At 66.9% G+C, this 56363-nt stretch carries 56 protein-coding genes (2 of these 56 cut by a window edge); 15 read left to right on the forward strand and 41 right to left on the reverse strand.

The window, feature by feature from the left end; all coding sequences use genetic code 11:
- The 4 genes in view from QZM15_RS11925 to QZM15_RS11940 are tightly spaced (each overlapping or abutting the next) and all read left to right on the forward strand, a layout consistent with a single transcriptional unit that may run on beyond the window.
- Positions 1-100 carry the final stretch of a (2,3-dihydroxybenzoyl)adenylate synthase gene (locus QZM15_RS11925; protein ID WP_302106448.1) on the forward strand. 1553 nt of this gene lie to the left of the window's left edge, so only the last 100 of its 1653 coding nucleotides appear in the window; the start codon falls outside the window, past its left edge; the stop codon is at positions 98-100.
- Positions 97-870, forward strand: coding sequence for a thioesterase II family protein (locus tag QZM15_RS11930; protein ID WP_059584469.1), 774 nt, complete (start codon positions 97-99; stop codon positions 868-870). Before QZM15_RS11925 ends, QZM15_RS11930 begins: the two co-directional genes overlap by 4 nt.
- The gene (locus QZM15_RS11935) at positions 867-1172 is read left to right on the forward strand and encodes an isochorismate lyase (RefSeq protein WP_006484772.1); all 306 of its coding nucleotides are present in this window, start codon (positions 867-869) and stop codon (positions 1170-1172) included. The genes QZM15_RS11930 and QZM15_RS11935 overlap by 4 nt, the downstream gene beginning before the upstream one ends.
- Positions 1169-2602 (forward strand): isochorismate synthase, encoded by a 1434-nt coding sequence (locus tag QZM15_RS11940; protein WP_302106449.1) that lies wholly within the window; start codon positions 1169-1171, stop codon positions 2600-2602. The genes QZM15_RS11935 and QZM15_RS11940 overlap by 4 nt, the downstream gene beginning before the upstream one ends.
- Before the next feature lie 13 nt (positions 2603-2615).
- On the opposite strand, the gene QZM15_RS11945 is transcribed toward QZM15_RS11940, so the two are convergent.
- Entirely contained in the window at positions 2616-3500 is an 885-nt protein-coding gene (locus QZM15_RS11945; protein WP_180278257.1) for a LysR family transcriptional regulator, read from the reverse strand.
- Positions 3501-3578: 78 nt separating this feature from the next.
- On the opposite strand from QZM15_RS11945, the gene QZM15_RS11950 reads away from it, so the two are divergent.
- Entirely contained in the window at positions 3579-4880 is a 1302-nt protein-coding gene (locus QZM15_RS11950) for an aspartate aminotransferase family protein (RefSeq protein WP_059584461.1), read from the forward strand.
- A 68-nt stretch (positions 4881-4948) separates the two neighbouring features.
- On the opposite strand, the gene QZM15_RS11955 is transcribed toward QZM15_RS11950, so the two are convergent.
- Positions 4949-5698: an SDR family oxidoreductase gene (locus QZM15_RS11955; RefSeq protein WP_104012573.1), complete on the reverse strand. Its 750-nt coding sequence runs from the start codon at positions 5696-5698 to the stop codon at positions 4949-4951.
- Positions 5699-5739: 41 nt separating this feature from the next.
- Between QZM15_RS11955 and QZM15_RS11960 the strand changes: the two genes are divergently transcribed.
- From QZM15_RS11960 to QZM15_RS11970, 3 genes are all read left to right on the forward strand, one after another.
- The gene (locus QZM15_RS11960; protein WP_302106450.1) at positions 5740-6717 is read left to right on the forward strand and encodes an AraC family transcriptional regulator; all 978 of its coding nucleotides are present in this window, start codon (positions 5740-5742) and stop codon (positions 6715-6717) included.
- A gap of 73 nt (positions 6718-6790) precedes the next feature.
- On the forward strand, positions 6791-7648 hold the full coding sequence (locus QZM15_RS11965) for an AraC family transcriptional regulator (RefSeq protein ID WP_059584450.1): 858 nt from the start codon (positions 6791-6793) through the stop codon (positions 7646-7648).
- A 44-nt stretch (positions 7649-7692) separates the two neighbouring features.
- Positions 7693-8100 (forward strand): DUF2000 domain-containing protein, encoded by a 408-nt coding sequence (locus QZM15_RS11970; protein ID WP_059584448.1) that lies wholly within the window; start codon positions 7693-7695, stop codon positions 8098-8100.
- 33 nt (positions 8101-8133) lie between these two features.
- Here the strand turns inward: QZM15_RS11970 and QZM15_RS11975 are convergent, their stop codons facing one another.
- The 6 genes from QZM15_RS11975 to QZM15_RS12000 form a co-directional block, all read right to left on the reverse strand.
- Positions 8134-8484, reverse strand: a complete 351-nt coding sequence (locus tag QZM15_RS11975; protein WP_059584447.1) for a VOC family protein — start codon at positions 8482-8484, stop codon at positions 8134-8136.
- A gap of 163 nt (positions 8485-8647) precedes the next feature.
- A complete protein-coding gene (locus tag QZM15_RS11980; RefSeq protein ID WP_006484776.1) occupies positions 8648-9349 on the reverse strand; it encodes an ABC transporter ATP-binding protein in 702 nt (233 codons plus the stop codon).
- Positions 9349-10122 (reverse strand): high-affinity branched-chain amino acid ABC transporter ATP-binding protein LivG, encoded by a 774-nt coding sequence (gene livG, locus QZM15_RS11985; RefSeq protein WP_059584445.1) that lies wholly within the window; start codon positions 10120-10122, stop codon positions 9349-9351. The genes QZM15_RS11980 and livG overlap by 1 nt, the downstream gene beginning before the upstream one ends.
- Positions 10119-11390, reverse strand: a complete 1272-nt coding sequence (locus tag QZM15_RS11990; protein ID WP_059584443.1) for a high-affinity branched-chain amino acid ABC transporter permease LivM — start codon at positions 11388-11390, stop codon at positions 10119-10121. The genes livG and QZM15_RS11990 overlap by 4 nt, the downstream gene beginning before the upstream one ends.
- An 11-nt stretch (positions 11391-11401) precedes the next feature.
- Positions 11402-12328 carry a high-affinity branched-chain amino acid ABC transporter permease LivH gene (gene livH / locus QZM15_RS11995; RefSeq protein WP_059584442.1) on the reverse strand — a complete coding sequence of 309 codons (927 nt, stop codon included), beginning with the start codon at positions 12326-12328 and terminating at the stop codon, positions 11402-11404.
- Between the two features lie 183 nt (positions 12329-12511).
- The gene (locus tag QZM15_RS12000) at positions 12512-13630 is read right to left on the reverse strand and encodes a branched-chain amino acid ABC transporter substrate-binding protein (RefSeq protein ID WP_302106451.1); all 1119 of its coding nucleotides are present in this window, start codon (positions 13628-13630) and stop codon (positions 12512-12514) included.
- A gap of 188 nt (positions 13631-13818) precedes the next feature.
- Here QZM15_RS12000 and QZM15_RS12005 point away from each other — a divergent pair, with 188 nt between their 5' ends.
- Positions 13819-14280 (forward strand): hypothetical protein, encoded by a 462-nt coding sequence (locus QZM15_RS12005; RefSeq protein WP_302106452.1) that lies wholly within the window; start codon positions 13819-13821, stop codon positions 14278-14280.
- Between the two features lie 137 nt (positions 14281-14417).
- Positions 14418-15071, forward strand: coding sequence for a hypothetical protein (locus QZM15_RS12010; RefSeq protein ID WP_302106453.1), 654 nt, complete (start codon positions 14418-14420; stop codon positions 15069-15071).
- A gap of 330 nt (positions 15072-15401) precedes the next feature.
- Here QZM15_RS12010 and QZM15_RS12015 read toward each other — a convergent pair whose 3' ends face one another.
- The 10 genes from QZM15_RS12015 to QZM15_RS12060 form a co-directional block, all read right to left on the reverse strand.
- Complete coding sequence (locus QZM15_RS12015; RefSeq protein WP_104012570.1) at positions 15402-16154, reverse strand: macro domain-containing protein; 753 nt, start codon at positions 16152-16154, stop codon at positions 15402-15404.
- Positions 16151-20458 (reverse strand): RHS repeat-associated core domain-containing protein, encoded by a 4308-nt coding sequence (locus QZM15_RS12020; protein ID WP_302106454.1) that lies wholly within the window; start codon positions 20456-20458, stop codon positions 16151-16153. Before QZM15_RS12020 ends, QZM15_RS12015 begins: the two co-directional genes overlap by 4 nt.
- Complete coding sequence (locus QZM15_RS12025) at positions 20455-20919, reverse strand: DcrB-related protein (protein ID WP_302106455.1); 465 nt, start codon at positions 20917-20919, stop codon at positions 20455-20457. The genes QZM15_RS12020 and QZM15_RS12025 overlap by 4 nt, the downstream gene beginning before the upstream one ends.
- An 18-nt stretch (positions 20920-20937) precedes the next feature.
- Complete coding sequence (locus tag QZM15_RS12030) at positions 20938-23073, reverse strand: type VI secretion system Vgr family protein (protein WP_302106456.1); 2136 nt, start codon at positions 23071-23073, stop codon at positions 20938-20940.
- Between the two features lie 133 nt (positions 23074-23206).
- Positions 23207-25087, reverse strand: a complete 1881-nt coding sequence (gene tssF / locus QZM15_RS12035; RefSeq protein ID WP_302106457.1) for a type VI secretion system baseplate subunit TssF — start codon at positions 25085-25087, stop codon at positions 23207-23209.
- 285 nt (positions 25088-25372) lie between these two features.
- On the reverse strand, positions 25373-25885 hold the full coding sequence (locus tag QZM15_RS12040; RefSeq protein ID WP_302106458.1) for an OmpA family protein: 513 nt from the start codon (positions 25883-25885) through the stop codon (positions 25373-25375).
- Positions 25886-25971: 86 nt separating this feature from the next.
- Positions 25972-27240 carry a diguanylate cyclase gene (locus QZM15_RS12045; RefSeq protein ID WP_059584426.1) on the reverse strand — a complete coding sequence of 423 codons (1269 nt, stop codon included), beginning with the start codon at positions 27238-27240 and terminating at the stop codon, positions 25972-25974.
- Complete coding sequence (locus QZM15_RS12050; RefSeq protein WP_099317771.1) at positions 27237-27935, reverse strand: YfiR family protein; 699 nt, start codon at positions 27933-27935, stop codon at positions 27237-27239. Before QZM15_RS12050 ends, QZM15_RS12045 begins: the two co-directional genes overlap by 4 nt.
- Positions 27936-28364: 429 nt before the next feature.
- Positions 28365-29090, reverse strand: a complete 726-nt coding sequence (locus QZM15_RS12055; RefSeq protein ID WP_059584425.1) for an SMI1/KNR4 family protein — start codon at positions 29088-29090, stop codon at positions 28365-28367.
- A gap of 6 nt (positions 29091-29096) precedes the next feature.
- A complete protein-coding gene (locus QZM15_RS12060; protein WP_124862821.1) occupies positions 29097-29375 on the reverse strand; it encodes a hypothetical protein in 279 nt (92 codons plus the stop codon).
- A gap of 718 nt (positions 29376-30093) precedes the next feature.
- Here QZM15_RS12060 and QZM15_RS12065 point away from each other — a divergent pair.
- Positions 30094-31335: an FAD-binding oxidoreductase gene (locus QZM15_RS12065; RefSeq protein WP_059584421.1), complete on the forward strand. Its 1242-nt coding sequence runs from the start codon at positions 30094-30096 to the stop codon at positions 31333-31335.
- A gap of 51 nt (positions 31336-31386) precedes the next feature.
- Here QZM15_RS12065 and QZM15_RS12070 read toward each other — a convergent pair whose 3' ends face one another.
- The 10 genes from QZM15_RS12070 to QZM15_RS12115 all read right to left on the reverse strand — a co-directional run bounded on the left by QZM15_RS12070 (position 31387) and on the right by QZM15_RS12115 (position 41998).
- Entirely contained in the window at positions 31387-32532 is a 1146-nt protein-coding gene (locus QZM15_RS12070) for an alpha-hydroxy acid oxidase (RefSeq protein WP_104012561.1), read from the reverse strand.
- 178 nt (positions 32533-32710) lie between these two features.
- Positions 32711-33478, reverse strand: a complete 768-nt coding sequence (locus QZM15_RS12075; RefSeq protein ID WP_060314314.1) for a FadR/GntR family transcriptional regulator — start codon at positions 33476-33478, stop codon at positions 32711-32713.
- 68 nt (positions 33479-33546) lie between these two features.
- Positions 33547-34437, reverse strand: a complete 891-nt coding sequence (locus QZM15_RS12080) for an amidohydrolase (protein WP_302106459.1) — start codon at positions 34435-34437, stop codon at positions 33547-33549.
- Between the two features lie 70 nt (positions 34438-34507).
- Entirely contained in the window at positions 34508-35449 is a 942-nt protein-coding gene (locus QZM15_RS12085; protein WP_059502372.1) for an ABC transporter substrate-binding protein, read from the reverse strand.
- Positions 35450-35543: 94 nt separating this feature from the next.
- Positions 35544-36581 carry an ABC transporter permease gene (locus QZM15_RS12090; RefSeq protein WP_006480700.1) on the reverse strand — a complete coding sequence of 346 codons (1038 nt, stop codon included), beginning with the start codon at positions 36579-36581 and terminating at the stop codon, positions 35544-35546.
- Positions 36582-36607: 26 nt separating this feature from the next.
- Positions 36608-38146: a sugar ABC transporter ATP-binding protein gene (locus QZM15_RS12095; RefSeq protein WP_060968459.1), complete on the reverse strand. Its 1539-nt coding sequence runs from the start codon at positions 38144-38146 to the stop codon at positions 36608-36610.
- 12 nt (positions 38147-38158) lie between these two features.
- Positions 38159-38935 (reverse strand): SDR family oxidoreductase, encoded by a 777-nt coding sequence (locus QZM15_RS12100; RefSeq protein WP_104012560.1) that lies wholly within the window; start codon positions 38933-38935, stop codon positions 38159-38161.
- Positions 38936-39024: 89 nt separating this feature from the next.
- Entirely contained in the window at positions 39025-40302 is a 1278-nt protein-coding gene (locus tag QZM15_RS12105) for an L-fuconate dehydratase (protein WP_124657672.1), read from the reverse strand.
- Between the two features lie 23 nt (positions 40303-40325).
- On the reverse strand, positions 40326-41168 hold the full coding sequence (locus QZM15_RS12110) for an ureidoglycolate lyase (RefSeq protein WP_060011919.1): 843 nt from the start codon (positions 41166-41168) through the stop codon (positions 40326-40328).
- A gap of 65 nt (positions 41169-41233) precedes the next feature.
- Positions 41234-41998, reverse strand: a complete 765-nt coding sequence (locus tag QZM15_RS12115) for an SDR family oxidoreductase (protein WP_059643244.1) — start codon at positions 41996-41998, stop codon at positions 41234-41236.
- A gap of 664 nt (positions 41999-42662) precedes the next feature.
- Between QZM15_RS12115 and QZM15_RS12120 the strand changes: the two genes are divergently transcribed.
- The 3 genes from QZM15_RS12120 to QZM15_RS12130 all read left to right on the forward strand — a co-directional run bounded on the left by QZM15_RS12120 (position 42663) and on the right by QZM15_RS12130 (position 44620).
- Positions 42663-42953, forward strand: coding sequence for a DUF3331 domain-containing protein (locus QZM15_RS12120; protein ID WP_006484717.1), 291 nt, complete (start codon positions 42663-42665; stop codon positions 42951-42953).
- Between the two features lie 166 nt (positions 42954-43119).
- Positions 43120-44106 (forward strand): oxidoreductase, encoded by a 987-nt coding sequence (locus QZM15_RS12125; protein ID WP_302106460.1) that lies wholly within the window; start codon positions 43120-43122, stop codon positions 44104-44106.
- Positions 44107-44320: 214 nt separating this feature from the next.
- A complete protein-coding gene (locus tag QZM15_RS12130; protein ID WP_050012329.1) occupies positions 44321-44620 on the forward strand; it encodes a DUF4148 domain-containing protein in 300 nt (99 codons plus the stop codon).
- A gap of 193 nt (positions 44621-44813) precedes the next feature.
- Here QZM15_RS12130 and QZM15_RS12135 read toward each other — a convergent pair whose 3' ends face one another.
- From QZM15_RS12135 to QZM15_RS12160, 6 genes are all read right to left on the reverse strand, one after another.
- Positions 44814-46016 carry a TauD/TfdA family dioxygenase gene (locus QZM15_RS12135; protein WP_302106461.1) on the reverse strand — a complete coding sequence of 401 codons (1203 nt, stop codon included), beginning with the start codon at positions 46014-46016 and terminating at the stop codon, positions 44814-44816.
- Positions 46017-46039: 23 nt separating this feature from the next.
- Positions 46040-46996: an alpha/beta hydrolase gene (locus QZM15_RS12140; protein ID WP_302106462.1), complete on the reverse strand. Its 957-nt coding sequence runs from the start codon at positions 46994-46996 to the stop codon at positions 46040-46042.
- 55 nt (positions 46997-47051) lie between these two features.
- Positions 47052-47540, reverse strand: a complete 489-nt coding sequence (locus QZM15_RS12145) for a thioesterase family protein (protein ID WP_060314294.1) — start codon at positions 47538-47540, stop codon at positions 47052-47054.
- 10 nt (positions 47541-47550) lie between these two features.
- Entirely contained in the window at positions 47551-48516 is a 966-nt protein-coding gene (locus QZM15_RS12150) for an L-carnitine dehydrogenase (RefSeq protein ID WP_059643173.1), read from the reverse strand.
- Between the two features lie 89 nt (positions 48517-48605).
- Entirely contained in the window at positions 48606-49535 is a 930-nt protein-coding gene (locus tag QZM15_RS12155; protein ID WP_059584402.1) for a 3-keto-5-aminohexanoate cleavage protein, read from the reverse strand.
- A 61-nt stretch (positions 49536-49596) separates the two neighbouring features.
- Positions 49597-50550 carry a choline ABC transporter substrate-binding protein gene (locus QZM15_RS12160; protein WP_059584400.1) on the reverse strand — a complete coding sequence of 318 codons (954 nt, stop codon included), beginning with the start codon at positions 50548-50550 and terminating at the stop codon, positions 49597-49599.
- 445 nt (positions 50551-50995) lie between these two features.
- Between QZM15_RS12160 and QZM15_RS12165 the strand changes: the two genes are divergently transcribed.
- Complete coding sequence (locus tag QZM15_RS12165; RefSeq protein WP_155634553.1) at positions 50996-51163, forward strand: hypothetical protein; 168 nt, start codon at positions 50996-50998, stop codon at positions 51161-51163.
- Positions 51164-51311: 148 nt separating this feature from the next.
- On the opposite strand, the gene QZM15_RS12170 is transcribed toward QZM15_RS12165, so the two are convergent.
- The 7 genes in view from QZM15_RS12170 to QZM15_RS12200 are tightly spaced (at most 59 nt apart) and all read right to left on the reverse strand, a layout consistent with a single transcriptional unit that may run on beyond the window.
- Positions 51312-52817, reverse strand: coding sequence for an aldehyde dehydrogenase family protein (locus tag QZM15_RS12170; RefSeq protein WP_302106463.1), 1506 nt, complete (start codon positions 52815-52817; stop codon positions 51312-51314).
- A 33-nt stretch (positions 52818-52850) separates the two neighbouring features.
- Entirely contained in the window at positions 52851-53318 is a 468-nt protein-coding gene (locus QZM15_RS12175) for a cytochrome c (protein WP_226094018.1), read from the reverse strand.
- 59 nt (positions 53319-53377) lie between these two features.
- Positions 53378-53878, reverse strand: coding sequence for a cytochrome c (locus tag QZM15_RS12180; protein ID WP_059584396.1), 501 nt, complete (start codon positions 53876-53878; stop codon positions 53378-53380).
- The gene (locus QZM15_RS12185) at positions 53875-54420 is read right to left on the reverse strand and encodes a methylamine dehydrogenase light chain (RefSeq protein WP_302106464.1); all 546 of its coding nucleotides are present in this window, start codon (positions 54418-54420) and stop codon (positions 53875-53877) included. Before QZM15_RS12185 ends, QZM15_RS12180 begins: the two co-directional genes overlap by 4 nt.
- Before the next feature lie 39 nt (positions 54421-54459).
- Positions 54460-55095: a methylamine dehydrogenase accessory protein MauD gene (gene mauD, locus QZM15_RS12190; protein ID WP_302106465.1), complete on the reverse strand. Its 636-nt coding sequence runs from the start codon at positions 55093-55095 to the stop codon at positions 54460-54462.
- On the reverse strand, positions 55092-55646 hold the full coding sequence (locus QZM15_RS12195; RefSeq protein ID WP_124657665.1) for a MauE/DoxX family redox-associated membrane protein: 555 nt from the start codon (positions 55644-55646) through the stop codon (positions 55092-55094). The genes mauD and QZM15_RS12195 overlap by 4 nt, the downstream gene beginning before the upstream one ends.
- Positions 55647-55653: 7 nt before the next feature.
- A protein-coding gene (locus tag QZM15_RS12200) for an amine dehydrogenase large subunit (RefSeq protein ID WP_226221166.1) crosses the window boundary here: on the reverse strand, positions 55654-56363 show its 3' portion. Its footprint extends 448 nt past the window's final position; only the last 710 of its 1158 coding nucleotides appear in the window; the start codon falls outside the window, past its right edge; its stop codon occupies positions 55654-55656.

Consider the following 56363-nt stretch of genomic DNA (forward strand, 5'->3'; position numbering starts at 1 on the left):
CGAATTCATGCCGCGCTTTCCGGAAACCGGCATCGGCAAGACCAGCAAGAAATCGCTGCGCGACCTGTTGCGCCGCCAGTTGCAGGCGGCGGCCGCATGAGCGCGCGCCCGACCGAGTCGAACTGGATTCGCGAGTTGCGGCTGTCGCCGTGCCCGCGCGCGCAGCTCGTCTGCTTTCCGCACGCGGGCGGCACCGCGAATTTCTTTCGCGGCTGGAGCCGGGCGCTGCCGTGGGACGTCGATCTGCTCGCGCTGCAGTATCCGGGCCGCGAGGAACGCTTCGGCGAGCCGTGCCTGCACTCGATCGACGCGCTCGCCGGCCCCGCCGCCGACGCGCTGCAACGCCATGCACACGCGCCGCTCGTGCTGTTCGGGCACAGCCTCGGCGCCGCGCTCGCGTACGAGGTCGCGGTGCGGCTCGAGGCGCGCGGCGCCGCGCCGCTTTACGTGGCTGTTTCCGCGCTGCCGCCGCCGCATCGCCAGCGCCCGTCGGATCTGCACCTGCAATCCGACGACGCGCTCATCGGCGACGTCGCCCGGCTGTCCGGCGAGCACGCCGCGCTGCTCGCCGACCCGGAAATGCGCGCGATCTACCTGCCGATGATCCGCGACGACTACCGCGCGATCGAAACGTATCGGCGCGAGCGTCCGCCGCGCATCGATGCGCCGCTCGGCGTGATGCTGCCGCTCGCCGATACCGAGCTCGACAGCGACGAGGCGCATGCGTGGCAGGACGTCGCGACGCGCCCGATCCGCGTCGCGACGTTCGACGGCGACCACTTCTACCTGCGGCACCAATACCCGGCGGTGATCGCCCATCTGGTCGAACGGATCGACCAGTCCCTTCGTTACGGAAAGGAGTACACATGAAAACACCGGACGCCTGCACGGGGCTGCCCGACATTCGCGAAGCGATCGATCGCCTGGACGCCGACATCATCGACGCGCTCGGCCGGCGCATGCAGTACGTAAAAGCCGCGTCGCGCTTCAAGCCGGACGAGGCGAGCATCGCCGCGCCGGAGCGGGTGGCCGCGATGCTGCCCGACCGGCGCCGCTGGGCCGAACAGGCCGGCCTCGACGCCGACTACGTCGAGACGCTGTTCGCCCAGCTCATCGCGTGGTACATCGCGCAGCAAACCCAATACTGGCGACAACAGCGGGGGCTCGCATGACCGCCGGCCTTCCGCTGCTGCACGACACGTTCGCGCGGGCGGCCCGCCGCGCCGCCGCCACCAGCACGCCGACGCTGGCGTCGGTCTCGGTGCCGCTGCGCGCGCTCGACTTCTTCGACCTGATCGCCGCGTGGGACGACGGCGTCACGCCGTGGTGCTTCCACGAAGCCGGCGATGCGTCCGTCACGCTGTTCGGCTGGGACTGCGCAGTCGAACTGAGCGCCGCCGGCGACACGCGCTTCGCGCAGATCGACGCGCGCTGGCGCACGCTCGTGCGCGACGCGGTCACGGCCGGCCCGCAGCCGCCGCGGCTCGTCGGCGGCTTCCGGTTCGATTCGCGGGGCCCGCGCAGCGCGCACTGGTCGCCGTTTGCCGATGCGAGCATGACGCTGGCGAAGCTGCTGATCGTGCGCGAAGGCGATGCGCACTGGGCCGTCTGCCAGCAGGTCGTCTCCGCCCACGACGATCCGGCCGCGCTCGCGCATGCGTGTCTTGCACGGATCGACTCGCTCGGCGCCCTTGCGCCGGCCGCGGAGGACGAGGCGCCGCAACTGCTGCACACGCAGGCGCTGCAGGCGAGCGAATGGCAGCACGAAGTCCGTCGCGCGGTGGACGCGATCCACGACGGCGCATTCGGCAAGGTCGTGCTCGCGCGCGACGTGCTCGAGCAGTACGCGCGGCCGGTCGCGATCGCGCCGCTGCTGCGCCGGCTGCGGCGGCGCGACGCGCATGCGCACCTGTTCGCGGTCCGTCGCGAAGGGGCGTGCTTCGTCGGCGCCACGCCGGAACGGCTCGCGCGTGTCGCGGCCGGCGACGTGCGCACGCATGCGCTGGCCGGCACGATCCGGCGCGGCGCCACGCCCGACGACGATCGTGCGCTCGGCGCCGCACTGATGGCTTCGGCGAAGGAGCGGCTCGAACACGCGCTCGTCGTCGACGCCATCCGCGCCGCGCTCGGGCCGCTGTCGCGCGCGCTCGACGTGCCCGATCGACCGTCGCTGCACCGGCTGCCGAAGCTGCAGCACCTGAGCACGCCGATCCGCGCGACGCTGAATCCGGATGCGTCGCTGTTGCAGGTCGTCGCCGCGCTGCACCCGACGCCCGCGGTCGCCGGCCATCCGCGCGCACCGGCGCTCGACCACATCCGTGCGCACGAAGGCTTCGATCGCGGCTGGTATGCGGCGCCGATCGGCTGGATCGATGCGCACGGCAACGGCGATTTCATCGTCGCGCTGCGCTCGGCACTGGTCGCGGGCGGCGCGTGCCGGCTGTTCGCGGGCTGCGGCATCGTCGCCGATTCCGAGCCGGCCAACGAATATCAGGAAACCGAACTGAAGCTGTCGGGCATGCGGGCGGCGATCCGCGTGTGCGATACGGCGGCGGCCGTGCGTGACCGCACGCCCGCGTCGGCCTCGTCGACGGTCGACTGATTCGCGCCGGCCGTCAAAGCAACGGCAGCGTTTGCCGGATATGGTCGGCGAAAGCGGCCGTCAGGTGCGACGGGCGCTTCCGGTCGAACCGCAGCGTAATGCCCACGGCCGGCAACGGCGGCAAGTGCGGGTCGCCGTTGACGATCGCGAGGTCGGCCGGCACGGCCGTCTGCGTCATCACCGCGAACGCCTGCCCCGAGCGCACCAGCGCGATCAGCCCGGCGAGGCTGCTGCTCGCATACGCGACGCGATAGTCGCGGCCGGCGCGGTTCAACGCGTCGCACGCCGCGAGGTGATCGAGCGTATCGCGATCGGACAGCGCGAGCGGCAGCGGATCGAAATGCGCGGGCTCGAGCCCCGGATAGCCGATCCACACCAGTTGCTCGCGGCGAATGATGTCGTCGGTCGCGCCGTCGTCGGGCACGGAGATCATCGCCAGATCGACCGCGCGCTTCTCCAGGTGTTCGACGAGCCGCGGCGTCGGCCCGCACACGACTTCGACGATCGCCTGCGGATGCTGGCTCGAAAACTGCCGCAGCAGCGACGGCAGCCACACTTGCGCGTAATCGTCAGGGCACCCGAACCGGATCGTCCCCGACAGCCCCGTGCCGCACAGGTCGGCCATCGCCTCGTCGTGCAGCCGCAGGATGCGCTGCGCATGCACGAGCAGCCGCTCGCCCGGATGCGTGAGCACCACGCCCCGGCCGGTGCGCTGGAACAGCGGCTGGTCGACGGCCTCTTCGAGCCGCTTCATCTGCTGGCTGAGCGCGGATTGCGTGCGGCCGACCCGCGCGGCCGCGCGGCTCAACGCGCGCACCTCGGCGATCACGACGAACGAGCGCAGCAGGTCGATTTCGAGCGAAAGCGCCAAGGTATTAGCCCCTCTTCTAGCTTGCATTAGAACTATTCGTTTCCATCAAACCAGACGCGCGCCTAGACTGCAAGCGATCCCTGCCCTTTTGCCCGGAGCCGCCCGATGTCCCTGAACGACGACGCAACCTTCTGGCGCAACGCCACGCAGCACCTGGTCCGCTACGGCGGCACGTTCGAGCCGATGATCGTCGAGCGCGCGAAAGGCAGCTTCGTCTACGACGCCGACGGCCGCGCGATCCTCGATTTCACGTCGGGCCAGATGAGCGCGGTGCTCGGCCACAGCCATCCGGAAATCGTGTCCGTCATCGGCGAATACGCGGGCAAGCTCGATCACCTGTTCAGCGGGATGCTGTCGCGGCCGGTCGTCGATCTCGCGACGCGCCTCGCCGACATCACACCCGCCGGGCTCGACCGCGCGCTGCTGCTCAGCACCGGCGCGGAATCGAACGAGGCGGCGATCCGGATGGCGAAGCTCGTCACCGGCAAGTACGAGATCGTCGGCTTCGCGCAGTCGTGGCACGGGATGACGGGCGCCGCCGCATCGGCCACCTACAGCGCGGGCCGCAAGGGCGTGGGCCCCGCGTCGGTCGGCTCGTTCGCGATTCCGGCCCCGTTCGCGTACCGGCCGCGCTTCGAGCGCAACGGCGCGTACGACCCGCTCGCCGAACTCGACTACGCGTTCGACCTGATCGACCGGCAGTCGAGCGGCAACCTCGCCGCGTTCATCGCGGAGCCGATTCTCAGCTCGGGCGGGATCATCGAGCTGCCGGAAGGCTACATGGCCGCGCTCAAGCGCAAGTGCGAGGCACGCGGGATGCTGCTGATCCTCGACGAGGCGCAGACGGGCGTCGGCCGCACCGGCACGATGTTCGCGTGCCAGCGCGACGGCGTGACGCCCGACATCCTGACGCTGTCGAAGACGCTCGGCGCCGGGCTGCCGCTCGCGGCGATGGTCACGTCCGCGGCGATCGAGGAACGCGCGCACGCGCTCGGCTACCTGTTCTACACGACGCACGTGTCCGATCCGCTGCCCGCCGCCGTCGGCCTGCGCGTGCTCGACGTCGTGCAGCGCGACGGCCTCGTCGCGCGCGCGAACACGATGGGCGAGCGGCTGCGGCGCGGCCTGCTCGACCTGATGGAGCGCTTCGACTGCATCGGCGACGTGCGCGGGCGCGGGCTGCTGCTGGGCGTCGAGATCGTCAAGGATCGCCGCACCAAGGAGCCGGCGGACGGGCTCGGCGCGAAGATCACGCGCGAGTGCATGAAGCTCGGGCTCAGCATGAACATCGTGCAGTTGCCCGGCATGGGCGGCGTGTTCCGGATCGCGCCGCCGCTGACCGTCAGCGAAGACGAGATCGATCTCGGCCTGTCGCTGCTGGAGCAGGCGATTACCCGCGCGCTTTAGCGCCCGTCGCCGCCTCGCCCGGTCCGTCGCACCGGTTCAACCCGCCGGCGCGACGGACGCCCGATCGTTCAACCCGCTTCCGCCGCCCACGCCTGCGCATCCGCGCCGGCCGGAATACGCATCGGGCTCGACGGATCGGTCGCCGCGCGCCACACGGCTTCGGCGACGTCCTGCGCATGCGTGATCGGCCCCGACGCATCGAGCATCCGCGCCACGGCCTTGCCGACGAAGTCCGCATACGCTTCGTGCTCGAAGCCGTGCATGTGGGACCGTGCGTTGTCGGCGAAACGCGTGTCGGGCGCGCGGCCCGGCAGCACCAGATGCGCGCGCACGCCGAACGGCGCGAGTTCGACCGCCATCGATTCGGTGAACGCATTCACCGCCGCCTTGCTTGCCCGATACGCGCCGACCAGCGGCAGCGCCTTCAGCGTGACGCTCGACGTGACGTTCACGACCACGCCGGCGCCGCGCGCGCGAAACTGCGGCAACACGGCCTGCGTCACTGCGATCGTGCCGATCGTGTTGGTGTCGAACAGCGCGCGCACCGTATCGAGCGGCGTGAGCTCGGCCGGTGCGGCCGCGCCGAAGCCCGCGTTGTTGACGAGCACGTCGATCGGGCCGGCGGCGTCGATCGCGGCGCGAATGCTGTCCGCGTTCGTCACGTCGAGCGGCAGCACGCGCAAGCGCTCCGACGGCGGCAGCACGTCGTCGGCCGGCTTGCGCATCGTCGCGACGACCTGCCAGTCGCGCGCCAGAAAATGCCGCGCGATTTCGAGGCCGAAGCCGGAAGAACAGCCGGTAATGAGTACGGTCTTCATGTGAACTCCTGGGGGGTGTTGAGCACGTGTCCGTACGATAGATGGCGGGAGCCGTATTCGCTACAATCGACAATCCGCTTTTCTTTTGCGAGAGTCCGGCGATGATCGACCCGCTGACCGAAGTCGTGACGCTGCTGCAACCGGGCGCGCGGTACTCGAAGTACGTGCGCGGCGCGAGCCCGTGGGCGATCAACCGCACGGTCGCCGGCGAGCCGTTCTATTGCGCGGTCCTCGACGGCGGCTGCCGGATCGCGATCGACGGGCATGCGCCGATCGAACTGCTGGCCGGCGACTTCATGCTGATTCCGGCGGCCTACGGCGTCGCGATGTCGAGCCTCGAACCGCCGCCGCCGGGCGTCGACACCGCGCCGCCCGTCATGCTCGACCACGGCGAATACCGGATCGGCGATCCGGCCAACCCGGTCGACACGCGGATGATGGCCGGCAACTGCAGTTTCGGTTCGCCCGATGCATCGCTGCTGGTGTCGCTGCTGCCCCGCTTCGTGCACGTGCGCGGCGAACCGCGGCTGACCACGCTCGTGCAACTGGTGCGCGACGAATCTCGCGCACAGCGGCCTGCCCGCGAGATCGTGCTGGCGCGTCTGCTCGAAGTGCTGCTGATCGAGGCGCTGCGGTTCACGACCGGCACGCACGCGTCGCCCGGGCTCGTGCGCGGGCTCGCCGACAGCCGCCTCGCGGCCGCGCTGCGCCGGATGCACGAACGCCCCGCGCACCCGTGGACGATCGTCGAACTCGCGAAGGAAGCCGCGCTGTCGCGCTCGACGTTCTTCGAACGCTTCAGCCGCGCGGTCGGCGTCGCGCCGATGGCATACCTGCTGACGTGGCGCATGGCGCTCGCGAAGGATCTGCTTCGCCGCAACGAAGGCCGCATCGCGGAAATCGCGGCGCGCGTCGGCTACAGCTCGGCGAGCACGTTCAGCGTCGCGTTCGCGCGGCATGTCGGCCGGCCACCCGCGCAATATGCGCGCGACGAACAGGCGGCGGTGAACGGAGCATGAACCGCACGCGCCTCCGCTGTTCCGCCGCCTGCTTAGAGGGTCCGTCACACAACGACGACGTGAGAGGTAGCCGATGACGACAGATGCGAAAGCCACCGGCGAACCCGACCACTGGCTCGTCGCGCGCCGCGACGCGGAAACCGGCATCGAAAGCCTGCACGCGCATTTCAACGGCCATGCGTACGACGCGCATGACCACGACGACATGCTGGTCGGCTTCACCGAACAGGGCGTGCAGCGCTTCCAGTGCCACCGCTCGCTGCATACGAGCGTGCCGGGCCGCGCGATCCTGATCGAGCCGGGTGCGATGCACGACGGCCACGCGCCCGAAGCCGGCGGCTTCACGTACGGGATGCTGTACCTGCCGCAGGCGTGGGTCGAGCGCGCCGCGCGCCGGCTCGACCTGCCGGGCCTCGGCAGCGTCGAAGCCACGTTCGGCCACACGCTCGTCGACGATCGCGGCCTCGTCGATGCGATCCGGAACGCGTTCTTCGCGCTCCACGACAACGAAGGCCGGCTCGCGCGCGACCAGACGCTCGACCGCCTGCTGATGCGGCTCGGCAGCCATCTGGGCGGCCCGCTTGTGCTGGAAAGCGGCGTCGTGCCGCCCGCGATCGCACGCGTGCGCGACCTGCTGCACGAACACATGGGCGACAACATCGGCCTCGACGAACTCGCGAGCGTCGCCGGCATCGACCGGTTCCGGCTGACGCGCATGTTCCAGCGCGCGTTCGGCACGTCGCCGCACGCGTACCTCGTGCGTTTGCGGCTGCGTGCCGCGCGCCGGCTGCTGGCCGCCGGCCGCACGCCCGCGCAGGCGGCCGCCGACGTCGGCTTCGCGGACCAGAGCCACCTCGGCCGCTGGTTCCGCCGCGCGTACCGGATCACGCCGGCCGCGTACCGGCAACTCTGCACAAACGTTCCAGACTGATCGCGCGCGGCGTCGGATCATGGGCGCTCCAACCAGGAGCAAGCATGTTCGATACCAAAGTAGCGCTGATCGTGCGCGACGATCTCGCCGCGTGGCAGAAACTCAATGTCGTCGCGTTTCTCGCGACGGGCGTCGCAGCCGGTGCGCCCGATGCGCTCGGCGAGCCTTACGAGGATGCGGCCGGGCGCCGCTACGGCCGGATGCTCGGCCAGCCGATGCTGGTGTTCGCGGCCGATCTGAACGGATTGCAGGCCGCGCACCGGCAAGCGCTGTCGCGCGAGTTGACGATCGTGCCCTACGTGCGCGCGATGTTCTCGACCGGGCACGATGCGGCCAACCGCGAAGCGTTTCGCGCCGAGGATGCGGAGAATCCCGATCTGGTCGGGTTGGCGTTGCGCGGGCCGAAGAAGGCCGTGGACAAGGCGGTGAAGGGGCTCGCGTTGCATGCGTGAACGCCGGCGGCGTGCCCGGCTCGCCGTCGCCGGTCAGCGATGCGAGAGCACGTTGACGAGCTTGCCGAACGGATCGCGCACGTAAAACCGCCGTACACCCCACGGCTCGTCGGCCGGGCCGTATTCGACGGGCACGCCGGCCGCATGAACACGCGCAAGCGCTTCGTCGAGATCGTCGACCTCGATCGACAGATCGGGCGTCGGCGTGCCCGATCCGCCCTGCGACGCGAAGCTGATCTGCACGTCCATCTGCTCGGCGTTGCCGTAGGTCGCGATCCAGCCGTGGTCCATCAGCAGGTCGAGGCCGAAGATGTGCCGATAGAAGCGCTTTGCGTCGTCGATCGAGCGTGTGTCGATATTGGCGACGATTCGTTTGACCTTCATCGGTTTGCTCCGGGAAGCGAGGAAGTCGCCGATTCGACTACGATCGAAGCCGAATCGGCTGCGGATTCGCTACACAAACGGGAATGGCCCCCATCGTACCGACACATCCGGAAACAACGCTAAAAAGCCGCCGGCCCGTTGCAGGCCAGCGGCTTCCCGCCGATCAACCGCCGAGATACGCTTGCTTGATCCGGTCGTTCGCGAGCAGGTTCGCGCCCGTGTCGGCCAGCACCACGCGCCCCGTTTCGAGCACGTAGCCGCGATCGGCCACGCCGAGCGCCTTGTTCGCGTTCTGCTCGACCAGGAACACCGTGACGCCCTCGTCGCGGATCGTCCGGATGATGTCGAAGATCTGCGCGATCACGAGCGGCGCGAGGCCGAGCGTCGGTTCGTCCAGCAGCAGCAAACGCGGCTTGCTCATCAGCGCACGGCCGATCGCCAGCATCTGCTGCTCGCCGCCCGACATCGTGCCGGCCCGCTGCGCCGCGCGTTCCTTCAGGCGCGGAAACAGCTTGAACACGTGCTCGATGCCGTCGTCGATCTCGTGACGGCTCGCGAAAAAGCCGCCCATCTTCAGGTTCTCGAGCACCGTCAGGCTCGGGAACACGCGCCGCCCTTCCGGCGAGATCGCCATCCCCTGCCGCATGATCTGGTGCGTCGACATCGCGGTGATGTCGTTGCCCTCGAACAGCACGCGGCCCGACGACGCGCGCGGCGTGCCGCATACCGTCATCATCAGCGTCGTCTTGCCGGCGCCGTTGCTGCCGATCAGCGTGACGATCTCGCCCTTGTTCACTTCGATCGACACGCCCGCGAGCGCCTCGACCGCGCCGTAGTGCGTATGGACCTGTTCCAGCTTCAGCATCACTCTTCCCCCAGATACGCCTTGATCACGCGCGGGTCGTTGCGGACCGCTTCCGGCGTGCCGATCACGATCGGCCGGCCGTGCTCCATCACGAGGATGCGGTCGGACACGCCCATCACGAGGCTCATGTCGTGTTCGATCAGCAGCACCGATACGCCGAATTCACGGCGCAGCTTGTCGATCAGGTGCTGCAGCTCGATCTTTTCCTGCGGGTTGAGGCCGGCAGCCGGCTCGTCCAGCATCAGCAGGCGCGGCTCGGTGATCATGCAGCGCGCGATCTCCAGACGCCGCTGGTGCCCGTACGACAGCGTGCCGGCCGGCCGGTTGGCGACCGCGGTCAGCCCCATCCGGTCGAGCCACACGGCCGCGCGTTCGAGCGCTTCCTTCTCGGCGCGACGATACGCGGACGTCGCGAACAGGCCGTGCAGCAGCCCGGCCTTCACCTTCCGATGCTGCGCGACGAGCAGGTTCTCGACGACGGTCAGCGACTTGAACAGGCGGATGTTCTGGAACGTGCGCACCAGGCCCTTCAACGCAATCTGGTGGCTCGGCAGCCCGCCAATCGCGTGGCCGTCAAGCACGACGTCGCCGCCGGTCGGCTTGTAGAAGCCGCCGACGCAGTTGAACACGGTGGTCTTGCCTGCGCCGTTCGGCCCGATGATCGCAAACACCTCGTTGCGGCGCACGTCGAAATCGATGCCGTCCACCGCGAGCAACCCGCCGAAGCGCATCTGCAGCCCGGCCACCTTCAACAGTTCTGCATTCGCGCTCATTGCGGCAGCTCCACGTGAGGACGGCTCGCGGGCAGCAGGCCCTGCGGACGCCACATCATCATCAACACCATCACCAGACCGAAGATCAGCATCCGGTACTCGGCAAAGCCGCGCGCGACTTCCGGCAGCACGGTCAGCAGGATCGCCGCGAGAATCACGCCGAGCTGCGAGCCCATCCCGCCGAGCACGACGATCGCGAGGATCAGCGCCGATTCGATGAAGGTGAACGATTCAGGATTCACCAGGCCCTGACGCGCGGCGAAGAACGCGCCGCCGATACCCGCGAACGCCGCGCCGAGCGTGAACGCCGACAGCTTGATGCGCGTCGGGTTCAGGCCGAGCGAACGGCACGCGATCTCGTCGTCGCGCAGCGCTTCCCATGCGCGGCCCATCGGCATGCGGATCAGGCGGCTCGTCACGAACAGCGTGAAGCCGACCAGCACCAGCGCGATCAGGTACAGGAAGATCACCATGTGCTCGCCGCTGTATTCCAGCCCGATCAGTTCGTGGAAGGTCTTCGCGCCTTCGACGCTCGCCGAGCGCGCCATTTCGAAGCCGAACACCGTCGGCTTCGGTATGCTCGAGATGCCGTCCGGGCCGCCGGTGAGGCTCGTCAGGTTGTTCGCGAGCAGGCGGATGATTTCGCCGAAGCCGAGCGTGACGATCGCCAGATAGTCGCCGCGCAGGCGCAGCACCGGGAAGCCGAGCAGGAAGCCGAACGTCGCCGCGGCAATCGCCGCGATCGGCAGGCATTCCCAGAACGACAGCCCGAAATACTGGTTCAGCATCGCGTACGTATAGCCGCCGACCGCGTAGAAGCCGACATAGCCGAGATCCAGCAGCCCCGCGAAACCGACCACGATGTTCAGCCCGAGGCCGAGGATCACGTAGATCAGCGCGAGCGTCGCGACGTCCACCGCGCCGCGCGAGCCGAAGAACGGCCACACGAGGCCGACGGCGAGCAGCACCCAGATGATCACGCGCTGCTGCTGCGCGCCCATCGCGGGCATCGCCGGCAGCTTCACCGCCGATTTCGCGCGCACGAGCCACGGCTTGAACAACTGGAACAGGAACACGGCCGCGACCGCGATCCATACCGGGCGCCAGTGCGGCGTGAGCACCACCTGATAGCCTTCGAGCTTCAGTTGCAGCCCGAGCACCGGAATCGTGAGGATCGCCGTCAGGAGCGCGGCGGCCGCGGCATTTTTCAGCGCCTGGCCGATCGACGCGTCGGCAGCCGGGCGGCGAACGGAAATGACTTGACTCATCTGCGTCTCCGTCAAACCTTTTCGATGTCCGACTTGCCGAGCAGGCCGGTCGGGCGGAAGAGCAGGATCAGCACGAGCAGGCCGAACGCGACCACGTCCTTGTACTCGGCCGGCATGTAGCCTGCGGCGAAGGTTTCGGCGAGGCCCAGCAGCACGCCGCCGAGCATCGCGCCCGGAATGCTGCCGATCCCGCCGAGCACCGCGGCGGTGAACGCCTTGATGCCCGCGACGAAGCCGATATACGGATTCAGCTTGCCGATCGTCAGCCCGATCAGCACGCCGCCGACGGCCGCCAGCATCGCGCCGAGCACGAACGTGAACGAGATCACCCGGTTCGTGTCGATGCCGAGCAGGTTCGCCATCTTCATGTCCTCGGCGCACGCGCGGCACGCACGGCCCATCCGCGAATGCGAGATGAACAGCGTGAGCGCGATCATCAGCACGATCGTCACGCAGACGATCAGCAGGCGCGCATACGGAACCGTCACGTCGTAGTCGCCGCCGAGATGGATCTCGAACGCGCCGGAGATCAGCACCGGCACCGACACGTCGCGCGCGCCCTGGCCGATCTGCACGTAGTTCTGCAGGAAGATCGACATGCCGATCGCGGAGATCAGCGGCACGAGGCGCGGGCCGCCGCGCAGCGGGCGATACGCGACGCGCTCGACCGCGAAGCCGTACAGGCCGGTGACGATCACCGACACGATCAGCGCGGCGCCGAGCACGAGCGGCAGCGGATAGCCGGCGGAGATGCCGATGGCCGTCAGGGTCACGAGGCCCACGTATGCGCCGATCATGTAGATCTCGCCGTGGGCGAAGTTGATCATGCCGATGATGCCGTAGACCATCGAATAGCCGATGGCGATCAACGCATAGATCGCACCCAGCGTCAGGCCGTTGACCAGCTGCTGGGCGAATTGGGGAAAGAAGTCAGTCATGTGCGGGAAGCTCCCGTTGGCGCTGGGTCGCGTGCCGTCGCCGGATCACGGCGGCCGGCCGCGCGCAGCGCACGGTGTCGTCTCGGGCCGCCCTTTGGCGCGCATGGGGCAGATGCGCGGCCAATACGCACCCGCCCCGTCCGGGTTTCGGGCGGGGCGGGTGCGCGAGCGGATACTCCGTTGTTACTTGGCGGCGGTCTTCGTCGCGTCCTTGTGCCACGTGTACACGACGAACTTGAACGCCCTCAGGTCGCCCTGCGCGTCATACGCGACCTTGCCGATCGGCGTGTCGAACGTCGTCTTGTGCATGTACGCGGCGACCTTCGTCGGGTCCGTCGTCTTCGCGCCCGCGATCGAGTCGGCGATGATCTTCACCGCTGCGTACGACGGCATCTGGAACGGGCCGTTCGGGTCGCGCTTCTTGTCCGCGAACGCCTTCACGAGCGCCGCGTTGGCCGGATCAGCCGAGAAGTCGGCCGGCAGCGTGACCAGCATGCCTTCCGAGGCCGGGCCGGCGATCGCCGTCACGTCCTTGTTGCCCACGCCTTCAGGCCCCATGAACGTCGCCTTCACGCCCTGCTCGCGCGCCTGGCGCATCAGCAGGCCCATTTCCGGGTGGTAGCCGCCGAAGTAGACGAAATCGACGCCTTGCGACTTCAGCTTCGTGATGATCGCCGAGTAGTCCGAATCGCCGGCGTTGATGCCTTCGAACAGCACGACCGGGATCTTCGCGGCTTCGAGGTCCTTCTTCACCGACGACGCGATGCCCTGGCCGTACGACTGCTTGTCGTGCAGGACCGCGACCTTCTTCGGCTTCACGTTGTTGATGATGTAATGCGCGGCAGCCGGACCTTGCTGGTCGTCGCGGCCGATCGTGCGGAAGATGAAGTGGCGCTTCTTGCCTTCCGTCAGCTGCGGCGCGGTGGCCGACGGCGTGACCATCACGATGCCTTCGTTCTCGTAGATGTCCGACGCGGGAATCGTCGAACCCGAGCACACGTGGCCGATCACGTACTTGATCTTCTGGCTGACGATCTTGTTGGCGACGGCGACGGCCTGCTTCGGTTCGCACGCGTCGTCCATCATCACGACTTCGAACTTGTTGCCGCCCGCACCGCCTGCCGCGTTGATCTGTTCGATCGCGGTCAGCGCGCCGGCCTTCACCATGTCGCCGTATTGGGCGACCGAGCCGCTCATCGGACCGGCGATGGCGATCTTCACGGTTTCCGCTTGCGCGGCGGCGGCGCCGGCGGCGAACAGCACGGCGGCGACGGAAATGGACGTAAGACGGGACAGCGTCATCTGGGAGCTCCTCGATGTTGTTTAGTCATACGGGCAAAGGCGGCATGACTTGCGCAATCGAACAGCACCCGGGGCGAGGACAGGGGACACGCCCGAGACACATAGAAGACGGAACTCCAGCGGAATGTTGCGTAGCGGGGCCCGGCTCTTGCAGTCCCCGAAGGGGACGTCTGGTTCGGAAAGACATCGTGATGCGTCTTGCATTGCGCAAGCGTTTCGCCTGCCCCGCTTGCCAAATCGCTCGTTCGGAGGGATGGTCCGACAGCCATTGGCAAGGCAGCCGAAATTATATGGGCGTTTTTCAATCGTCTGTCAAAAATGCCTGTCGATTGAGGGAAAACACGTACGTTTTGGAGGTGGGCGGGTGGCGACGGGGGCGCAACCTCCGGAAGGCGGGAACGTTTGCTTTGGGTGCAATCGGGTTGCTATTGGGCGGGGAGACCGGGGTGGGTTCCTTGCTGGGCGTGGCGTCCGGCGACGGCGTGATCTGCGATGGTGCGTTTTGTGGGCGGCCCCAGGAGTCGATCGCGGGAAATCAATCGACTGATGATTGTGTGAGTGCGCACCAGAACGGGCGCTCGACATCGCGGCAAATCTTACTGTTTACCTTTGACGCTAAACATTTTGAAAGCTTTTTGAGATTTCCATGAAATAATGTGGCCTCGCTTCAGCAATCCAGCCAGCCTCCCTGCAAGTCGCGCCCGCCGCGCCTCGCAGTCGCTTCAGGGACGCTTCGACGTCCCCCTTGTCGCTCAGCCGCCAGCCAGTGATTTGCCGTTTTTGTTCAATGCACATCACCTGCTTCGAATCACCGATGAATTGCCCAATCCGCCTCTCTTCCGCCGCCGCGATCGCGTGCGCGCTTTCTGTTTGTGCTGCCCATGCTTCCGGACGCGATACGCTGACCGACCGGTCGGCCGGCGCCAATGTGTTTCGCTCGGAGCGACGTGCGGCCGCCCGGGATGACGGGCATGTGGCGCGGTTGAGCCGCAGACGGGTGCAGTTCGCCACGCCTGCCGAACGCAGCCCTTTCGATACGCCGGATACGCGGCCGTTGCGGGTGACGAGCGATGCGCTTGTGGCATTGCCGCCTGCTTCTTCTGAGCGTGAACCCGATGTCATCTTGCCGCCGAATCGTGTCGCGCTCGGCGCGGGCGGGAGCGATAGTTTGGGGCGCGCTGTGCCGCGGTATGAGCAGCGCGAGCGGAACTGGAATGAATACCTGCGCGCTAATGGCTCTGGGCCGGCTGGCAGCGGCGGCTCGTATGCGCCTCAGCGGCCGTACGATGCGCCGCGCGGTCCGCACGGCGCGCCGAATCCGTTCGATCCGTCGGTGCCGCAGCCAGAGACACGGACGTTCTATGACAACGGCTCAGGCACGAAATGCACGGCTACCGGCGGTGCGGGGACGTCGCGGTCGTCTTGCGATATCGCTTGGTGATGCGTGGTTTGGGGTGGCTGCCGCCGGTTACGGCTGCTCTACCCCGTCCGGCGCGCTGCGCGACGTCGCGCAGCGCGGCCGCATCTCGCGGCGTTGCCTTTTACATCTGCGTGATGATCAGCCTGCCCGGCTCAATGTCGATCCTCGCCTTGCGACCCGGAACAAAACACGCATCGTTGATCAGCCACGCGCGTCGAGGCCGGCGCGGCCACCGACACTTCACCCCAGGCGGCCGTCGACCGCTGCGGCACCCGCGTAACCCACTCCTCCTGCACCGCATCGTCCCACACCTTGTAGCGCGCCTGCCAAACCAGCTCGCCGCCAGCGTTATCAAGAAAGTGTAATTATTTTACAAGTCTGTTTATAGTACGAAAACACTTCGTCGATTTCCGCCGAAATGACTTCCCAATCCCCGCCACCAAGTCCCGCGCCAATCATTGGCATTTGCACCGAAAGTCGATTAGCTAACGCAAATTCGCAAATTTTACTAAGGCATATCTTGAGGTCAGAATACGAAACGTATTGAGCAACGTCGCGACTACTCTTGCGAATCCCGTCCTGAGAAACCATGTTCGCGACAAATATCCGCTTCTCGTCATCCACAGACAAAAATTGAACCATTCCGAGCGGAGGCCGCTGTTCATCTCGGAACAATTCGAGATAACCATCTCGTGCGACAGGGTATTTCTTGCCGAGAGAAACAACAAACCCGCGCCCCCATTTCCCCCGATTGTTCACCACATGAGCAATCAAGGTTGAATTTTCCCGTGGCACAGCCGCATCCCCAACTTCATAGACAATCGACAGTCCTTTGGGAGGATTGCCTATGACCGCCTTCCAGACATGCTCGAAATCTTCTCGTTTGATTTCGTCTTTTTGAGAAATTTCAAGCTCGTCCTTAATTCCATCAAAGAGCAAAAATCCTATCTCAGGATTCCAATCACGTACCGATGAAGATGCATAGATAACTCCACCATCAGGATGGCTAATCTGGCGCGTCGCGACGCCGTCGAGAAATTCCGTATAAACCTCCCCTACACCACACGGAAACTCTGTTTTTGAATGGAAATATTCTCTTTTCATGAGCAACTCGATCCACTTCTTTTCACGCGATTCGAAATATCAAGTGGTTCACTCCCTTCAACCAAGAAAGTTCCTGGACGGGGCTCCTTGACATCCAAACCCGTAACGTCAATTTCAACAAAATGCGTGATGCTATTAAGTTTTCGCGCATCGCCGTAAATATTTGCCGCAAGCTGTCCTAGTGACATCTTTCCAGCTCCAGCAGCATCGGCCATAGTTCTACCGCCAATCATATCGGGAGATATATCAGTGAAATACTGACCATCTCCAAACCTTGCATGTACGGGCCCATGCGACGCATTCAAAAGTCCACTACTCGTAATGCCCTCCATACCATCTTGAGTCGTGTAGTGGTAAAGCGTTGTTATGTCGTCGCCAGTCAGTCCCCATGGGTCAATCCACGATACCGGGTTAGGCGCGTACCGATAGAGGTTCGCTCCTCCCAGCAATCCAATCGGATCCGGATTGATGAATCTCCCGATGTCTGGATCGTAGAACCGGAAAGTGTTGTAGTGCAACCCGGTCTCGCGGTCCAAATACTGTCCTTGGAAGCGCAAGTTCTGTGGTCGTGGTGCATATGTCGACGTCGGCGCGGCTACCGACACTTCACCCCAGGCGGCGGCCGACGTCTGCGGCGCCCGCGCGATCCACTCCTCCTGTACCGCATTGCCCCAAACCTTATAGCGCGCCTGCCAGACCAACTCGCCACCAGCGTCAGTCAGTTCCTCCGGCAACCCCGATACATCATTGTGGAAGTAGTAAACCGCATCCCGTCCATCCGCATCATTAGCCGCTGCCCTCCCTTGATCGATCCGGGCAAGCGGCACATAACTATTGGACTCGTACAAGTACGTCAGCGCTTCCTCGCCCTGACGATCGTGATACGTCTCCTGCACCAACCGCATGCCGTCCCACAGGAAATCCGTACTCGCATAACTGCCATTGAGCTTCCTGATCCGTCGACCGAACGCGTCGTATTCGAAATGCGTCGTTGCAACCCCGAGCCGGTCCTTCGTCACGACGGTCTTCAACTGGTTCCAGTCGTCGTATTCAAGCGTGAGCTCTTTAGCCGGCCCATGCCCGCTCACCTTACGAACGAGCCGCCCATACGCGTCGTACTCGAAGCGCTTGTCCTCGAACATCTTGAGCCGGTTGTGCTCGACGTAGCCACCCGGGTGATCGCTCGACACCAGGTTCGCCGCGGCATCCCACCGAAACACTTCCGACGGCAATCCCGGCCCCACCGCCTGTTCGATGCGCCCCGTCGGGTCATACCGATAGCTCGTCGTGCCGTAACGCTGGTCACGCTTCTGGATCACGTCGCCAGCGGCATCGTATTGCCACTGCTTCGCAAGCAACTCGCCGCCCGCCGCGCCGCGCTGCGCAGTTTGCCGCGCACGGCGCCCCACCGCGTCATACCCGAAGTGACTCGTCAGCTTGCCCTGCGTCCGCAGCACCTCGCGATGCAGGTCGTCCCGTTCGATGTCCGCAACCGTGGCACCGTCGAAACGAATCTGGTGTACATGCCCCGACCCGTAATGCAGCCAGTCGATCGTGCGCTCGCCGGAAATCGTCGTGCTGACACGATTGCCGAGCTCGTCGTAGGTGTGTGCGAGCCAGCCGGTCGGCGTGTATTCCTCGACGACTTCTCCACGCTTGTCGTACTTCAGGCTGACGCGATTCTTCAACGATGGTCCTCGGGCAGCAAGCGTGTACAACTCGGCCGATGTGATCCGGCCTGCCTCGTCGTACAGGTATTCGCAACGCTCGTGCGCGGCTTGCTTCGCCGTCAGCCGCCCAATCGCGTCGCGCTCGTACCGTGTCTCGAGCTGCCCGTCGCGGACGATCGTGCCTAGACCGCACACGTCGTACTCGTACATACGCTTGTGGCCATCGAGACCGATCTGTGCGGAAACCAGATCGCGACGGTCATACTGAAAGCGATACGTCTCACGATTCTCGTTGGTCAGGCTCGCCAACCGGAACGCCTGGTCATAGCCGAACTGCACGACCCGACCCGCCGCATCCGTGCGAGACAAGAGCAATCCACGCGGATTGAGTTCATAGCACGTGCTGCGTTGGTTCGCATCGGTGACCTCAACCAGCCTTCCGGCCGCGTCGTAACGGAACATTTGACGTGCACCATCAGCCGTCCCGATCCCCGTGACCCGCCCCATCGCATCCGTTTCGTACACGGTGGCATTGCCGGCCGCATCGGTCACCCGCGCGAGCGCACCACGTGCGTCATACGCAAACCGCGTGACCTTGCCGGAACAATCGGTATACGCGGTCAACTGCGCCCGGCCATTCCATTCAAGGAACTTGTACCCGCCGCGCGCATCACGAATCGTATGCACGAGCCCGCGATCGTCGCGGTAATACTCGGTCGCAAAACCCGCCGGATCGCGCGTCATCGTCAGGTTGCCGCGCGCGTCGTAACGATAGATCCATCGCGCGTTGGTCGGATCGATTTCCGCAACAGGCAGATCGTAGTGCCCATTCCATTCGGTCCGCTCGACGTGGCCGAGCGCGTCGATGCGCTGCGTCTGCCGCCCGCGCTCGTCATATTCGAAGCGAGTGACATGGCCGGCCGGATCGGTCGTGCTCAACAACTGCCGCATCGCATTCCATTCGATCTGCCAGACGTGCCCTTCGGCATCGGTGTAGCGCGTCGGTTGCTGATCCTCGTTCCACGTCCAGCGCGTCACGCGCCCGATCTGATCGGTGATCGTCACCGAACGCTGCGCAAGGTCTGCATCGAACGTGTACGCTTCGCCGTCGTCGGTCCAATGGCGTACGACACGTGCGTCGCGGCCCACACCCTGCCACGCATAAAAGCAGTTCAAGCCGCCGGGCAACGTGTGCTGGACCATCAACCCATACTCGTAGGCAAACCGTCGCCCGGTGTGGCCGCTGCGATCGGTCACGGCCACGAGTTGGCCGGCATCGTCGTACGCATAACGCACCAGCGTGTCGGGTTGCTCTCCGTCGACACCGCGCGTCAGTTCGATCGTGGCAATGCGTCGAGGATGAGGCTTCTCGTAACCCAGCGTCAGCACGCGACCCGCGCTGTCATGCAACCGCACCGGCCGCACGACCTCATCTACCGCTTCCTGCTCGACCTCAATCCAGTTGCCGTTGCGATCCTCGAGCCGCCGCAGCTTGAGCATCTCGCTGTCCGCATCGCTGCCCGCGCGGCCGAAATCGCGATACAAACCATCGACCGTTTCGACCACATAGTGCCCGCCGGCGGTACAAATCAGGTAAATGCCTTCCGGCACGCTGAAATGACTCTCACCCGGCGACACCGCCGGAAACTCGATCTCGCGCCCCTGTTCGTCCCAGTACGTGATCGATGTGATGACGCCGTTCTCCCGCGCCACCCTCAACTCGACACTGATCGGCACGCTCCAGCCGACACCGAACAGGCCATCGGCGCGATCGTCGTGGCTGCTGTAAAAACGCCGCCAGACGATCGGCAGCGGGCCCGGCAACACGAAGTCGGTATCGTCGCTGCCGTCGAGAATCTTGCCGCCGGTGATCACGTTGACGGGATGGCCGGCCGACGGCTGCATCTTGCTGCCGAGCCATGTGCCGAATATGCCGGCCGCGAAATTCATCGCGAGACAAGGCAGCTTGCCCTTGACGAAATCGCCCCAGCTTCCCTTGCCTCGGCCACAGAGCGCAAGCGCGATACCAATCGCCGCGCCGAGCCCGGCGACCCACGGCCGCGCCGCGCTGATGTCGCGCACGGTCTTCGTGCCGCCGCCGAAGAAAACGTCCGGCGAGCCCTTCGAGATCGTGCCGTCACAGGTGGTCTTGTCGTCGACCCGCGCCGCAGGCAGATCGTTGATGAACACCACGTCGGACCCTTGCGCGACGAATTGCGGACCGGGATGGTCGCTGCACAGCACCGGATCCATGTCCGCGCCATCGGCCGCGCGCGCGGCCGGCTTCCCGTTGACGAACACATCGGGCGAGCCGTTCTGGATCGTGCCTTTCTCCACGGGCGGAGAAATGGCGTTGCCGAGCCCCTTCGCGGCCTCGTCGATCTTGTCGTTCAGGCCCGAGCCCTGCATGTAGGCGGCCACGCCGACGCCGATCGCCAGCACGATCGGCGTCGCCAGCCCGCCGGTGCCAATTTCGAGCGCGCCCAACGCGCCGAACACGAGGCCTTCCGCTATCGTGGTCAGCGCCCATCCGATACCCAGGCCGCCCAGCAGCGACCCGCCCATGCCGAGCAAATCGCCCGCAAGCGTCGTGTGGGTAAAGGGATCGTCCTTGCGAGCGGCCGGTTGACTCATGGGCGGCCGGCATCCGAAACGAGCGTGGGCGCAACCGGGCGCGGCTGGAAGCTCTCCAGCATGCGCGCGGCGAGCGCACGCTGTTCGTCGTTGAGCGGCGCGGCATTGGTCAACGTCATCACGATCACCTGCCCGCCGGCATCGAGCCGAAACGCCGTCTGCATCTGATGAAAGGTGCGACCGTCCTGTTCATGCGTCGATTCCGTTTGCACGCCAGGGCATTCCGCCCGCCCGACCGTCACCAGGCGTCGCGACTGCACGTTCAGATTCTGCGCGGTGCGCGACGCCTGCGCCCATTCGCGCTCGACGAACGCGTCGATCGACTCCTGCTCGCGCAGCCGGCCGCGGGACACGACGAGACTCAGCCCGCCCGGGCCGACGGGAAGAATCAGCATGTTGACGGTGCGATCAAGCGCCGCGTCCGGCAATTCGAATGTGCCTTCATGGATTGCGTAGTGCATGGCTGGTTTCGTTCGAGTTTATTTGTTGAGATCGATACGCTTGCCGTTGACCGTCACACCGTCGTCGGTCATCAGGATCACGGAGCCGTTGTGCTCGAGGCGAATGCCTTCCGGCGCGAGCGAGATCGAGCTGTCCTGCACCTTCAGCAGGATGCCGCGCTCGGCCACATAGACCTGCGTGCCGCCGCCGTCCTTGGCCGGTGTCGCCACCTCGACGGTCGTGGCCGTGGTGCTGCGCTTCTCGGCGATCGTCTCGGTGAGGTTGCCCTGCGGAATCTGCTTTTCTTCGCTGCCCGTCGCCACCAGCACAGTACGCATCGGCCCCATCACCTTGTGCGTCTCGTTGTTCTCGACGACGGTGTTCATGTCCTTCTGCGCGTGCATGAAGAATTCCTGCATGCCGTTCGTGTCGGTCATGCGGATCTCGTTCGACCCCGCACCCTTATGCGTCTGGCTCTTGATCCCCATCGTCTGGCCGGCCGCGCCGTGATACGGGTTGCCCTGCTCGCCGTTGAACACGCGGCCGACGATCACCGGGTTATCCGGATCGCCCTGATTGAACGCCACCAGCACTTCCTGCTTGATCCGCGGAATCGCGGCCGCGCCCCAGCCGTCGCCCGCCCACGGCTGCGACACGCGCACCCACATCGAATCGGAGCCGTCCTTCTTGCCGCGCCGGTCCCACGGGAAATGCACCTTCACCGCACTGCCGTTCGTATAGATTTCCTCGCCCTTCGGCCCGACGACGATCGCCGAATGCGTGCCGTGGATCACCGGCTTCGGCGTCGCGCGCGGCGCACGGTACGGGATCTTCTTCGGCAGCAGCGAGAAGCTGTTGCGGTACGGCAGCTTCGCGCTGTGCTGCGTGTAGTCGTTCACGGCCTCGTGACGCACGTGCAGGATCACGTACTCCTGGTTGTTTTCGAGCACCGGGTGGTTCGCGACGGCCACGGTGCCCGCCGTGGTCATGCGCCACGCATAGCCGCTGCCCGTGTAGCGATGCGCCTGCGCCTCCTCGGCCTCCATCGCGAAACGCGCGTAGCGGTTACCGTCGTCGCCGTGGTCGTACAGCGACTGGTGCTCGAACCGCTCGGTCGCGTCGAGCCGTGCGTGCTTGAGGTTCTGCGGCCCGGCCTCCACCAGCATCAGCGGCGACGACGGATTCTGGTGATTGAAGTCGCGGAACGTGATCTTGCCGACGCCGAAACGCCGACCTTCGTGCAATTGATCGATGCCGCTGTCCTCGCTCGCCTCGGTCGCCGCGAACGGCACGGTGGCGAGTCCGTCGATCGGGCGGAACAGCAGGTTCGTGTCGCCGATCACGAGAAAGTGCTTGTCCTTCTCGTAGCGGTGCGTCCACACGAGCCCCTCCTGCTCCATCAGCCGCGCGCAGAAATTGTAGTAGCTCTCCTGGTACATCACGACGTATTCGAGCGGCTTCTGGCTCGTCCGGATATCGAACACGAAATCGGAAAAACCGTGTTCCTGGAAGATCTCGGTGAGGATGTCCTGCGCGGTCTTGTTCTGGAAGATCCGGCAGTCGGTGGAACGCGTGAGGAACCAGAACCACGGCACGGCCGTCAGGTGGTATTGCGTGACGTTCCCGGGGTTGCCGGCGCGGTCGAACGACGCGACGTAGCCGTCGAAGTAGCGGTCGTTGTCGCCGGTGCCCGAGGCCACGACGCGTTCGAGGGTCGATAGGCGCGCCTGCTGGTCGAAGCGGATCTTGACCTGCTGGCCGATCAGATCGTCCGGGCGCAGGTCGTGGCGATGCGACAGCAGGTCGAGGTGGATCTCCGGCAACCGGTTCACATGCTCGTCGATGACAGCCGCGCTGACGAGCAGCACATCCGGTCCGAGCGGCGTATCGAGCGTGACGTAGCGGTTGAGCTGGGTCAGGCGCGCGGGGTTGGCGGCGCCGTTGATCGCTTCGGCAATCGCGCCGGGCGTCTTCTCCATCAGCGAGAAGCCGGTCTGTGCGAGTTGCAGTGCCCGCTGGACGGTGTCGACGTGCCCGGCCAGCCCTGCGAGCGGCCCGAGACTGCCGGCCACACTCGACGCGACCGGGCCGGCGAGGCCCCCGAGCGCGCTCAACGAGCCGAGCGCACCACCGCCCAATCCATTGGGAATACCCCCGTTCGGAGCGAAACTCATTCTTGTTCCTTGCGTGTGATCTCAGGTTCCGTAAGCCGGCTCGCCGGCCCGAAGCCTCGATAATGTAGGGTAAAACCCGACGGCTTGAAAGACGTCCGCAAACGTTTTCGTTCGAGCCCTGAAAATCGGGAAACTAGACCAGTGGCTGGGTGCCCGGACGCGGCGCCCCACGCCGAAGCACCGCACCCGTAGCGGCCGAAAACAGCACGACCTGCACGAAGCTCGTGACCGGCACGTAGGGCGCGAAGAACCGGTCCATCACGTGCGCGAATCCGCTCAGGCTGAACGCGGCGAAACGCTGCTCGTCCACGACCAGCCGCACCTCCAGCCCGTGCACGAACGCCGATGCCGGCTTGCCGGGCAGCCAGCCCCGCACGCGCGCGGTCGACAACGACACGATCGCATCGAAGCGCCGGCCGGCGTCCACCGAGTTCTCCGCCCAGCGCGCGCAAAGCCGCCTGATCTGGGTCAGGCCGCCCTTGTCCAGCCGGACCGCCTGCGGCACGAGAAGCGACAGCAGATCCCACAGCTCCCCATGGCGGAAAGCGGTCGGCCGGCTCGCGGTCGGCCGGTTCAGCAACATGACCGTTCCCGCCGGATCGCCCGCGGGCAACGCCAGTTCGCGCTCGCGCATCGCGGACAGATCGCCCTGCGTGCAGGACAGCCGGATCTCCAGCTTGCGATGGCCGGGGTCGGCAGGTCGCCCGCCCTGGTCAACGAGTTCCAGTTCGACACCGCGGAGCGATTCGGCAGCGTCGGCCGGGGACGGCGCCGGGCGCGCGTCCGTCTCCTTGGCGCGCGGATCGGCGGGTTCCTTCGGTGCCCGCCTTGCCTCGTCGTGCAACACCGTCCAGAACAACCCGGCACGCCTGTCCGTGCCATGGCTTAGCGACCGAAACGGCGCCAGCGTCGACGTTCCCGAGTCGCAGACATGACGCACGGCATCGATCGACCAGATAGCGGTGCGCGGCGCGCCCGCCTGCGCGAGCGCCCTCACCGCATAGTGCGCGCAACCCGCGCGCGTCTCGATCGGCTGGGCCTCGTCCTGAAACAGGTTGACGACCGGCGTACAAAACAACCGGACGTGGTCGGCCTTGGCGGCGGCCAGGCGCCGGGCGCGGTGCGAATCCGGATGCACGCCCGCGATCGCGAGGTGAAGCGCGACGCGACGGCTGCCGCCGGCGATTCGCTTGATCTTCCGCATGTCCACGTCGACAAAGTCGAAACGCTCCGGCATCGCGCAATACGCCATCAGCAAATGGAGCGGCCAAAGCGCCTCGTCCGGCCGCACGTCGAGCAGCGCATCGGCAGGATCGAAGCCGGCGGCCGTGAACGTTGCCTCCGGCAGACGCTTCCAGCGCGTCGAATCGCCTGCTTCGGCAAAGCTTCGGCCAGCAAGGAGCAACGCGGCGTCGGTGAGCGCCGCGACGATTTCGCGCGCGCCGGTGAAATGCACGCGCACGGTGTCCGGCACGATGGCGAAGGTGGCGTTCGGCGTGGTGAGCTCGAACGTGAAAGTCAGCAAGCCGGTAGCTTCCGCAGGCCACGCGACGTCGCGCGGCGCCATCGACGATGTCGTGTAACGCACCGACGACACCGTGAGCGGCACGATCGCGACGTCGTCCGCGACGCGGAATACTTCCTTGCCGATGGGCGCGATCAGCTTGTCGCCGCGCGGCACGACGCGCGGCGCAGTCAGGTCGCTGCTGCGGTCGCCCAGAAATTGCGCAATCGCGCATGAAGGAAACGGGCGCAGGAAAACACCGTGCAGCGTGTCGAGAAAACCGTGCGTAAACGCCGGCACGTCATCTTCGATGCGCATGTCGTGGCTCGCCGCCATCAATGCGAACGACTGCAACAGGCGTTCGACGTGCGGATCGTCCGAATGCTCGCCGTTGATCGCCAGCCGGGCGGCAATTTTGGGGAAGCGCTGGGCAAACGTCTGCACTGAACGGCGCAGCAGCGTCAGTTCACGCTCGAAGTGCGGCAGCAGATCCTTGGGTTCGATGGCCATACTCGTTCCGTCCGTCGCCGCATGTGCGTATGACGATGCAGCGTTAAAAAAGCGGAACGATTTTATTGGGACCACCTATTGTTTCATTCGCGACGCATCGAACGGGCGTCATTTCTGCGATGACGAATACTGCCGATGCCGCGCCTGAATGCTGCGAACATCAAGGCTCGCCGCTTGCAAACGGCCGCTCGGGCACTTTCGCGTCAATGGTGGCGAACCGTTACAGCGGACGGCACGGCGTGCGTGTCGGCGCGTCTACACACCACCCATGCGCGGCGTACCACCTCACCGCGGCGAGACCACAATCGCCGCCCGCCGATTCTGCGCGCGCCCTGCCGGCGTCCTGTTATCCCCCACCGGATCGCGCTTCCCTTTCCCGGCAATCGCGATCTGCTTCGCGTCGAGCCCGACGTCGACCAGTTCGATCGCCACCGCCTCCGCCCGCCGCCTCGACAATTCGATGTCGTACTTCTCCGTGCCCTCGTCATCCGAATACCCATAAACCCGCACGCCGTTGATGCCCGCCGACCGCAACGTCCGCCCGATCCGTTCGACGATCCGTCTGACATCCGGCTTGAGGTTGTATCGATCGAAATCGAACAGAATCGGCCCGGTCGAACCGAACTCGAACCCCTGCCCGGTCTCCTGGAACCCGGCCGACTTCAGCGCCGTCACCTGCGTCTGCGTCAGCCCCCGATGAAGCGGCGGCGGCGTGTTGCAGCCCCCCAGCAGCATGCACAGCAGCAGCGCACTCCCGACGCACATCCGCCCCGTGCTCACAGGAAACGAGTGGTTCATTTCGCATCCCCTTCCATCGCGCCCGCTCTGCAAGCGCTTCTTTTAACCGCCGCCGCGGCCTCGCCCGCGGCGCGAGTCGATCGACATCACACCGGCCCTGCCACGCTCTCCGCCAGTTGCCACGATCCCGGCCGCGCGCGCTTGGCGCGGTACATCGCGATATCCGCCGCGCGCAGCAGGCCGCTCGCGTCGGATGCGTGATCGGGAAACAGCGCAACGCCGGCACTCATCATGGTGGCCACCACGCGGCCGTCGGACAGCTCGATCGACGGCGCCATGCCGGACAGAATCTCGTCGGCGATCCGGCACACGCTGCCCGCTTCAGGCACCGCCGCCAGCATCACCGCAAATTCGTCGCCGCCCAGGCGCGCGACGAGATCGGCCTCGCGCACCCGCGTGCGCAGCCGCGACGCGATGCCGATCAGCACCGCGTCGCCCGCATCGTGGCCGAGACCATCGTTGATCTCCTTGAAGCGGTCGCAGTCGAGATAGAGAACCGCGACCCGCTGCCCCGTCAACGTGGCGTCGCACAGCGCCAGCGCGAGACGCGATTCGAACTGCACGCGGTTGGGCAACCCGGTGAGCGCATCGTGCGTCGCCTTGTGTTCGAGCGACGCGTTCTCGTCGCGCAGCGTGTTCTGCCAGTCTTCGAATTCGTCGAGCAATGCGTTGAAGTCGTCGCCGAGCTGGTTCAGTTCGGCGATCGCCGCCGGCTCGACGCGCCGCGCGAACGCACGCTCGCGCCGCACCGCGTGCGCGACGCCCGCCAGCGCGCGCAGCGGCGAAACGATGTTGCGCAGCAGGCGCTTCGAACTGACGTACGCACCGAACACGCTGACGGCCAGGCAGCCGAGAATGCCGCCGACGCCGCCGAGCAGGAAGCCGAAGAACTGGTGCCCGCGGCCGCGCACGACGACGTGGCCGACGATGATGCCGTCGTGCATCACCGGGACGGTCACCGGCCCGGGCAGCGCCACGTCGGCGACCGCGCGCTCGAGCCGCGCGATCCCGCTTCCGGCCGGCAGCTGCCACGTGGCGAACAGTTGCCCGTTGCTGTCGGTGACGACCACCTGCGCGACGTCCTCGTCGCCGGCGATCATGCCGATCGCCTCGTTCGCCGCGACGCGATCGCCGAACACGAGCGCCGCCTCGACCGTGTAACCGAGCGAGCGCGCGAGCAGGTTCAGGTTGTTGCCGGCATACGCGCGCAACGCGATCACGGCGACGACGATCAACGACACGGCGGCCATCGTCACGGCGACGAACGCGAGCCGCAGGTGTGCGCGACGCAGCACGCTTTGCAACGTCGGGCGCGGCACGGGCGAAGCGGGAACGGGAAGCGAGGGCCGTGTCATGGCGTCACCGGCCGTCGTGCGAGATTGAGGACGTTCGGATGCACGCGCACGCCGCTGCGCGCGACGGCATCGAGGTTGATGTCGAACGACACGCGATCGCCGTCGACGTCGAGGCAGAACATGCCGCCCGCGGTGCAGAACGGATCGTGTTCCGCGATCGTCAGCACCGGATGGCCGGCCAATGCGGCTCTCACCCGCGCGCGCTCGTCGTTGTTCAAGGCGCCGAGATAGACGACGTCGCATACGATGCCGAGCGACGGATCGTCGAAGCGGACGCGTTGCACGTCGAGCAGCGTCGAGCCGGCCTGCAGCGTGTCGGTCAGGCCGCGCGCGTAGTCGGGGCGCCCGGTGATGCACAGATGCAGGCGCACGGGCGTCGTCGGCCAGCGCGTGAAGCTGATGATGCCGAGTACGACGTGGCGCACGGCCGCGTCATGTGACGAAATGGCGGGATCGGCCGGGCTCGCGGCGGCGGCTGCGATGAACCCATTGTCGGCCGGGCCGTCCGTATCGGCGAACGCTCCGGCGAGCACGGCAGGCGCGGCGCCCAACACGCAAACGATTGCGAACAACGCGTGGCGCAGCGAAGTGATCCGGCCGGGCCGGCGCGTCGTCCGTGCGGCGCCCTGCGCCGCGCCCGTCGGCGTCGCTGCCGTCGCAAGACAGGCAGCAGCCGCACACACTTTCGCTTCCATGATCGCAACATCCGCCGGCATCGCTCTGGCGCTGCCTCCTGCCTCCCTCCATGCGCGCAAGCACCGAACGACGCGCACGATTTCTTCATCTTAGGTAAAAATTCGGATCACCAAGCAGTGGGAAACACCCGCGAAAAACACCCTGAATGGTATGGATCCGGTGCCGCGGCACGACGAGGCTGGCAATCGCGTCGACCGAAGCCGATCGGGTGTCGACGCGTGCAGATTGATCAGTGGATTGGACGCCCGTGCGCGGAAAACCTCATACGTTCCCACGCGTCAGGTGAGCGCCGGCAAATCGAATGACATCTCGCAACGGCTTTCGGGTCGGCCGGAACACTGCATTCGCAACCGGAGAAGTCGCGCGTGCGGCACGCGGCATGGACCTACGGTTGTATGCGCACCGGCCCGAAACGACGCACCAGGTCGTCATCGCTTGTCGGCTTCCTCGACGAAAATCTCGAACCACGCGTTCATCACGGCCCAGAAATCCACCGGTTCGAGTTCGGTCGGGTTCTCGTGCCACCAGATCCGCCCTGCGTCGCTCCCGTCGCCGGCGCTGTTGCGCAGGTCGAGGCACAGATAGTCGCCGCCGCCATTCTGGAACACCGTCCACACGAGATCGGGATTCACGCCGAGCTGGCGCGTCTCGTCTGGCGTCAGGTCGAGCTTGTCGGTCAACGCGGTCTGGTCGCCAATCGGCAACGGGCCCATCGAGTTGGCCGGGAAGAACGTCCAGCCGTTGTGCGTGAACTGGTAGAAGCTGCGCAGATCGTCGGGTAACGCGCGCCACAGCGGCATGTCGTCCGATACGAGCTCGCCGAGCGGCGGATGGCCGATGAAGAAGTTCAGGTCGTCCTGTTCGACCGTGTACGGATACAGCAGGCACAGATCGCCGCTCTCCTTCTGGAACACGGCGGGGCGCCGCAGCTTCTCCGCAAAGAACTGCTCGACCGCCGGCAGGCGGCCGGCGACGCCCGCCCACATCTTCGCGAGCCAGTTGCCGAGCGCGGCGTCGGGCGTATCCAGCAGCACGCGCCACGCGGTCGGCACCTGCACGTCGGCGGGAATCTCGTTCGCTGCAAGCCAGACCTGGCCGCGCAGCTTGAAGCGCTTCAGTTCGGTCGTGTAAGTCGTTGCGGAAAGCTCGATCATTGCCACTCACACCGCCGTCTTCGCCGTGTGCTGGATGTGTTCGTCCTGCGACTGCACCGAAATCGCCTTGCGCACGATGCTCGCGTGCTGGCCCTGCGTGACGATGTTCGTCTGGTTCGGGCCGTTCACGACCGTCACATGATTGTTCTGGACCGTCGGTGCGATCTTGCCGACGGCGGGATTCGCCGCCGCGGCCAATTGCATCGCGCCCGACTGCAGCGCGCCGGCAAGCGGGGACGATCCCGCGGACTCGGCCAATCCGGCGATTCCTGGCAACTCTTTCATGGGCCCTCTCGCTTTCTTTTTCGATTGCCGCGGCGCATGCGACGCGGCATTACTACATGTCGGTGTCCGAAATATTAATTTCGGAATGCGTCTCCGACGAAACGCGATTCGCGGCTTTCAGGCCATCAACGCAATCGCATTCGCCAGCAGACGGACATTCGAGAAAATCGCCATCTTCTCCCACGTTTATGTCTTTTTCTTGGCGCGGTCGGCTGTCTCTCAGGGCAAGCGGCGCCATCATAACGGCCCGCCTCGGACGAGTCCATACCTTTCAATTAAGCAGTCCCTCGAATTACGCCGGTAAGCCGGCGGTGCAGCGGGACCTGGATCTTCCGGAATGACGCAACGGGTAAATTTGGCAATTCCGCGATGCAGCATCGTACGATTTACCGATGCCCCGGATCAAATGATCAACACGATCGGCGGCTTATGACAGGGTGTCGACACGTGGTGTGCAACGCATCGAGAATCGCGGGCGCCGGCGCGCGCATGCCGTCGCCATCGACGAACGTCAGTCCCGCCCGCGCCTGGCGCCCGGTTAGAATCCGGAATATCGCGAATCGTAAGTACGCATCCGGCAAGCCGAATCGGTTTTTGCGAATCGCATGACATCGCGGGTATCCTGACGGCAAGCTGTCCGTCGGCAGCCCTCCTCCGGAATTCGCCCCGACTGCAACGTCGGTTTCCAACCTGTCTCGACCGTTGTTCACTCATACCGATGGATTTCGACGTCATCGTTCTCGGCGCCGGCATCGTGGGCGTCTGCGCCGCGCTGCACCTGCAGGATCGCGGCCGCAAGGTCGCCCTCGTCGATCGCGGCGCGCCCGGCGAAGGCACGAGCTTCGGCAATGCCGGGCTGATCGAGCGCTCGTCGGTCGAACCGTACCCGTTCCCGCGCAGCCCGTTCACGCTGATGCGCTATGCGCTGAACCGCTCGACCGACCTCTACTGGCACAGCGCGTCGCTGCCCGCGTTCGCACCGTGGCTCGCGCGGTTCTGGTGGGAATCGGCGCCGCTGCGTCACGCGGCGGCCTCGCGCGACATGCTGCCGCTGATCGAGCGCTGCATCGTCGAACACGACGCGCTGATCGCGCGGGCCGGCGCCGGTGAACTGGTCCGCGCCAGCGGCTGGCTGGAAGCGTTCCGCACGCCGGCCGCATTCGAGCGCGGCGTGGCCGACGCCGGCCTCACCGCGCGCCGCCACGGGCTCGGCATCACGCCGCTCGACGCGGCCGCGCTGCGCGCGCACGAACCGAGCCTCGCACCGGGCTTCTGCGGCGCGCTGCACTGGCTCGACCCGAAAAGCGTCGTCGATCCGGCCGCGCTCGTCAAAGCGTATGCGCAACTGTTCGTGCAGGGCGGCGGCACGCTGCTGACCGGCGACGCCGCGAGCCTCGACGCGCTGTCGCCCGGCTGGCAGGTCCGGACCGACGACGGCCCCGCGGCCGCGCCGGCCGTCGTCGTCGCGCTCGGCCCGTGGTCCGACACGGTGTTCGGCAAGTTCGGCTACAAGATCCCGCTGCGCGAGAAACGCGGCTATCACATGCACTATGCGCCGTCCGCGCGCGGCGTGCCGTCGGCGCCGATCGTCGATCGCGAATACGGCTACGTGATCGCGCCGATGCGGCGCGGGCTGCGGCTGACGACCGGCGTCGAGATCGCGCGGCGCCGCGTGCCGCCCACCGGCGTGCAGCTCGAACGCGCGGAACGCGTCGCGCGGCCGGTGTTCGGTTTCGGCGAGCGGCTCGACCCGCATCCGTGGCTCGGCTTCCGGCCGTGCACGCCCGACATGCGCCCGGTGATCGGCCCCGCGCCCGCGCATCGCGGGCTCTGGTTCGCGTTCGGGCACAACCATCACGGGCTGACGCTCGGCCCCGTCACCGGCCGCCTGCTCGCCGAGATGATGACCGGGGAAGCGCCGTTCACCGATCCGGCGCCGTATCGCGCGGATCGCTTCTGAGCGGGCGATGCCGGCCGGCACGCAGGCCTGACGGCGTCGTGCCCGCCGCCGTCAGCGAAAACGAAGCTGGCCCCGCCCGAGCTGAGAAACGGACGCGCAGCCCATCAGCCGCATGTCCCGCTCGATCTCCGTGCGCATCAGTTGCAACGCGCGCTCGACGCCGGGCTGCCCGGCGGCGGCGAGCGGGAACAGGTAATAGCGCCCCAGCCCGACGGCCTTCGCACCGAGCGCCAGCGCCTTGAGCACGTGCGAACCCCGTTGCACGCCGCCGTCCATCATCACGTCGATCCGGTCGCCCACCGCGTCGACCACCTCGGCAAGCTGGTCGAACGCGGCGCGCGAGCCGTCCAGTTGCCGTCCGCCGTGGTTCGACAACACGATGCCGGTACAGCCGATGTCCACCGCCCTGCGCGCGTCGTCGACCGACATCACGCCTTTCAGGCAAAACTGCCCGTTCCATTCCCGCACCATCGCGGCGACGTCGTCCCACGACATCGACGGATCGAGCATGTCCGTGAAGTAGCGGCTGATCGACATCGCGCCGCCGCCCATGTCGACATGCCGGTCGAGTTGCGGCAAACGGAACCGCTCGTGGGTCAGGTAGTTGATCGCCCAGGCCGGCTTCAACGCGAACTCGGTAAGCCCCGCGAGCGTCAGCCGGAATGGAATCGAGAAGCCGGTGCGCTTGTCGCGCTCGCGATTGCCGCCGGTGATGCTGTCCACCGTCAGCATCATCACGTTCACGCCGGCTTGCCTGGAACGGTTCATCATCTCGCGGTTGAGGCCGCGGTCCTTGTGAAAATAGAACTGGTAGACCTGCGGGCCCGGGCTGATCGCACGGGCTTCTTCCAGGCTCACGGTGCCGAGCGACGACACGCCGAACATCGTGTCGAATTTCGCGGCGGCGGCGGCGACCGCGCGCTCGCCGTCATGGTGAAACAGGCGTTGCAGCGCGGTCGGCGAACAGTACACCGGCATGCCGAGCTTTTGCCCCATCACCGTCACCGACAGATCGACGTCGCGCACGCCGCGCAACACGTTCGGCACGAGATCGCAGCTTTCGAACGCGCTCGTGTTGCGTCGATACGTGGTTTCATCGTCGGCCGCGCCGTCGATGTAATTGAAGATCGGCCCCGGCAACCGTCGCCTGGCCAGCTCGCGGAAGTCGTGGAAATTGTGGCAATCGTTCACGCGCATTCGTCACACTCCATTCGGCGCGCGAGCGGCATGCCGATCGACCGGCGCGCATCGCTCGCATCGCAGCGTTCGTTCTGTCCCGGCGGCCGATACCCTCGTGCGATGCGCACGCCGCATCGGCACGCGAAAATCCGCATCGCGTCGGCCGCGGCCGACCATGCGGCGAATCGGCTCGCGCTCAGTCGAGCGCACGGCCAAAGATGCGGATCACTTCATCGAGATGCTCGGCCATCGCGCGACGCGCGGCGTCGGGGTCGCGCGCGCGGATCGCGTCGAGGATCGCGCGGTGTTCCAGCTCCGAGCGGTGCGGCATGTCGTTCGGCATGTACAGCGACTGCAGCCGCTGGAACATCGGGTCGTACTTGTGCGCCAGCAGTTGCTTGATCATCAGCGCATACGCGGCGTTGTCGCTCGCTTCCGCGATGCGGATATGGAACAGCCGGTCGCCCGGGTGCGTGAGCGAGCCGCTGCGGTTGTCGTCCTGGTTGCGCAGGAACGCTTCGTGGATACCTTCGATCTGCGCGTCCGAGCCGTGCCGCGCGGCCAGCGAAGCGGCTTCCGGCTCGATCAGCCGGCGCGCCTGCAGCAGCGCGAACGGCGGGATTTCGGTATCGAGATCGAGTGCGATGCCGAGCTCCGGATCGATCTCGACGATCGAGAACGGCGCGACCGTCCCGACCGGTGCCGGCGCGGGTTCGGGCGCGGCCGCCGTTTCAGGAAGGCGCACCTTCACGCCGTCGCCGACGCGCACGCTGACGAGCCCGCTCACCTCGAGCGCGATCAGCGCCTCGCGCACCGACGTGCGCGACACGCCGAACTGTTCGGCGAGCTCGCGCTCGGGCGGCAGATAGCTGCCCGGCGGGAAATCGCCCGACTCGATCATCGCGCTGAGCTTGTCGGCGATCTGCTGGTAGAGGCGGCGGTTCTGAATCGGCTGGATGGACATACGTTGACGCTGGTAATCGGTTTCGTTGCGGACGGCCCGACGCATCGCACAGACCGCTCGCGCCTATTCTATATGCCGCGCTTCACATCGCCCGGCACCGCGTAGCAACGCGCGGCCGTGCCGCCCCACAACGCGCCGCGCTCGGCCGCCGACAGCCGCGATTCGGCCCAGCGCTCGACGAGCGACGCGACCTCGTCATACGACGCCGCGAGCAGGCACACGGGCCAGTCCGATCCGAACATCAGCCGCTGCGGGCCGAACGCGTCGAGCGCCGCGTCGAGGCACTGCTCGATATGCCGGATGTCCTGCGCGCGCAGGCCGCGCCGCCAGTCGGCCTCGGTCACGAGCCCCGACAGCTTGCATGCGACGTGCGGCAGCGCGCCGAGCTCGCGCAGCGACGCGCGCCAGCGTGCGAACGCGGTGTCGTCGCGCCCGAACTCGGCGAGCGCCGGCTTGCCGCAATGATCGAGCACGAGCCAGTGCACATCGTGCCGCGCGCAGAACGCACGGACCGCCGGCAACTGGCGTTCGAACACGAGCACGTCGTACACGTAGCCGTTCGCCTGCAGCCACGCCACACCGCGATTGAAAGCGGGATCGGCGACGAATGCGCCGACGTCGGCTTCGTCCTGCACCTGATGACGAAAGCCGCGCAGCTTCGGGCTGCGCCACTCGGCGACGCGGTCGGCCAGCGCCGGCGCACCGAGATCCTCCCAGCCGACCACCGCTGCGATGCGCGCGTCGTCGCGCGCGAGGTCGAGCAGGAACGCCGTCTCGTCGCGCCCGGCGCGCGCCTGCACCGCGATCGACGCGCCAAGCGCCTGCGCATGCAGTTGCGGCCAGAGCATATCGGGCAGGTAGTCGCGCGCGAGCACGCCCATGCAGGGGCCGATCCACGGATAGTCGGCCGCGCGATAACGCCAGAAGTGCTGATGCGAATCGATACGCACTGCGCCCATGATCCCCTCGTGTTCAATCGACTCGGCGGCGGCGGCGCGCATCGTCACGATCGCCGCCGGCACGCCACGGTCAGTCGTACAACACCGCCGCGATCTTCGGATCGTCGATATTGGTCTTGTCGTACCAGTAGAAGCCGGTATCGATGACCTTCGGCAGCTTCTCGCCCTTGATCGCCTTCACGGCCGCCTCGACCGTCTTGTAGCCGATCCCGATCGGGTTCTGCGTGATCGCGCCGGCCATCAGCCCGCTGCGGATCGCATCCTTCTGCTGCTTGCCGGAGTCGTAGCCGACGATCACGACCTTGCGCTTCATCTCGCGCACGCCGTTGACCACGCCGATCGCCGAGCCCTCGTTGGTGCCGAACAGCCCCTTGAGCTTCGGATACGCCTGCAGGATCGACTTCGTCACCTCGGTCGATTTCAGCTGATCGCCTTCGCCGTACTGCACGGTCACGACCTGCACCTTCGGGTGCGCGGATTTCATCCGTTCGAGGAAGCCGTCGCGGCGGTCGATGCCGGTGCGGCTCGTCTGGTCGTGCGCGACCACGGCCACCTGCCCTTCGTCGCCGATCAGCGCGGCGAGCTTGTCGGCGGCGAGCGCGGCGGCCGCCTTGTTGTTGGTCGCGGCCGTCGTCACCGGAATGTCGCTGTCCACGCCCGAATCGAACGCGATCACCGGGATTTTCTCGGCCTGCGCCTTCTTCAGCAACGGCAGCGCGGCCTTGCTGTCGAGCGCCGCGAAGCCGAGCGCGGCCGGCTTCTTCGCGATCGCGGCCGACAGCATGTCGATCTGCTTGTCGACCATCGCCTCAGTTTCCGGCCCTTCGAACGTCACCTTCACCTTGTAGTCCTTCGCGGCCTGCGTCGCGCCCGATTTCACGGCCTGCCAGAACTGATGCTGGAAGCCTTTCGAGATCAGCGGGATGTACGTCTCCTGCGCCTGCGCGCCGGCCGTGACGCCGACGGCGAACGTCAGCCCGACGATCGCGTTCAACACCTTGCTCCTGATCACTTCGCGTCTCCTTGGTTGGTATCGACTGAAATGCCGGCCCGGCCGGCGGTGCAGCGCCTGGGTGCCCGTGTTCGTTTCTTCCTGCGCGCGTGCATCAGCGGCGGCGCCGGCGCAGGATGTCCACATAGACGGCGAGGATGATGATCACGCCCGTCACGACCGTCTGCCATTCCTGCGCGACCGACATGATGCGCAACCCGTTGGTCAGCACGCTCATGATGAACGCGCCGATGATGGTGCCGACGATGCTGCCCGCGCCGCCCGACAGCGACGTGCCGCCGATCACGACGGCCGCGATCGCATCGAGCTCGTAGCCCTGCCCGAGCGCCGGCTGCGCGGAATTGAGCCGCGACGCGATCAGCAGGCCGGCGATCCCGCACACCGCGCCGCTGAACGTGTACACGGCGATCTTCCACGCGTCGACGTTCACGCCGGACAACCGCAGCGCTTCCTCGTTGCTGCCGAGCGCGAACGTGTAGCGGCCGAAGATCGTCCGATTCAGCACGATCGATGCGCCGATCGCGACGAGGAAGAGGATCAGCACCGCGTTCGGGATCGGCAGCGCGGGGATCAGGTTGCCGATCAGCGAATCCTGCGCGATCGACGTGAAGCCCGGCGTATCGTTGAAGTAGATCGGCCGCGTGCCCGAGATCACGAGCGACAGCCCCTTGAGCAGCATCATCATGCCGAGCGTCGCGATGAACGGCGGCACCTTCATCTTCGCGATCACGAAGCCCGACACGCACCCCGACAGCGCGCCGAAGCACAGCGCGGCCAGGATCCCGAGCGGCAGCGGCATCCCCCACTTCGTCAACACGACGCCGGCCATCACCGCGCAGAACGTCATCAGCGTGCCGACCGACAGGTCGATGCCGGACGTGATGATCACGTACGTACACGCGACGGCCAGCACGCCGTTCACGGCGGTGGCCTGCAGGATCGACACGAGGTTGTCGACTTCGAGGAAGTTCGACGACGCGAAGCTGAAGAACACGATCAGCAGCACGAGGCTCGCGAACGCGAGCAGCTTCTGCCGCGCGGCCGGGTTGAAGAAGCGCGACTTCAGGCTCGATGCGGCGGCCGGCGTGTCGCCGGTGGCCAGGGGCGGAACGGGATGCGTATCGTTGGACATGATCGTTGGGCGTCTGAGCGTCTGATTCAGGACAACACGGTCGACTCGCGCTGCGTCGCGAGCTGCATGATCTTTTCCTGCGTGGCGTCGGCCGCGCGCAATTCGCCGGTCACGCGGCCTTCGCACATCACGAGAATCCGGTGGCTCATGCGCAGCACCTCGGGCAACTCCGACGAGATCATCACGATCGCCTTGCCGTCGGCGGCCAGCGCGTCGAGCAGCTTGTAGATCTCGCTTTTCGCGCCGACGTCGATGCCGCGCGTCGGCTCGTCGAAGAACAGGATGTCGCAGTCGCGCAGCAGCCACTTCGCGATCACGATCTTCTGCTGGTTGCCGCCCGACAGCAGTCGCGCGGGCTGCGCGACCGACGGCGTGCGGATCGCGAGCCGCCGTACGTACGACTGCGCGGCGTCGCGCATCGCGCGCGCATCGAGGAACAGGCCGCGGCGCACGAAGCGGCGCATGCTCGACAGCGCGATGTTGTTCTGCACGTCCATCCCGACCGCGAGCCCGAAGTGCTTGCGATCCTCGGACAGGTAGCCGATGCCATATTTCACCGCATCGGCGGGCGTGCGGATCGTCACGGCCCGGCCGTGCACGCGGATCTCGCCCGCGTCCACCGGATCCGCGCCGAATACCGCACGCGCGACCTCGGTGCGGCCCGCGCCCATCAGCCCGGCGAAGCCGAGGATCTCGCCGCGCCGCAGCGTGAAGCCGACGTCGCGGATCGCGCGGCCGCGCGACAGCCCGCGCACCTCGAGCGCAATCTCGTTCGCGGACGTATCGGGCGGCGTGCGGCTTTCCGTATCGAGCTGGCGGCCGACCATCATCGAGATGATCGATTCCATCGACGTGCCCGCCATCGGCACGGTCGCGACATACTTGCCGTCGCGCATCACGGTCACGCGATCGGCGATCTGGCGCAGCTCGTCCATCTTGTGCGAGATGTACACGATGCCGACCCCGTTCGCGCGCAGGTCGCGGATGATGCGGAACAGTTCGGCGATCTCCGCGTTGTTCAGCGCGGCGGTCGGCTCGTCCATGATCAGCGCGCGCGAGTCGAACGACAGCGCCTTCGCGATCTCGACCATCTGCTGCTTCGCGACCGTCAGCCGGCCGACCTGCGTGCGCGGGTCGAGATCGAGCCGCATCCGCCGGAAGATCGCGGCCGCGTCGCGGTTGAGTTTCTCTTCGTCGACGAACACGCCGAAGCGGCCGCGCGGCTCGCGACCGATGAAGATGTTCTGCGCGACGCTCAGGTGATTCATCAGGTTCAGCTCCTGATGGATGATGCCGATGCCGAGCGCCTGGGCGGTGCGCGGATCGGCGATCTCCACCGGGCGGCCGTCCATCCGGATCTCGCCTTCGTCCTTCTGGTACACGCCCGCGAGAATCTTCATCAGCGTCGACTTGCCGGCGCCGTTCTCGCCCATCAGCGCATGCACTTCGCCGGCACGCAAATCGAAACGGCAATCGTCGAGCGCCTGCACGCCCGGAAAGCGCTTGCCGATGCCGGTCAGCGCGATCAGCGGCGGGGCGGTGTTCGGGTTCAGGTCGGGTTGCATCGCGCGCGGCCCTCAGCTGATCGCCCGATCGAGATGCGTATAGCCGCCATCGACGAACAGCCACTGGCCCGTCGTGTGCGATGCGCGCTCCGACAGCAGGAACACCGCCGTGTCGGCAATTTCGTCGGCCGTCGTGAAGCGCCGGCCGAGCGGCACCTTGCCGGCAATCTCCGCGACCTTCGCTTGCGGGTCGTCGAAGCCGGCGATCCAGTTCTGGTAGAGCGGCGTCATCACTTCGGCCGGGATCACCGCGTTCACGCGCACGCCGTCGTCGCGCAACGCGACCGCCCATTCGCGCGTCAGCGCGAGCTGCGCGCCCTTCGACGCGCAATAGCCGCTCGTGTTGCCCTGCCCGGTCACGGCCGTCTTCGACGAGATGTTGACGATCGCGCCGCGCGCCGCCTTCAGATGCGGCACGCAGTAATGCGCCATCACGTAGTAGTGGATCAGGTTGCGTTCGAGCGATGCGACGAACGCGTCGCGCCCGGCGTCGAGCCCGATGCTGTCGTTGATGCCCGCGTTGTTGACGAGCCCGTCGATGCGGCCGAAGCGCGCGATGGTTTGCGCGACGCCGTCGCGGCACTGCGCGTCGTCCTGCAGTTCGACCGTGACGCACGCGGCGCGCGGCTGTTTCCGCGTGAGTTCGCGCCAGAAGCCGTCGTCCGGTGCGTGGCGCGCGAACACCACCGGTATCGCGCCTTCGCCTGCCAGCCGCATCGAGATCGCGGCGCCGATGCCCGACGCGCCGCCGGTCACGATCACGACCTTGTCTTGCAGATTCAAATCCACTTCGCGTCTCCGTCGTTCATGTTGTCGCCGTGCACGGCGCGCGGGGTGCGCCCGACGCGCACAGCGCGCGCCGTCGTGCGTCGCCCGCGTCAGCCGCGGAACCGGTACTGCTCCAGCGATTCGGGCTTCATCTCGATCGAGAAACCGGGCGCGGTCGGCGGCATGTATGCCGCGTTGCGCACCACGCACGGCTCGACGAAATGCTCGTGCAGGTGATCGACGTACTCGGTCACGCGCCCTTCCTTCGTGCCGGAGATGCACACGTAATCGATCATCGACAGATGCTGCACGTATTCGCACAGCCCGACGCCGCCCGCATGCGGGCACACCGGCAGCCCGTATTTCGCGGCCATCAGCATCACCGCGAGAATCTCGTTCACGCCGCCGAGCCGGCACGCATCGATCTGCACGACGTCGATCGCGCCGCGCGCGATGAACTGCTTGAACAGCACGCGGTTCTGGCACATCTCGCCGGTCGCGACCTGCACCGGCGCGATCGCGTCGCGGATCTTGCGATGCCCTTCGACGTCGTCGGGGCTCGTCGGCTCCTCGATGAACCACGGCCGCGCGAACGCGAGCTCGCGCACCCAGTCGATCGCCGCGTCCACTTCCCACACCTGGTTCGCGTCGATCATCAGCTTGCGCTCGGGGCCGATCACCTCGCGCGCGATCGTCACGCGGCGAATGTCGTCCTCGAGGTTCGCGCCGACTTTCAGCTTCACGTAGTCGAAACCCTCGTCCACCGCCTCGCGGCACAGCCGGCGCAGCTTGTCGTCGCTGTAGCCGAGCCAGCCGGCCGACGTCGTGTAGCACGGGTAGCCGTCGCGCTCCAGCGCGGCGATCCGCGCGGCCTTGCCGGGCGCCTGCCGGCGCAGCAGGTCGAGCGCTTCGTCCGGGCGCAGGCAGTCGGTCAGGTAGCGGAAGTCGATCGCCCGCACCAGCTCCTCCGGGCTCATGTCGGCGACGAGCCGCCACAGCGGCTTGCCGGCGGCCTTCGCCCACAAATCCCATACCGCATTGACGACGGCGCCCGTCGCCAGATGGATCGCGCCCTTGTCGGGGCCGATCCAGCGCAACTGGCTATCCGACGTGACGTGCCGCCAGAAGCGGCCCATGTCCTCGCGAATCCAGTCGAGGTCGAGGCCGACGACGAGGTGACGCATCGCGTCGATCGCCGCGCAGCAGATTTCGTTGCCGCGGCCGATGGTGAACGTGAGCCCGTGACCCTCCAGCCCGTCGCGGTCGGTTTCGAGCACGACGTAGGCCGCCGAATAATCGGGGTCCGGATTCATCGCGTCGGACCCGTCGAGCTGGCGCGAGGTCGGAAAGCGCACGTCGAGGACGCGCATCGATCGAATGATAGGCATGACGAACCGTCCGTTAAAGGGAATCAGGCCTGCACGGTGCGCTGGCGTTGCTCGCCGAGCCCGTCGATGCCGAGCGTGATCACTTGTCCGGCACGCAGGTAGACGGGCGGCTTCTGCCCGAGGCCGACGCCCGGCGGCGTGCCGGTCGAGATCACGTCGCCCGGCTGCAGGCTCATGAAGCGGCTCAGGTAGCTGATCAGGTGCGGCACGCGGAACACCATCGTCGCGGTCGTGCCGTTCTGGTAGCGGTGGCCGTCCACCTCGAGCCACAGCCGCAACGCGTGCGGATCGGGCACTTCGTCGGCCGTCACGAGCCACGGGCCGATGGGGCCGAACGTGTCGTTGCCCTTGCCCTTGTCCCACGTGCCGCCGCGCTCGAGCTGGTATTCGCGCTCCGACACGTCGTTGACGACGCAGTAGCCGGCGACGTGCGACAGCGCATCGGCTTCGTCGATATAGCGGCCGCCCTGGCCGATCACCACGCCGAGCTCGACTTCCCAGTCGGTTTTCTCCGAGCCGCGCGGGATCTCGACGTCGTCGTTCGGGCCCGAGATCGCGCTCGTCCACTTGCCGAACACGACGGGCTCCTTCGGCACCTCCATCCCCGATTCGGCCGCGTGATCCGAGTAGTTGAGCCCGATGCAGATGAACTTGCCGACGCGGCCGACGCACGCGCCGAGCCGCGGCGTGCCGTCGACGCGCGGCAGCGACGACGGGTCGAGATCGCGCAGCCGCGCGAGCGACGCGGGGGTCAGCGCGTCGCCGGCGATATCGTCGATCACGCCGGACAGGTCGCGAATGTGGCCCTGCGCATCCAGCAGGCCCGGCTTTTCGTGGTGTTTGTCGCCAAATCTCAGCAGTTTCATGTCGTTGTCTGAACGGAAAGTGAATGGGAAGGCGTGGTCGGGCAGACGCGGTCGGCTAGACGCGGTCAGTTCGACCAGCCGCCGTCGATCAGGTGAATCGTGCCGGTGGTGAACGACGCTTCGTCGGACGCCAGATACAGCGCGAGCGCGGCCACTTCGTCCGCGGTGCCGATGCGGCCGATCGGCTGGCGCGCAACGAATGCCTGGCGTACCTCGTCGGCGGACACGTGGCGCGTGCGCGCCTGGTCGGCGATGCGCTGCTCGAGCGACGGCGATTCGATCGTGCCCGGGCAGATCGCGTTGCAGCGGATGCCGCGCTCGACGAAATCGGCGGCCACCGCCTTGGTCAGCCCGATCACGGCCGCCTTGGTGGTGCCGTACACGAAGCGGTTCGGCACGCCCTTCACGCTCGAGGCGGCCGACGCCATGTTGACGATCGACGCGCCGCCGGCTTCGAGCATCGCGGGCAACAGCGCGCGGATCAGCCGGTACATCGACGTGACGTTCAGGTTCAGCGAGAACGCCCACGCGTCTTCGTCGCACTCGAGGATCGAGCCGTGGTGCACGTAGCCCGCGCAGTTGAACAGCACGTCGAACGCGCGTTCGCTCGCGGCGAGCGCGGTGATGTCGCTCGCGTCGGTGACGTCGAGCCGCCGCGTGACCAGCCGGCCGCCCGCACGCTCGGCGTCAGCCTCGAGCCGCACCAGCGCGGCTTCGTTGACGTCCGTCGCCAGCACGTCGGCGCCCTCGCTCGCGAACCGCAGCGCGGTCGCGCGGCCGATGCCCTGCCCGGCCGCCGTCACCAGCGCGCGTTTGCCCTGCAATCTCATGAGCATGTCTCCGAAAAAGCCGGCCGCCAGTCGGCCGATTGGCACAAAGGACTAAAGGTCCAACCAATCATAGGAAGGGACGGCGTGTTTGTCACGAACTTGGGATTCAGTATTTACCCAGGGCTGCCCAATCCGTCGGGCGCAAGAATTCGGCGGGCGAGCGGCGTTGAAGCACCACCCCGCGGTCCGCTCAAACCCGATACCAGCGGGCCTTCCAGCCGATCACCGGGCAACGCCCGGAGCGGCGGACAACGTAAACTGACAAAAAAGTCATGTTCGCGTCAGGGTGTCAACGGGTGGCGCACGTCATCATGGTGCTGCCGGACCGCGCTTTCGGTACATCGCCCCCCTGCCCGCGCCGGATCCCTGCGGGCACCTCCGTCCCCCGGCGATGTATCCCGTGACTGGGCGAGCAGACACGGCGCGCGGCCCGATTTTCCGCCCCGGACTTTCCGTCCGGGGCTTTTTGTTCATGGTTTTTCAAGAAAATAAGCGTGGATTGTTTCTAAATCGGCAAAAGGTAATTCGAGCCGGACAGGATGTTTTTTCCGGTCACAGACGCTTACATTTAGCGCACCACTCATGGAAACCGCTACGGATTCGCCATCGGGTAGTGACATCCACTGCCACGGCCGAAACCGCACGAGCTTTAGGAAACGGCAAAATGAAGGCCTCCAAATCCCTGCCTGCGCTCGATCCCGCCGACGTCCACGTCGAAATTCTGGAACGTTCCGATACGCTGCTCGTCGTGCGCTGGGTCGAACCCGGCCGCTGTCACTACGGCGAACAACGCTGGCGCCGCCGCTTCGCGCAGCGCACCGGTACCTGCGCGCTGTCGCGCCAGGTCATCCACCGCGGCGACGAAGTGTTCCGCCCGGCCGAGCGCCCGGCCCCCGCGAACGCCGCCGCCATGATCTCCGCCGCCGAGGTGCTCGCGCTGGCCGGCAGCAGGTAACGCCTGCCGACCGTGCGCCGGGCTGGCGATGCCACGCCATATGCCAGCCCTAGAAGCGCCGGTCTAATTCTCCTGCTTGTCTGCGACGTCCGTCCGCACTATCGTTACATCAATCGATGTAACGATTACGTGTCGCGGCCGGCCGGCCGCGCCGATGGAGGCAGACATGCATGCATGGAGCGCGCGCCACGTGCCGGCGCAAGGCGGCAAGGTCGCGGTCGTGACGGGCGCCAACAGCGGCCTCGGCTGGCAGCTCGCGGAGACGCTGGCCGCGAAAGGCGCGACGGTCGTGATGGGCTGCCGCGACGCCACGCGCGGTGCGCAGGCGGCCGACGCGATCCGCCGGCTTCATCCTCATGCACGCGTCGAAGTCGATCCGCTCGACCTCGCCGATCTCGCGTCGATCGCGCGCTTCGCGGCCGACGTCGGCGAACGCCACGGCCGCGTCGACATCCTGTGCAACAACGCCGGCGTGATGTTCCTGCCGCTGCGGCACACGCGCGACGGCTTCGAGATGCAGTTCGGCACCAACCACCTCGGCCATTTCGCGCTGACCGGTCATTTGCTGCCGGCGCTGGGCGCCGCGCGCCGGCCGCGCGTCGTCACGATGTCGAGCGGCTTCAACCGCGGCGGCCGGATTCGCGTGGACGACCTGCGCGCCGCGCAGCGCTACAACCGTTATCTCGCTTACTGCGACAGCAAGCTCGCGAACCTCGTGTTCGCGCTCGAGTTGCAGCGCCGCTTCGAACGCGCGGCGTTCGCCGGCATCAGCGTGGCCGCGCACCCCGGCTACGCGGCGACCAACCTGCAGTTCGCGGGCCCGGCGATGGACCGCTCGCCCGCCCGCGCCGCGCTGATGCGTGCCGCGAACCGTTATCTCGCCCAGCCGGCCGACCAGGGCGCGCTGCCGGCGATTCATGCGGCGACGTCGCCCGATCTGGCCGGCGGCGCGTATATCGGTCCGTCCGGCTGGTTCGAATCGCGCGGGCTGCCGGCGCCGGCGAGCGTGCCGCGCGCGGCGCGCAATGCGGCGTCGGCGGCGTTGCTGTGGGAAGCATCGGAAGCCGCGACGGGTGTGCGCTTTCTCAGCGCCGACGCGCCCGCCGGACGCTCGCAGCGCCGGCCGTTCGACACGGCGGCCGAGGCACGCTGAACCGCGCACCGCCCGCCGCAACATTCTTCATACTTATTACGCCCATCGAAAAGAAAGCCCGTTGAAAGACTGATTCGACGCCGCACTGTTACCAGCCAGGAAACAATTTATCGTCAAAATCAGCGTTTACCCTGAACACGCCGGTGACTAAGATTTGATCAATCGCTCAAGACATGGTGTCGAGAGCGAACTCAATAAAACACCGGAGGTCACCATGAAATCGCTCGTTTCCGCAGTCGTTGCCGCTGCCGCCCTGTCCGCTTCGTTCGGCGCGTTTGCCCAAAGCACCGTGACGCGCGCTCAAGTGCGCAACGAACTCGTCCAGCTCGAACAAGCCGGCTACAAGCCGGGCGTGTCGAGCCCGTACTACCCGAACGACATCCAGAGCGCCGAAGCGCGCGTGCATGGCGCCGACACCAGCGGCTACGGCGCGCAACCGGCGCCGCTCGTCCACTCGGGCGCACCGGCTGCCGCTTCGTCGAACGCACGCGACTCGATCTTCTTCGGCCAATAAGCCGAGGCGCCCCGGCGGGCGCCGCGCGTCGCGCGATGAAGTCACGCAGTCCTGACGAGCCCCGTTCGCGGGGCTCGTGTTCTTTGTGAAACGCATACCTCCGCCGCCCGGCAGCGGGTGGCTTCGCCCGGACGCCTCGCGTCCGGGTGCTTTTTCCCCGAAAAGGCGTGCGTGAATGCGCCGGGTGCGCGGGTCAGCGCACCGCGGCCGGCACCGACCGCGACAGCACCCGCCACCGCGACAGCAACTCGTCGCGATCGACGTAGCAGCCCTGCAAGTGCCGGCGGCCCGTCGACGGCTCGAACGCCGTGCGCGCATGCAGCACGCGCCGGTTGTCGAACGCCCACATGTCGCCCGCCCGCAGCCGGCGCTGCACGCGAAAGCGCGGTTCGCGCGCCAGCGCGAGGAACCGCCGGTACGCACGATAGACGGCCGCCACCGAGCCGGCCGGCGCATCGAGCGGCCCGCGCAGGAAGTTCGCGACACGCACTTCCGTCACGTTGCCGCGCGCATCGCGCCCGATCACCGGCGCCGAACAGCGGTAGTCGCTGTTCTCGCTCTTGTTCCAGAACTCGAACGGCGTCGACGCGAGCCGCTCGAAATCGTCCGGATGTTCGCGCCGCAGCGCATCCGCGAGCGCGAAGCCGTCGAGGAAGATGCTGTCGCCGCCCGTCGCATCGTTCGCAAGGCAATGCAGGAACTGCACGCCCGGCTGCAATTCGCGCGTCGGCAGGTCGGTGTGCGGCGGCAGATTCAGCGACGTATACGCATTGCTGTCCGGGCGCGGCTTCGATTCGACGTCGAACAGCACGCCGAAATTGCTTTCGCGGATCAGGCCGACGCGGCGCGCAATCTCGTCCACGCGGCCGCGCTCGGCCGGCACGCCCTCGACGAGCGTGAGCCCCGTGCGCTGCAATGCGCCGAGCCATGCGAACAACGCGCGGTCGTCATCCATCACGTCGCGCCACGCGAACACACCGATCGCCGTTGCATCGTCGCCGGTCCATACGTGCCGCCCGTGCGCGGCCACGCGCTCCGCGCGCGACGCATCGTCGTACGCATGCGCACGCAACCATCCCGGCGACCACGCGCTGCGGTGCCCGTCGTTCCATTCCACATGCAGCGCGCCGTCGGTTTCGACGTGCACGGTGAGCGCGGACAGATCGTCGCGCGCATCGGCGATCTCGAACACCTGTTCGCGCGTGATCGCATGCACGCACGCCGAACACGCGCAGTTGTCGCGCAGCCAGTCGAAATGAAATGGCGATCGTCGCGCGTCGCTCCACTCGACGTGCACCGCGCCATCGCCGATCGTCGCCGCCGCGATGGCCGCGATGGCCGCGTCGGCCGAAAACGTCCGCCAGTCCTCGATACGGTGTTGCGCTGCTGCCTGCATCGTTGCCTCCCGGAAAACGCCCGCTACGCGTATGGTGCGAGCAAGAACCCGCCGACCGTCCGGTGCATCCGTGCGGCCTGCGGGCTCGTCCCGAGCGCGCGCCAGCAGCCGTGCACCAGCCCCTCTCCCATCCAGTAGTGCGCGACGCCACCGGCCGCGCGAATCCGCTCGACGTACACGCGCGCATCGTCGCGCAGCGGATCATGCTCCGCGCCGATCGCCAGCACCGGCGGCAGCCCGTCGAAGCGAGTGGCTTCGAGCGGCACCGACGCACGCAGCAGCGGATCGCCGTCGCGCAGCACGTCGCGAAGGCTGCCGCTCCAGTACAGCTCACGATAGCGGTGCACGTCGTCGAGCGTCAGCATCGGCGCGTGCGCTTCGGCTTCGCGCGCGGGCGATTGCGGTTCGAAGCCGAGCATCGGATAGACGAGCGCGATGCCGTCCACGCCGCTTTCGCCCGCATCGCGCAGCGCGGTCGCCACCGCCGCCGCGAGCATCCCGCCCGCGCTGTCGCCCGCGAGCGTCAGCGGATGCACGCAGCGCCCGAACGGCCAGCGCGCATCGCGTGCGGCACGCGTGACGGCCAGGCAATCTTCAAGCGCGGCCGGCGCACGGTGTTCGGGCGCCAGCCGATAGTCGACCGCGATCACGTCGAGGCCGGTATCGGCCGCCAGTTGCGCGGTGATCAACGCATGGCTGTCGAGCGAGCCGACGACGAAACCGCCGCCATGAAAAAACAGCACCGTGCCGCGCGGCGCGCCGTGCCCGGACGTATAGCGCCGCAGCGCGATCGTGCGGCCGTCCGGCGCGTGCCACTCGGCGTTCTGCTGCACGATGCCGGCCGGCAGCGCGGCCGGCGTCCATTCGGCCGCGAAGCGGTCGTAGAGGCGGCGCTGCTCGTCGGGCGAGCGCGCCGCCGCATCGGCCGGATACCACGCGTCGACGGCCGCGACGAACGCCGCGATTTCCGGTTCGAGCATCGTGTGCGCTCCGCGGCGGAAGTTGAAGGTCGAAGATCGACGGTAAAGCGCGCCGCTAGCGACGCGGCGGCAGCGCGATCACGCGGCCCGCATACGCGGGCGCCGCGCAATCGCGCTGCAACGCATGCAGTTCCGCCACGCGCGCGGCCACGTCGTCGTCGAACGGCGCCGATTTCGCGCCGTCGCGCGTATCGACGTGCAGCAGCATCTGCTCGCTCGCCGATACTGCGTCGTCATGCCCTTGCGCGAACAGTTCGAGATACAGGTGCAGCCGCTTCGCGTCGTGCGCGAGCACGCGCGCATCGACGCGCACCGGCGTGCCTTCCTTGATCTCGTGCAGGTAGTTCACGTGCGCTTCGAGCGTGTAGACCGAGCGGCCCCGCGTGCGACGCGCGGCGTCGTCGAGGCCGATGCGATCCAGCAACGCATCGGTCGCGAAGCTGAAGATCAGCAGGTAGAACGCATCGCGCAGGTGGCCGTTGTAGTCGACCCATTCGGGCCGCACCACGTCGCGGTAAATCGTCAGCGGGGTATCGCCCGTCATCGCCAGTCCTTTATTCCTCGAATCGCATCCCGTGCCGCGCCTTCACCGCGGCGATCGCCTTCAGCACCTCGGTGATGCACTCGTCGCGATAGCGTTCGAGTTCCTTGATGCTGCGCGCGCCCTGCTGTTCGGTCGTGCCTTCGACGACGCTGTCGATCAGCGCGTCGGTGAGCTTCGGCGCGACCAGCTTCGTCCATGGCAGTTCGAGCGCGGGGCCGAACTGCTGCATGAAGTGTCGCATGCCCGCGTCGCCGCCGGCGAGCGTATAGGTCAGGAACGTGCCCATGAACGACCAGCGGATACCCGCGCCGAAACGGATTGCGTCGTCGATCTCGCCGGTCGTCGCGACGCCTTCGTTGACGAGATGCAGCGCCTCGCGCCACAACGCTTCGAGCAAACGATCCGCGATGAAGCCCGGCACTTCCTTGCGCACGTGCAGCGGCCGCATGCCGAGCTTGCGGTAGATCTCCATCGCGGCTTCGACCGCTTCCGGCGACGTGCGCGCGCCGCCGAGTACCTCGACGAGCGGCAGCAGGTAGACCGGATTGAACGGGTGGCCGACCACGCAGCGCTCCGGATGCGTCGCACGCGCATAGAAGTCGGTCGGCAGCAGCCCCGACGTCGACGACGCGATGATCGCGTCCGGCTTCGCCGCGCGGCTGATCTGCTCGTGCAGTTCGAGCTTCAGCGCCTCGCGCTCGGGCGCGCTTTCCTGGATGAAATCGGCATCGGCGACGCACGCTTCGATCGTCGACACGAACCGCAGCCGCGCCGGATCGGCGCCCGGCGCGAGGCCGACGCGCTCGAGCGCGGGCCACGCGTTCGCGACGTTCGCGCGCAGCCGTGCTTCGGCGCCGGGCGCCGGGTCCCACACGACCACGTCGAGACCGTGCGCGAGCGCACGGCAAATCCATCCGCTGCCGATGACGCCGGTGCCGATCGCGGCGAACGTCTTGATGTCGGTCTTCACAGCCATGTCAACGCATCCTTCGAATCAGGGGAAATCGATGGCGGCCGCGCGTGGACGCACGCCGCCGTGTCATGCCGGTCAGTGGGTGAAAAAACTCACGCGAATTCGGCGATCGCGCGGCGTTCGAGCGGACGCTCGCCGCGCGCCGGCAAGCCGAGCTTGCGGCGGCCTTCGGCCGGCGTCAGCACGCGGCCGCCGAGCCGTTCGATGATTTCGCGCGCGCGCTCGACGAGCGTGCCGTTGGTCGCATGCACGCCGCGGTCGAGCCAGATGTTGTCTTCGAGTCCCACGCGTACGTGACCGCCGAGCAGCATCGCCTGCGCGACCATCGGCATCTGCATGCGGCCGATTCCGAAGCCGGCCCAGTGCGCGCCCGGCGGCAGGTTGTCGACCATCGCCTTCATCGTGCCGGTGTCGGCCGGCGCGCCCCACGGAATGCCGAGGCACAGCTGGAACAGCGGCGGATCGTCGAGCAGCCCTTCCTTCAGCAACTGCTTCGCGAACCACAGATGGCCCGTATCGAAGATTTCCAGCTCAGGCTTCACGCCGAGCTCCTGGATGCGCTTCGCGCCGGCGCGCAACTGCGCGGGCGTCGACACGTAGATGTAATCGCCGTCGCCGAAATTCAGCGTGCCGCAGTCGAGCGTGCAGATCTCCGGCAACAGTTCCTCGACGTGCGCGAGACGCGTGAGGCCGCCGACGAGATCGGTGCCCTTGCCGAAGCGCATCGGGTCCTCGCCGGGGCCGATCTCGAGATCGCCGCCCATGCCGGCCGTCAGGTTGATGATCACGTCGACGTCGGCCGAGCGGATGCGGTCGACCACCTCGCGATACAGGTTCGGGTCGCGGCTGCCGCGCCCCGTTAGCGGATCGCGCACGTGGCAGTGGGCGACCGTCGCGCCGGCCTTCGCGGCTTCGATCGCGGCGGCCGCGATCTCCTTCGGCGTGACGGGAATCGCCGGATGCTTGCCGACCGTATCGCCCGCGCCGGTGACGGCGCAGGTGATGATGACTTCGTGATTCATGCTGGATGCCTCGCTTGATTCGGGTTGTGTCGCATTGCGGGTAGCGCGCGGGCGCCGGCCATCACAGGCCGAGATACGCCTTCACGGCTGGCAGGCCGTCCTTGCCGTCGAACGTCTTGACGCCCGCGAGCCACGGATCGAGCACCTGCGGGTTCTTCTTCAGGTACGCCTTCGCGGCCTCGGCCGGCTTGGTCTTGTTCATCACCGACTGCATCAGCTGGTTCTCGAGCTGCGTCGAGAAGCGCAGGTTCGTCACGAGCTTGCCCGCGTTCGGGCAGCGCGCGATGAAGTCGGGCGCGGTGAGCGTGTACACGCGCGCCTCGCCGTAGTTCGGCCCGAACGCCGCGTCGCCGCCCGACAGGTAATTCATGCTGAGCTGAATGTTCATCGGGTGCGGCTCCCAGCCGAGGAACACGACCCACTTCTTCTCGCGAATCGCGCGCTCGACCGTCACGAGCATCCCGGCCTCGCTCGATTCGACGAGCTTGAAGCCGCCGAGCCCGTACTGGTTCGTGTCGATCATCTTCTGGATCGTCGCGTTCGCGCTGCTGCCCGGCTCGATCCCGTAGATCTTGCCGTCGAGTTCCGCGCGGTGTTTCGCGATGTCGTCGAAGGTCTTCAGGCCGGCCTGGTACGCGTAGCTCGGCACCGCGAGCGTCGCTTTCGCGCCGGACAGGTTCGGCGGCTCGACGACGTTGATCGATTTGCTGTCGAGGAACGGTTGCAACTGCTTCTGCTGCACGGGCCACCAATAGCCGAGCGACACGTCGAGCTGCTTGCTCTTGAGGCCGGCGAACGAGATCGGCACCGATGCGATCGTCGTGGTCGGCTTGTAGCCGAGCGCCTCGAACACGGTCGACGCGAGCGCGGTGGTCGACGTGATGTCGGTCCAGCCGATATCCGCGAAACGCACGGTGCGGCAGGTCGCGGCCTCCGTCTCGGCCAGCGCGGCCTGCGTGAACGCGCCCGTCGCCAGCACGGCCGCGGCAAGCGCGGCGATCTTCGTCGACTTCATGGTTCGATTCCTCCCGATTGGTCTCGCGGCAGCCGGCGCGCGGAGTGTGCGCCGGCCTGCATCGTGGAAGTAAAAGTAACGAGCCATATTCGCCGCGAGAAGACCGGCGGCGACCTGTTCTTGCCTGTTTGCGACTATGAGTGGAAACCACTAGGTTTCGTCCGAGGCTTGACGGACGGGGGTTTGGGGTTTTTATGGAGATCCGCCGGATTGCCCGGATGCGGCGCGCACCTTTCGATTCCGTCACGATGTTGCTGACGGATTTCCGACGCGTTGCCGGATGCCGTGGGCCGGCCCTATGCTGGCAGTCGCCGGGCGTTCGCGCGCGGCGCGCCCCGTTGCCGTGCCGCACCGGGCCCGGACGTCGCGCGTCGCCGGAACGAATGCAGACGGACACGGCCGCCCGTCGCGACGTCAGTTTTCGATCTTTCCGCCAAGGAACACCATGATGCTTGCCGCTTTCTTCGTCGTCGCCCTTGTCGCCCTCATCGCGCCCATGTATCGCGGCGTGATGCACGGCGCGGATGCGAAGCTTCGCGCGCGATTCGATGAGGAGGCCCCGCGCGGCGATGCGGCACGCCAGTTGATGCGCGACGCGGGATACAACGTCTGATCGGCATACCTGGCATCGTGCGGCATTCGGCGAGCACGATCCGCGTCGCCGGCGCGGCGTGCGTCATCGTCGGGGGGGGGCTGATCCGCGCGTGACGGCCGCGCTTGCGTTCCCGATACGCCGGAAACGCACGCATTCGCCGCGACGCTCACGCGTAGTTCATCATCACCGACTTGCTTTCCGTGTACTGGTCGATCACCGCGCGGCCGAGTTCGCGGCCGAAGCCCGACTGCTTCATCCCGCCGAACGGCAACGCGTTGTCGAGCAGCGAGTGGCAGTTGACCCACACGGTGCCGGCCGCAATACGCGGAATCAGCTTATGGATCGCCGCAAGATCGTTCGACCAGATGCTCGCGCCGAGGCCATACGGGGTGTCGTTCGCGAGCCGTACGGCCGTGTCGACGTCGTCGAACGGCATCGCGACGAGCACCGGCCCGAAAATCTCCTCGCGCACCACGCGCATCGCATGCGTCGTATCGACCAGCACCGTCGGTTCGACGAAGAAGCCGGGGCCCTCGATCGCGCGGCCGCCCGCCGCCGCGCGCGCACCGTCGCCAAACCCCGAGTCGATGTAACCGCATACGCGCTCGCGCTGCTTCGCCGACACGAGCGGGCCGACCTGCGTGGCCGGGTCCATCCCCGGGCCGATCTTCAGGCTCGCGGCGATCTTCGCGACGCGCGCGATCACGCCGTCGAACACCTTCGAGTGGATGTACGCGCGCGACCCGGCCGTGCACACCTGCCCCTGATTGAAGAAGATCGCGTTCGCGACGCCCCGCGCGGCCTTGTCGAGATCGACGTCGGGCAGCACGATCACCGGCGACTTGCCGCCGAGTTCCAGCGACATCCGCGTCATGTTGTCGAGCGCCGCGTGGCCGATCGTCTTGCCCGTCTGCGTCGATCCGGTGAACGCGATCTTGTCGATGCGCGGATCGCGCGACAGCGCCGCGCCGGCCGTGTGACCGTAGCCGGTGACGATATTGACGACGCCGTCCGGGAACCCGGCCGCCTGGATCAGCTCGCCCAGCCGCAATGCGCTCAGCGGCGTGTCCTCGGCGGGCTTCAGCACGACGGTGCAGCCGGTCGCCAGCGCCGGCGCGATTTTCCATGCGGCCATCAGCAGCGGGAAATTCCACGGAATGATCGCGCCGACCACGCCGACGGGCTCCTTGCGCGTATAGGCGAAGATCTCGCTGTCCGGCAGGTACGGCATGCCGGCATCGATCACGCTGCCTTCGATCTTCGTCGCCCAGCCGGCCATGTAGCGGAAGCATTGCGCGGCCATCGCGACGTCGAGCCCCTGCGCGACCATCACCGGCTTGCCGTTGTCGAGCGATTCGATCTCGGCAAGCTCGCGCGCGTGGGTTTCGATCAGGTCGGCGAGCGCGAGCATCAGGCGCTCGCGGTCGGTGGTCTTCGCGCTGCGCCACGGGCCCGCATCGAAGGCGCGGCGCGCGGCAGCGACCGCCTGCTGCACGTCGCGCTCGTCGGCTTCGGGCACCCGTGCGATCACGGTGCCGTCGGCCGGATTCACCACATCGAGTTCGCGGCCCGACATGGCATCGCACCATTCGGCGCCGATCAGCATCTTCTTCGGCTTCGCGAGAAACGCGCGCGTTGCGTCGAGCAGCGCAAAGGTTTGGTTCGTCTCCATGTTCACGTTTCCTTGAATCGTTGAATGAGTCGGTCAATAGCGATCCGTGACGCCGTCGATCCCGCGCGCCTGCAACGCGCGAACGAGGCCGGCGCGCACGGTCGCGACGTCGGACAATGCGGGACGGCGGTGCGCGGCGACTTCGGCAGCCGTATACGGCTTGAAGTCGCGCGGCAGCGCATCGCGGTTCATCGTCGTCAGCACCCAGTTGAGCACGTCGGCCAGTTCCCGATCCGACAGCGCCGAGTTCGACGCGCCGGGCACGCGCATCACGTACTCGCGCCCGGCCGGCAGGTGCGTGAAATAGCCGAGCGAATTCGCGAGCGGCGGCACCTTGCCGGGAATGCCGCCACCCGTGGCCGTGTGGCAACCCATGCAGTTGAGCACCCAGTGCTGCCGCGCGAGCGCGGCATCGGCCGCGCCGTCGGCCCGTGCGGGCGTCGCGAACGCGCAAGCCGCCGCGCCCGCCAGCAGCAGCCAGGACGACAGGCGATGCGACATGCCGCCGAGCCGCGACGCCAACGCGCACCGCCTGCCGCGTGCCGGCGCGCGAACGCCGTTCACAGGCCGAGCCCCTTGATCACCGCCGCGCGCTGCGCATGCACGGCCGCGCCGTCCATCGGCTTCGCGCGCGCCGCGCGGATATCGGCGGCCGTGAACGGCTTCGCGTCGCCGTGCTGCGCGTTGAGGTCGAACACGACGTAGTTGAGCACGTGCGCGATGTCGTCGTCGCTCGCGCTCGCGAACGACGGCATCTTGAAGTTGTAGCGCTTGCCATGCACGTCGATCTCGCCGAACATCCCGTGCAGCAGCGTCGCGATCAGTTGCGCCCGCCCCGCTTCCACCGCCGCGTATTTGCCCGGATACTCGGTCAGCGGCGGCGCGAGGCCGTCCTGCCCTTTCCCGCCCGCCTGGTGACACACCACGCACTGCGCGTCGAACAGGCTTTTCCCGGCCGGGTAATGGACGGTTGCCTGTGCGCCCGCCGCGGCGGGCCACGCGAAGGCCGCCACGGCCGTCATCCACGCCACGACGATCTTTCCTGCCTGCTTCACTTTCATTGCTTTGCCGCTCCCAGCAGAACCGAAACCGAACAGTGGTAATTCGAATTACCGTTCGCCATGCACCAGTTGATGTCGTTGTTCAGCGACAGCTTGTACAGCGGCTTCTCGCGCTCGTTGCGGTTGCAGAAGCATTTGCCGCACGAGGTCTTGCCGCAGCAGTCGTTGTACGACACGATGTAGTCCGAACCATCGTGCGGATTGCGGCAGGTGCAGATCCACGTGATTGGAGAAGGCGTCGTGCCCGGCGGACAACTGCTCGACGTGCCGCCGCAGCAGCTGCAGAGCCAGCCGTCGATCGCGCAGTATTTCCAGTAGTCGCAGCTCGTCGGGTCGTCGCTCGCGCCCGCCGCGGCGGCACCGGATGCGCCTGACGCCCCCGACGCCGCCTCGGCCGCATACGCGGTACGGTCGACGGGCAGCAGCGGCAACAGCGCCGACCCCACCAGCACCTTGCCGAGCTTCGCCATCGCGCCGCGCCGCGAGCTGTGCTGCGCGACGCCGCGCGCCGACCGCTCGAACCATGAATCAAACACGCCCATGTCGTCGTTCTCCAATGACGTTGAAAAAGGTTCGGCCGGTCATGCGTGCCGCGCGTGCGCGTCGTGGGCATCGTGGCCGTGATCGCCGTGCACGAACTGCTGCAACGACGCGACGCCGCGCTCCTTCGCCTCGAACAGGCTCTCGAGATGCTCGCGCGTGTTGACGAGCCCCTTCGCGCGCACGGTGCCCGTTTCGTCGAGCAGGACCGCATACGGCAGCTTGCCGATCTGATAAGCGAGGCCGAGCTCCCGCGACAGCACGTACGGGAAGCGCCCGAGGTCGTGCTTTCGCGCGAAGCGCGTGTGTTCGTCGGCATCGCCGTCGCTTGCGAGCACGATATTCACCGGCGTCGCCTCGCCGGCCTGCAGCGACGGCAGCAGCGGCAGCAGCTTCTTGCAGACCGGGCACGTCGGCGACAGGAAGAACAGCAGCGTGGCCTTGCCCGCTGCATCGATGCCGCCGACCTTCACGTGCGACCCGCGAATGTCGGTCAGTTCGAACGTCGGCGCGATCGCGCCGACCGCCGGCCCCTTGTCGATCATCAGCGCGCCGGCCGGCATGATGCGTTCGTACAGGATGCCGATCTGGCGCACCAGCGCGAGGCAGATCGCGCCGAGCGCGAGGACGGCCACCCACAACAGGGCGGTGGAAACGGTGAGAGCGGTTTGCATCATGAATTCCTCAGATGAGAAAGGCGCGGGACGTTGGCGAGCAGCACGTCGACGGTGAGCAGCGCGCAGACGATCAGCAGCACGGAGAAGAACAGCGTCAGGTAGTCGAGCCACACGATGGCGCGCGCACCCGGCTCGACGAAGGCGGTCGCGGCCAGCGCGACGAGCAGCAGCACGCGGCCGACATGCAACCAGCCGATGCCGCGCGGTGCGTCCGCACGCGCGGCCGTGAAGCCGGAACAGCCGCAGTCGATGTCGGTGCGGCCGCGCAGCAGATTGATCGCGAGCCCGGCGGCAAACGCCGCGAGCAGCGCGATCAGGCCGCTCGCGCCGGCCGCGCGTGTGTCGGGAAACAGCAGCGCCACGGCGGCGACCACTTCCGCGAGCGGAATCGCGAATGCGACGGGCCCGGTCAGCGCATCGGGCAGCAGCCGGTAGCCGGCAAGCGCCTGGCGGAACGCGGCGGGCCGGCGCATCTTCGCGAAGGCGCCGAGCAGCACGACGGCGGCCGCGCCGGCCTGCGCGCCGGTGGCGAGTACGGGATCGAGTGTCATCGCGGCCTCACGGGTTGACGAGCAGCGACGACGTATTGCCGACCTGCTTCTCGACGTGCCGCAGCGCGCCGGTGCGCGCGTCCATCACGACGAGGTCGGAGGTCGCCGTCAGCCCGTAGAAGAGCGGCTTGTCGTCTTCGCTGACCTGAATCGACACGAGCGGCTCGACCTTCATCTGCGCGAGATCCCAGCGCGCGACGCGCTGCTTCGTCTTCAGGTCGTATACCCACACCTGCGTGCCGGGATCCTTGTGCGAACCGTCGGCGCCCTTGTGCATCAGCACGTAGTAACGGTGCTGCTTCGCGTGCACGGCCGTCTGCTGCAGGCCGCCCGGGCGCCAGCCCTCGGCGCGCTCGGCGTCCGTCAGCAGCGGCCACGGCTTGCCGAACGCCGGCTTGTCGCCGCTGAAATCGGCGCTGCGCACGTTGCCGCCGTAGGTGGTGAACAGATAGCCGCCGTCGTACCGCGACGCGTTCACGAACGCCGGATCCCTGTCGACGTCGATGAACGCGTCCGACATCGTGCGCTTCGCCTCCTTGCCGTTCGCGTCGAGCGTGACGGTCAGCGCCTTGCCGCTTTCGCACAGCGCGGTGAAGCGGTCGTTACCCGACGGATAGGCGAGCACGCACGCGGCCATGTCGATCTCCGACAGCACCTGCTTCGAGACGGCGTCGATCACCGTCACGGACGCGGCCGGCGTGATGTTCGCGACGTACA

Origin of the sequence: Burkholderia sp. AU44665 (assembly GCF_030504405.1) — a bacterium.
GTDB lineage: Bacteria > Pseudomonadota > Gammaproteobacteria > Burkholderiales > Burkholderiaceae > Burkholderia > Burkholderia semiarida.

Excerpts from the sequence above, each read along its gene's own strand:
- QZM15_RS11930 (WP_059584469.1), top strand. The coding sequence starts at position 97 with ATGAGCGCGCGCCCGACCGAGTCGAACTGGATTCGCGAGTTGCGGCTG.
- QZM15_RS11935 (WP_006484772.1), top strand. The coding sequence starts at position 867 with ATGAAAACACCGGACGCCTGCACGGGGCTGCCCGACATTCGCGAAGCG.
- QZM15_RS11940 (WP_302106449.1), top strand. The coding sequence starts at position 1,169 with ATGACCGCCGGCCTTCCGCTGCTGCACGACACGTTCGCGCGGGCGGCC.
- QZM15_RS11945 (WP_180278257.1), bottom strand. The coding sequence starts at position 3,500 with ATGCAAGCTAGAAGAGGGGCTAATACCTTGGCGCTTTCGCTCGAAATC.
- QZM15_RS11950 (WP_059584461.1), top strand. The coding sequence starts at position 3,579 with ATGTCCCTGAACGACGACGCAACCTTCTGGCGCAACGCCACGCAGCAC.
- QZM15_RS11955 (WP_104012573.1), bottom strand. The coding sequence starts at position 5,698 with ATGAAGACCGTACTCATTACCGGCTGTTCTTCCGGCTTCGGCCTCGAA.
- QZM15_RS11960 (WP_302106450.1), top strand. The coding sequence starts at position 5,740 with ATGGCGGGAGCCGTATTCGCTACAATCGACAATCCGCTTTTCTTTTGC.
- QZM15_RS11965 (WP_059584450.1), top strand. The coding sequence starts at position 6,791 with ATGACGACAGATGCGAAAGCCACCGGCGAACCCGACCACTGGCTCGTC.
- QZM15_RS11970 (WP_059584448.1), top strand. The coding sequence starts at position 7,693 with ATGTTCGATACCAAAGTAGCGCTGATCGTGCGCGACGATCTCGCCGCG.
- QZM15_RS11975 (WP_059584447.1), bottom strand. The coding sequence starts at position 8,484 with ATGAAGGTCAAACGAATCGTCGCCAATATCGACACACGCTCGATCGAC.
- QZM15_RS11980 (WP_006484776.1), bottom strand. The coding sequence starts at position 9,349 with ATGCTGAAGCTGGAACAGGTCCATACGCACTACGGCGCGGTCGAGGCG.
- livG (WP_059584445.1), bottom strand. The coding sequence starts at position 10,122 with ATGAGCGCGAATGCAGAACTGTTGAAGGTGGCCGGGCTGCAGATGCGC.
- QZM15_RS11990 (WP_059584443.1), bottom strand. The coding sequence starts at position 11,390 with ATGAGTCAAGTCATTTCCGTTCGCCGCCCGGCTGCCGACGCGTCGATC.
- livH (WP_059584442.1), bottom strand. The coding sequence starts at position 12,328 with ATGACTGACTTCTTTCCCCAATTCGCCCAGCAGCTGGTCAACGGCCTG.
- QZM15_RS12000 (WP_302106451.1), bottom strand. The coding sequence starts at position 13,630 with ATGACGCTGTCCCGTCTTACGTCCATTTCCGTCGCCGCCGTGCTGTTC.
- QZM15_RS12010 (WP_302106453.1), top strand. The coding sequence starts at position 14,418 with ATGCACATCACCTGCTTCGAATCACCGATGAATTGCCCAATCCGCCTC.
- QZM15_RS12015 (WP_104012570.1), bottom strand. The coding sequence starts at position 16,154 with ATGAAAAGAGAATATTTCCATTCAAAAACAGAGTTTCCGTGTGGTGTA.
- QZM15_RS12020 (WP_302106454.1), bottom strand. The coding sequence starts at position 20,458 with ATGAGTCAACCGGCCGCTCGCAAGGACGATCCCTTTACCCACACGACG.
- QZM15_RS12025 (WP_302106455.1), bottom strand. The coding sequence starts at position 20,919 with ATGCACTACGCAATCCATGAAGGCACATTCGAATTGCCGGACGCGGCG.
- QZM15_RS12030 (WP_302106456.1), bottom strand. The coding sequence starts at position 23,073 with ATGAGTTTCGCTCCGAACGGGGGTATTCCCAATGGATTGGGCGGTGGT.
- tssF (WP_302106457.1), bottom strand. The coding sequence starts at position 25,087 with ATGGCCATCGAACCCAAGGATCTGCTGCCGCACTTCGAGCGTGAACTG.
- QZM15_RS12040 (WP_302106458.1), bottom strand. The coding sequence starts at position 25,885 with ATGAACCACTCGTTTCCTGTGAGCACGGGGCGGATGTGCGTCGGGAGT.
- QZM15_RS12045 (WP_059584426.1), bottom strand. The coding sequence starts at position 27,240 with ATGACACGGCCCTCGCTTCCCGTTCCCGCTTCGCCCGTGCCGCGCCCG.
- QZM15_RS12050 (WP_099317771.1), bottom strand. The coding sequence starts at position 27,935 with ATGGAAGCGAAAGTGTGTGCGGCTGCTGCCTGTCTTGCGACGGCAGCG.
- QZM15_RS12055 (WP_059584425.1), bottom strand. The coding sequence starts at position 29,090 with ATGATCGAGCTTTCCGCAACGACTTACACGACCGAACTGAAGCGCTTC.
- QZM15_RS12060 (WP_124862821.1), bottom strand. The coding sequence starts at position 29,375 with ATGAAAGAGTTGCCAGGAATCGCCGGATTGGCCGAGTCCGCGGGATCG.
- QZM15_RS12065 (WP_059584421.1), top strand. The coding sequence starts at position 30,094 with ATGGATTTCGACGTCATCGTTCTCGGCGCCGGCATCGTGGGCGTCTGC.
- QZM15_RS12070 (WP_104012561.1), bottom strand. The coding sequence starts at position 32,532 with ATGCGCGTGAACGATTGCCACAATTTCCACGACTTCCGCGAGCTGGCC.
- QZM15_RS12075 (WP_060314314.1), bottom strand. The coding sequence starts at position 33,478 with ATGTCCATCCAGCCGATTCAGAACCGCCGCCTCTACCAGCAGATCGCC.
- QZM15_RS12080 (WP_302106459.1), bottom strand. The coding sequence starts at position 34,437 with ATGGGCGCAGTGCGTATCGATTCGCATCAGCACTTCTGGCGTTATCGC.
- QZM15_RS12090 (WP_006480700.1), bottom strand. The coding sequence starts at position 36,581 with ATGTCCAACGATACGCATCCCGTTCCGCCCCTGGCCACCGGCGACACG.
- QZM15_RS12095 (WP_060968459.1), bottom strand. The coding sequence starts at position 38,146 with ATGCAACCCGACCTGAACCCGAACACCGCCCCGCCGCTGATCGCGCTG.
- QZM15_RS12105 (WP_124657672.1), bottom strand. The coding sequence starts at position 40,302 with ATGCCTATCATTCGATCGATGCGCGTCCTCGACGTGCGCTTTCCGACC.
- QZM15_RS12110 (WP_060011919.1), bottom strand. The coding sequence starts at position 41,168 with ATGAAACTGCTGAGATTTGGCGACAAACACCACGAAAAGCCGGGCCTG.
- QZM15_RS12115 (WP_059643244.1), bottom strand. The coding sequence starts at position 41,998 with ATGAGATTGCAGGGCAAACGCGCGCTGGTGACGGCGGCCGGGCAGGGC.
- QZM15_RS12120 (WP_006484717.1), top strand. The coding sequence starts at position 42,663 with ATGAAGGCCTCCAAATCCCTGCCTGCGCTCGATCCCGCCGACGTCCAC.
- QZM15_RS12125 (WP_302106460.1), top strand. The coding sequence starts at position 43,120 with ATGCATGCATGGAGCGCGCGCCACGTGCCGGCGCAAGGCGGCAAGGTC.
- QZM15_RS12130 (WP_050012329.1), top strand. The coding sequence starts at position 44,321 with ATGAAATCGCTCGTTTCCGCAGTCGTTGCCGCTGCCGCCCTGTCCGCT.
- QZM15_RS12135 (WP_302106461.1), bottom strand. The coding sequence starts at position 46,016 with ATGCAGGCAGCAGCGCAACACCGTATCGAGGACTGGCGGACGTTTTCG.
- QZM15_RS12140 (WP_302106462.1), bottom strand. The coding sequence starts at position 46,996 with ATGCTCGAACCGGAAATCGCGGCGTTCGTCGCGGCCGTCGACGCGTGG.
- QZM15_RS12145 (WP_060314294.1), bottom strand. The coding sequence starts at position 47,540 with ATGACGGGCGATACCCCGCTGACGATTTACCGCGACGTGGTGCGGCCC.
- QZM15_RS12150 (WP_059643173.1), bottom strand. The coding sequence starts at position 48,516 with ATGGCTGTGAAGACCGACATCAAGACGTTCGCCGCGATCGGCACCGGC.
- QZM15_RS12155 (WP_059584402.1), bottom strand. The coding sequence starts at position 49,535 with ATGAATCACGAAGTCATCATCACCTGCGCCGTCACCGGCGCGGGCGAT.
- QZM15_RS12160 (WP_059584400.1), bottom strand. The coding sequence starts at position 50,550 with ATGAAGTCGACGAAGATCGCCGCGCTTGCCGCGGCCGTGCTGGCGACG.
- QZM15_RS12165 (WP_155634553.1), top strand. The coding sequence starts at position 50,996 with ATGATGCTTGCCGCTTTCTTCGTCGTCGCCCTTGTCGCCCTCATCGCG.
- QZM15_RS12170 (WP_302106463.1), bottom strand. The coding sequence starts at position 52,817 with ATGGAGACGAACCAAACCTTTGCGCTGCTCGACGCAACGCGCGCGTTT.
- QZM15_RS12175 (WP_226094018.1), bottom strand. The coding sequence starts at position 53,318 with ATGTCGCATCGCCTGTCGTCCTGGCTGCTGCTGGCGGGCGCGGCGGCT.
- QZM15_RS12180 (WP_059584396.1), bottom strand. The coding sequence starts at position 53,878 with ATGAAAGTGAAGCAGGCAGGAAAGATCGTCGTGGCGTGGATGACGGCC.
- QZM15_RS12185 (WP_302106464.1), bottom strand. The coding sequence starts at position 54,420 with ATGGGCGTGTTTGATTCATGGTTCGAGCGGTCGGCGCGCGGCGTCGCG.
- mauD (WP_302106465.1), bottom strand. The coding sequence starts at position 55,095 with ATGATGCAAACCGCTCTCACCGTTTCCACCGCCCTGTTGTGGGTGGCC.
- QZM15_RS12195 (WP_124657665.1), bottom strand. The coding sequence starts at position 55,646 with ATGACACTCGATCCCGTACTCGCCACCGGCGCGCAGGCCGGCGCGGCC.